This window comes from Aquibium sp. ELW1220 (assembly GCF_030398385.1).
Taxonomy (GTDB): Bacteria; Pseudomonadota; Alphaproteobacteria; order Rhizobiales; family Rhizobiaceae; genus Aquibium.
On sequence record NZ_JAOAOQ010000003.1, the window covers coordinates 1 to 57,671 of the forward strand.

General features: G+C 66.4%; 36 protein-coding genes and 3 pseudogenes (1 of these 39 running past the window's edge). 23 read left to right on the forward strand and 16 right to left on the reverse strand.

The window, feature by feature from the left end:
- From N1F91_RS03380 to N1F91_RS03390, 3 genes are all read left to right on the forward strand, one after another.
- A partial coding sequence (locus N1F91_RS03380) for a PKD domain-containing protein (RefSeq protein WP_289990332.1) occupies positions 1-2,462 on the forward strand: 2,462 nt, incomplete at its 5' end.
- Complete coding sequence (locus N1F91_RS03385; RefSeq protein ID WP_289990333.1) at positions 2,462-8,839, forward strand: PKD domain-containing protein; 6,378 nt, start codon at positions 2,462-2,464, stop codon at positions 8,837-8,839. The genes N1F91_RS03380 and N1F91_RS03385, both read left to right, overlap by 1 nt.
- Before the next feature lie 123 nt (positions 8,840-8,962).
- On the forward strand, positions 8,963-10,681 hold the full coding sequence (locus N1F91_RS03390) for an adenylate/guanylate cyclase domain-containing protein (protein WP_289990334.1): 1,719 nt from the start codon (positions 8,963-8,965) through the stop codon (positions 10,679-10,681).
- A gap of 673 nt (positions 10,682-11,354) precedes the next feature.
- On the opposite strand, the gene N1F91_RS03395 is transcribed toward N1F91_RS03390, so the two are convergent.
- Positions 11,355-11,984, reverse strand: a complete 630-nt coding sequence (locus N1F91_RS03395; protein ID WP_289990335.1) for an invasion associated locus B family protein — start codon at positions 11,982-11,984, stop codon at positions 11,355-11,357.
- 251 nt (positions 11,985-12,235) lie between these two features.
- On the opposite strand from N1F91_RS03395, the gene N1F91_RS03400 reads away from it, so the two are divergent.
- Both N1F91_RS03400 and N1F91_RS03405 read left to right on the forward strand, forming a co-directional pair.
- Positions 12,236-14,041 (forward strand): extracellular solute-binding protein, encoded by a 1,806-nt coding sequence (locus N1F91_RS03400; RefSeq protein ID WP_289990336.1) that lies wholly within the window; start codon positions 12,236-12,238, stop codon positions 14,039-14,041.
- A gap of 67 nt (positions 14,042-14,108) precedes the next feature.
- Positions 14,109-14,786 (forward strand): DsbA family oxidoreductase, encoded by a 678-nt coding sequence (locus tag N1F91_RS03405; RefSeq protein ID WP_289990337.1) that lies wholly within the window; start codon positions 14,109-14,111, stop codon positions 14,784-14,786.
- A gap of 132 nt (positions 14,787-14,918) precedes the next feature.
- Here the strand turns inward: N1F91_RS03405 and N1F91_RS03410 are convergent, their stop codons facing one another.
- Both N1F91_RS03410 and N1F91_RS03415 read right to left on the reverse strand, forming a co-directional pair.
- Positions 14,919-21,725: an SIR2 family protein gene (locus N1F91_RS03410; RefSeq protein WP_289990338.1), complete on the reverse strand. Its 6,807-nt coding sequence runs from the start codon at positions 21,723-21,725 to the stop codon at positions 14,919-14,921.
- 300 nt (positions 21,726-22,025) lie between these two features.
- Positions 22,026-24,122 (reverse strand): AAA family ATPase, encoded by a 2,097-nt coding sequence (locus N1F91_RS03415; protein WP_289990339.1) that lies wholly within the window; start codon positions 24,120-24,122, stop codon positions 22,026-22,028.
- A 297-nt stretch (positions 24,123-24,419) separates the two neighbouring features.
- On the opposite strand from N1F91_RS03415, the pseudogene N1F91_RS03420 reads away from it, so the two are divergent.
- Positions 24,420-24,628 (forward strand): annotated as a pseudogene (locus tag N1F91_RS03420) (DsbA family protein); the annotation flags it as partial.
- A gap of 116 nt (positions 24,629-24,744) precedes the next feature.
- Here the strand turns inward: N1F91_RS03420 and N1F91_RS03425 are convergent.
- Positions 24,745-25,134 (reverse strand): hypothetical protein, encoded by a 390-nt coding sequence (locus tag N1F91_RS03425; RefSeq protein WP_289990340.1) that lies wholly within the window; start codon positions 25,132-25,134, stop codon positions 24,745-24,747.
- Positions 25,135-25,285: 151 nt separating this feature from the next.
- Between N1F91_RS03425 and N1F91_RS03430 the strand changes: the two genes are divergently transcribed.
- Positions 25,286-25,414: a hypothetical protein gene (locus N1F91_RS03430; protein ID WP_289990341.1), complete on the forward strand. Its 129-nt coding sequence runs from the start codon at positions 25,286-25,288 to the stop codon at positions 25,412-25,414.
- A 48-nt stretch (positions 25,415-25,462) separates the two neighbouring features.
- On the opposite strand, the gene N1F91_RS03435 is transcribed toward N1F91_RS03430, so the two are convergent.
- The 4 genes and pseudogenes from N1F91_RS03435 to N1F91_RS03450 all read right to left on the reverse strand — a co-directional run bounded on the left by N1F91_RS03435 (position 25,463) and on the right by N1F91_RS03450 (position 28,308).
- Positions 25,463-25,864: a hypothetical protein gene (locus N1F91_RS03435; protein WP_289990342.1), complete on the reverse strand. Its 402-nt coding sequence runs from the start codon at positions 25,862-25,864 to the stop codon at positions 25,463-25,465.
- 782 nt (positions 25,865-26,646) lie between these two features.
- Positions 26,647-26,924: pseudogene (locus tag N1F91_RS03440) on the reverse strand (SDR family oxidoreductase); the annotation flags it as partial.
- Between the two features lie 171 nt (positions 26,925-27,095).
- Positions 27,096-27,446 (reverse strand): hypothetical protein, encoded by a 351-nt coding sequence (locus N1F91_RS03445; RefSeq protein ID WP_289990343.1) that lies wholly within the window; start codon positions 27,444-27,446, stop codon positions 27,096-27,098.
- A gap of 136 nt (positions 27,447-27,582) precedes the next feature.
- Complete coding sequence (locus N1F91_RS03450; RefSeq protein WP_289990344.1) at positions 27,583-28,308, reverse strand: GntR family transcriptional regulator; 726 nt, start codon at positions 28,306-28,308, stop codon at positions 27,583-27,585.
- 260 nt (positions 28,309-28,568) lie between these two features.
- Here N1F91_RS03450 and N1F91_RS03455 point away from each other — a divergent pair, with 260 nt between their 5' ends.
- The 5 genes from N1F91_RS03455 to N1F91_RS03475 all read left to right on the forward strand — a co-directional run bounded on the left by N1F91_RS03455 (position 28,569) and on the right by N1F91_RS03475 (position 33,527).
- Entirely contained in the window at positions 28,569-29,657 is a 1,089-nt protein-coding gene (locus N1F91_RS03455) for an ABC transporter ATP-binding protein (protein WP_289990345.1), read from the forward strand.
- A gap of 32 nt (positions 29,658-29,689) precedes the next feature.
- Complete coding sequence (locus N1F91_RS03460; RefSeq protein ID WP_289990346.1) at positions 29,690-30,979, forward strand: PotD/PotF family extracellular solute-binding protein; 1,290 nt, start codon at positions 29,690-29,692, stop codon at positions 30,977-30,979.
- Between the two features lie 98 nt (positions 30,980-31,077).
- Complete coding sequence (locus N1F91_RS03465; RefSeq protein WP_289990570.1) at positions 31,078-31,962, forward strand: ABC transporter permease; 885 nt, start codon at positions 31,078-31,080, stop codon at positions 31,960-31,962.
- Positions 31,963-31,965: 3 nt separating this feature from the next.
- On the forward strand, positions 31,966-32,784 hold the full coding sequence (locus N1F91_RS03470; RefSeq protein ID WP_289990347.1) for an ABC transporter permease: 819 nt from the start codon (positions 31,966-31,968) through the stop codon (positions 32,782-32,784).
- 5 nt (positions 32,785-32,789) lie between these two features.
- The gene (locus N1F91_RS03475) at positions 32,790-33,527 is read left to right on the forward strand and encodes an aspartate/glutamate racemase family protein (protein ID WP_289990348.1); all 738 of its coding nucleotides are present in this window, start codon (positions 32,790-32,792) and stop codon (positions 33,525-33,527) included.
- Between the two features lie 70 nt (positions 33,528-33,597).
- Here N1F91_RS03475 and N1F91_RS03480 read toward each other — a convergent pair whose 3' ends face one another.
- Entirely contained in the window at positions 33,598-34,269 is a 672-nt protein-coding gene (locus N1F91_RS03480) for an FCD domain-containing protein (RefSeq protein ID WP_289990349.1), read from the reverse strand.
- Between the two features lie 122 nt (positions 34,270-34,391).
- On the opposite strand from N1F91_RS03480, the gene N1F91_RS03485 reads away from it, so the two are divergent.
- The 3 genes and pseudogenes from N1F91_RS03485 (at position 34,392) to N1F91_RS03495 (ending at position 39,850) form a co-directional block, all read left to right on the forward strand.
- On the forward strand, positions 34,392-37,604 hold the full coding sequence (locus N1F91_RS03485) for a reductive dehalogenase (protein ID WP_289990350.1): 3,213 nt from the start codon (positions 34,392-34,394) through the stop codon (positions 37,602-37,604).
- 385 nt (positions 37,605-37,989) lie between these two features.
- A complete protein-coding gene (locus N1F91_RS03490; protein WP_289990351.1) occupies positions 37,990-38,448 on the forward strand; it encodes an amino acid transporter in 459 nt (152 codons plus the stop codon).
- A 180-nt stretch (positions 38,449-38,628) separates the two neighbouring features.
- Positions 38,629-39,850: pseudogene (locus N1F91_RS03495) on the forward strand (IS256 family transposase).
- Positions 39,851-40,166: 316 nt separating this feature from the next.
- Here the strand turns inward: N1F91_RS03495 and N1F91_RS03500 are convergent.
- A complete protein-coding gene (locus N1F91_RS03500; RefSeq protein WP_289990352.1) occupies positions 40,167-41,252 on the reverse strand; it encodes an ATP-binding protein in 1,086 nt (361 codons plus the stop codon).
- 4 nt (positions 41,253-41,256) lie between these two features.
- Positions 41,257-41,928 carry a response regulator gene (locus tag N1F91_RS03505; RefSeq protein ID WP_289990353.1) on the reverse strand — a complete coding sequence of 224 codons (672 nt, stop codon included), beginning with the start codon at positions 41,926-41,928 and terminating at the stop codon, positions 41,257-41,259.
- Between the two features lie 165 nt (positions 41,929-42,093).
- Between N1F91_RS03505 and N1F91_RS03510 the strand changes: the two genes are divergently transcribed.
- The 7 genes from N1F91_RS03510 to N1F91_RS03540 all read left to right on the forward strand — a co-directional run bounded on the left by N1F91_RS03510 (position 42,094) and on the right by N1F91_RS03540 (position 48,610).
- Complete coding sequence (locus N1F91_RS03510) at positions 42,094-43,272, forward strand: efflux RND transporter periplasmic adaptor subunit (RefSeq protein WP_289990354.1); 1,179 nt, start codon at positions 42,094-42,096, stop codon at positions 43,270-43,272.
- Positions 43,273-43,284: 12 nt separating this feature from the next.
- Entirely contained in the window at positions 43,285-46,644 is a 3,360-nt protein-coding gene (locus N1F91_RS03515; protein ID WP_289990355.1) for a multidrug efflux RND transporter permease subunit, read from the forward strand.
- Position 46,645: 1 nt separating this feature from the next.
- Positions 46,646-46,882 (forward strand): hypothetical protein, encoded by a 237-nt coding sequence (locus tag N1F91_RS03520; protein ID WP_289990356.1) that lies wholly within the window; start codon positions 46,646-46,648, stop codon positions 46,880-46,882.
- A 1-nt stretch (position 46,883) separates the two neighbouring features.
- Complete coding sequence (locus N1F91_RS03525; protein ID WP_289990357.1) at positions 46,884-47,102, forward strand: hypothetical protein; 219 nt, start codon at positions 46,884-46,886, stop codon at positions 47,100-47,102.
- Between the two features lies 1 nt (position 47,103).
- On the forward strand, positions 47,104-47,346 hold the full coding sequence (locus tag N1F91_RS03530; protein WP_289990358.1) for a hypothetical protein: 243 nt from the start codon (positions 47,104-47,106) through the stop codon (positions 47,344-47,346).
- Complete coding sequence (locus tag N1F91_RS03535) at positions 47,343-47,873, forward strand: GNAT family N-acetyltransferase (protein ID WP_289990359.1); 531 nt, start codon at positions 47,343-47,345, stop codon at positions 47,871-47,873. The genes N1F91_RS03530 and N1F91_RS03535 overlap by 4 nt, the downstream gene beginning before the upstream one ends.
- A 419-nt stretch (positions 47,874-48,292) precedes the next feature.
- Complete coding sequence (locus N1F91_RS03540) at positions 48,293-48,610, forward strand: hypothetical protein (RefSeq protein ID WP_289990360.1); 318 nt, start codon at positions 48,293-48,295, stop codon at positions 48,608-48,610.
- Between the two features lie 122 nt (positions 48,611-48,732).
- On the opposite strand, the gene N1F91_RS03545 is transcribed toward N1F91_RS03540, so the two are convergent.
- The 3 genes from N1F91_RS03545 to N1F91_RS03555 form a co-directional block, all read right to left on the reverse strand.
- Positions 48,733-49,017, reverse strand: a complete 285-nt coding sequence (locus N1F91_RS03545; protein WP_289990361.1) for a hypothetical protein — start codon at positions 49,015-49,017, stop codon at positions 48,733-48,735.
- Between the two features lie 1,383 nt (positions 49,018-50,400).
- Positions 50,401-53,898 (reverse strand): transcription-repair coupling factor, encoded by a 3,498-nt coding sequence (gene mfd, locus N1F91_RS03550; protein WP_289990362.1) that lies wholly within the window; start codon positions 53,896-53,898, stop codon positions 50,401-50,403.
- 13 nt (positions 53,899-53,911) lie between these two features.
- Positions 53,912-54,187 carry a succinate dehydrogenase assembly factor 2 gene (locus N1F91_RS03555; RefSeq protein WP_289990363.1) on the reverse strand — a complete coding sequence of 92 codons (276 nt, stop codon included), beginning with the start codon at positions 54,185-54,187 and terminating at the stop codon, positions 53,912-53,914.
- A gap of 182 nt (positions 54,188-54,369) precedes the next feature.
- Between N1F91_RS03555 and recG the strand changes: the two genes are divergently transcribed.
- Positions 54,370-56,478 carry an ATP-dependent DNA helicase RecG gene (gene recG, locus N1F91_RS03560; protein ID WP_289990364.1) on the forward strand — a complete coding sequence of 703 codons (2,109 nt, stop codon included), beginning with the start codon at positions 54,370-54,372 and terminating at the stop codon, positions 56,476-56,478.
- A 16-nt stretch (positions 56,479-56,494) separates the two neighbouring features.
- Here the strand turns inward: recG and N1F91_RS03565 are convergent, their stop codons facing one another.
- Together N1F91_RS03565 and glmS are read right to left on the reverse strand one after the other, a co-directional pair.
- The gene (locus N1F91_RS03565) at positions 56,495-57,166 is read right to left on the reverse strand and encodes a DUF502 domain-containing protein (RefSeq protein ID WP_289990365.1); all 672 of its coding nucleotides are present in this window, start codon (positions 57,164-57,166) and stop codon (positions 56,495-56,497) included.
- Between the two features lie 131 nt (positions 57,167-57,297).
- On the reverse strand, positions 57,298-57,671 hold the final stretch of the coding sequence (gene glmS / locus N1F91_RS03570; protein ID WP_289990366.1) for a glutamine--fructose-6-phosphate transaminase (isomerizing). Its footprint extends 1,450 nt past the window's final position; only the last 374 of its 1,824 coding nucleotides appear in the window; its start codon lies beyond the right edge, outside the window; the stop codon is at positions 57,298-57,300.

Below are 57,671 nucleotides of genomic sequence, written 5' to 3' on the forward strand. Positions count from 1 at the left end.
CCGACGGGCGCTGGGCGACGCTGTTTGCGGCCGAGGCCTCGTCCGGCATCGAGGTTTCCGGCGGGCGCGAGTTCCTCGTCCTCGTCGAGGGCCTGTCGGGCAATGACGGCAACGTCTTCGATGTTTCGGCGAGTTCATCGGACGCGCGCAACGAGCCCATCGCAGGCGCACGGCTGTCGACGCTGATGCCGACGATCCAGGTGCCGGCCGGCCGCGACCTCGGCGAGATGCGCTTTGCGGTGCCCGCGGATGCGGCGGCGGTGAGGGTCGAGAACTTCGACGCGGCCGGCGGGCGCATCGTCTATGGCGGGCCGTTCCGCAGCCGGGTGCTCGCGGCGTCGGGCAAGAACGAGTGGCGCGGCTCCGACGTGGAGCTCGACGGCGACGAACCCGGCGGGCCGGGCTCGGTGACCGCCACCAACGGCTCCGAGACGCCGAACGACATGACGCTGTTCGTCACCGCGCTCGACGCGGCGGGCGCCGAGCGGCCGCTGGCCGTCGAGCTGCCGATCCGCGCGGTGGCGCCGAACCGGCGGCCGGATCTGGCACTCGCGGTCGAGCCGCTGGCCTGCCGGCAGATCCGCTTCTCGGCCGCCGGCTCGTCGGACCCCGACGGCGGGGCGGTGACCTATCGCTGGAAGCTCGGCGAGGACGCGGACTGGGTCGAAGGCGAGACGGTGACGCAGAGCTTCGCCGACGATGGCGTCAAGGCCGGGCGGCTCGAGGGCTTCGACAGTTCCGGCCAGGTGGCGAACGGGTCGGCCCGCGCCTTCTCCTTCTTCGTCAAGCCGCCGCCGGTGGCCGTGTTCGATGCGCCGACGCTGGTGGCGCAAGGCGCGGAGGTGGCCTTCAACGGTTCAGGCTCGTCGAGCCCCGCGTTGCCGGAAGGCACCGAGATCGCACGCTACCGCTGGGACTTCGGTGACGGCACGGTGTTGGTGCAGGAGGCCGGCGAGCCGGGCTTCGGCAGGCCCGTACACCGCTACGACCGCTTCGGCAGCTTCACGGTGACGCTGACCGTCACCGATTCCTCAGGCAATCCGTGCAACCAGGCCGTCGCGACGCGGATGATCGCCGTCAACGCCCCACCGGTCGCCAATGCCGGCGGCGACCGGCGGCTGATCGTGGGCGAAGTGCACCGCTTCGACGCCTCGCTGTCGCGCGACCCCGACGGCCGCATCGTGTCCCACATCTGGGACTTCGGCGACGGCACGCGGGCGAGCGGGCCGGTCGTGCCGCACGCGTTCCACCGGCCGGGCGTCTACCGCATCAGCCTGACCGTGCTCGACGACACCGCCTTCGACAGCGCCAAGGGCATCGACGTGATCGAGGTCCGTGTCGACGAGCGGGCCAACCAGCGTCCCGTCGCCGATGCCGGCGGCGACCGGACCGTGCGGGCCGGCGAGGCCGTGCGGATGGACGCGGGCGGTTCGACCGATCCGGACGGGCGCATCCTGTTCTATGCTTGGGACTTCGGCGACGGCAGCGGCGGCGACCTGCCCGCCATGGAGCATGCCTGGTGGCAGCCCGGCACCTATGCCGCCACGCTGACGGTGCGCGACGACGGGCCGGACGGCGGGGAGCGGGCGGTCGACACCGCGCGCATCACCGTGCTGCCCGCGGAGAACCGGCCGCCGGTGGCGACGTTCCCGCGTGAATTCGCGGCCACGACCTGGCAGGCGCTCAGGCTCGACGCCTCGGCGGCGAGCGACCGCGACGGCAGCATCATCGCGCATCAATGGGAGTTCGGCGACGGCGCGACCGGGCTCGGCCCGGTGGTCGAGCACATGTACCGCAAGCCCGGCTTCTACGAGGCGCGGCTCGACCTCGTCGACAATGGCCTGCCGGAGCCGGCGATCGTGTCCTTCCCCTTCACGGTGATCGTGGCCGACCGGCCGAACCTGCCGCCGGTTGCGGCCGCGGGGCCGGACGTCGCGGCTGTGGCGGGCGAGGAAATCGCCTTCGACGCTTCTGCCTCACGCGATCCGGACGGCTCGATCGTGACGCACCGCTGGGATTTCGGCGACGGCAACAAGGCGTCGGGCATCCGCACCCGACACGTCTACCAGTTTCCCGGTGTCTACACGCTGGTACTCGCCGTCGAGGACGACGGGCCGCATGGACGGCTGACGGCGACCGACAGCGTGACGGTGACGGTCGCACCCGCGCCGAACCGGCCGCCGGTGGCAGAGGCCGGCGCCGACCGGACGGTGGCAGCGGGCGAGATCATCGAATTCGAGGGGCGGGATTCGGCCGACCCGGACGGCAACGTGCTTTCCTGGCGCTGGAGCTTCGGCGACAGCGGCGCCTCGCCGGATGCAGCACCCCGCCATGCCTTCCACGATCCGGGTGTCTACACCGTCGAGCTGACGGTGACCGACGACGGCGAGCCGGCGATGACGGCCAGCGACACGGTCACCGTGACGGTCACCACGACCGAAGCGCGCGGGGGGCAGCAGTGATGCGCGCTCTCCTCGCCAGGCTGCTGAAGACCCGGGCCGGACGCAACGCCGCGCTGCTTGCCGCCGGCATGGGGTCGGTGCTGGCGCCGGTCGGCCTCTATGTGAACGCCGACGCCATCGCCAATGCCATGCCGCGTCTGGCGGCCTTCGCGATGATGGGCGACGAGCCCTTCGAGCCGCATCTCGTCGTCTTCGGGCCGCTGGCGCGGGTGAACGAGGGCGACCATGATTTCCGGCAGGTGGTGCGGGTTCTGGTGCCGGCCGATGCCGGGCGCATCCATCTGCGGGTGTTCGATCCCGACACCGGCGGCGCCTTCGACGAGGCCAAGGGCGGCTATGATTCGGTGATTCGATTCAGCCTGTTCGGCGCAGGCGCTCGCGCATCGATTCAACGCGACGCGGCGGGCGTTGCGCAGGAGAACGTCGAGGGGACGCCGCTGGGGACGATCGACTTCGGCTCGGATGCCGCCGCCGACGGGCGCTGGGCGACGCTGTTTGCGGCCGAGGCCTCGTCCGGCATCGAGGTTTCCGGCGGGCGCGAGTTCCTCGTCCTCGTCGAGGGCCTGTCGGGCAATGACGGCAACGTCTTCGACGTTTCGGCGAGTTCATCGGACGCGCGCAACGAGCCCATCGCAGGCGCACGGCTGTCGACGCTGATGCCGACGATCCAGGTGCCGGCCGGCCGCGACCTCGGCGAAATGCGGCTTGCGGTACCGGAGGATGCTGTGGCGGTGCGGGTCGAGAACTTCGACGCGGCCGGCGGGCGCATCGTCTATGGCGGGCCGTTCCGCAGCCGAGTGCTCGCGGCGTCGGGCAAGAACGAGTGGCGCGGCTCCGACGTGGAGCTCGACGGCGACGAACCCGGCGGGCCGGGCTCGGTGACCGCCACCAACGGCTCCGAGACGCCGAACGACATGACGCTGTTCGTCACCGCGCTCGACGCGACGGGCGCCGAGCGGCCGCTGGCCGTCGAGCTGCCGATCCGCGCGGTGGCGCCGAACCGGCGGCCGGATCTGGCACTCGCGGTCGAGCCGCTGGCCTGCCGGCAGATCCGCTTCTCGGCCGCGGGCTCGTCTGACCCCGACGGCGGGGCGGTGACCTATCGCTGGAGGCTCGGCGAGGACGCGGACTGGATGGAAGGCGAGACGGTGACGCAGAGCTTCTCCGACTATGGCGTCAAGGCCGGGCGGCTGGAAGGCTTCGACGCGTCGGGGCAGGTTGCGAGCGGGTCGGCTCGCGCCTTCTCGTTCTTCGTCAAGCCGCCGCCGGTGGCGGCCTTCGAGGCGCCGGCGCTGGTGGCGCAGGGGGCGGAGGTGGCGTTCGACGGCACCGGCTCGTCGAGCCCGGCGCTTCCCGAAGGCACCGAGATCGCGCGCTACCGCTGGGACTTCGGCGACGGCACGGTGCTCGTGCAGGAGGCGGGCGAGCCCGGCTTCGGCACGCCGGTGCACCGCTACGACCGCTTCGGCAGCTTCACGGTGACGCTGACCGTCACCGATTCCTCCGACGACCCGTGCAACGAGGCGGTGGCGACCCGGCCGATCGCCGTCAACGCCCCGCCGGTCGCCAATGCCGGCGGCGACAGGCGCATCGCGCTCGGCGACGAAATCGCCTTCGATGCCGGCAGTCCGCAAGGGGCGGACGGCGACATCCATGCCTTCGCCTGGGATTTCGGCGACGGCACGCAGGTCTCGGGTGCTGCGGTCGCCCACCGCTACGCGCAGCCCGGCACCTACGCCGTGTCTCTGACGGTCGACGACGGCCGCAATGCCGCCAACAGCGTGGCGCGCGCGGCGGCGAGCGTCTTCGTCAACGCCGCGCCGGACGCAACGGCGGCGAAGACGCCGGACCGGCTGGTGGCGGGCGCGCCCGGACTGTTCGACGCCTCGGCCGCCAGCGACCCGGATGGCCGCATCACCGCCCATGAATGGCGTTTCAGCGACGGCACGACCTCCGACAAGCCGGTGATCCGGCGCAGTTTCGTCGCACCCGGGACCTATGGAGTGACGCTCACCGTCACCGACGATTCGCGCCTCGCCAACGGCATGACGACGATCGAGCGCAGCTTCACGGTGGTCGATTCGGGCAACGACGCGCCGATCGCCGAGGCGGGCGGCGACCGCGAGGCCGTCACCGGCGCATTGGTACGCTTCGACGGTTCGGGCTCTCGCGACCCGGATGGCTCGATCCTCGCCTATCGCTGGGACTTCGGCGACGGCACGACGGCGGAAGGGCTTGGCGTCGACCATGTCTACCACGTCGCCGGCACCTATCGCGCGACGCTGACGGTGGAAGACGATTCCGGACGCGAGAATGCGGTCGCGAGCACGAGCTTCGACGTCATCGTCGACAACCGCCAGAACCTGTCGCCGCAGGTGCGCGTCGGCGGCGACCGCGCCGCCTTCGTGCACGAGATCATTCCCTTCGACGCGACCGGCACGACGGACCCGGACGGCAACGTGGTGGCGGTGGAATGGGATTTCGGCGACGGCGCCAAGGCGTCGGGCTTCGAGGCGCGGCACGCCTATGCGCGGCCGGGAAGCTACAAGGTGCACGTGCTCGTGCGCGACGATTCCGGGCGGCGCGGCTCGGAGGCCGAGGCGCGATTCACCGTCACGGTGACGCATCCCTTCAACCAGCCGCCGGACGCGGCGGTTGCGCCGGAACTGTCGCTCGAAACCGGGGTGCCGCATCTGTTCGACGCCCGCACGGCCGCCGATCCGGACGGCCGCGTCACCCGGATCGAATGGAGCTTCGGCGACGGCGCGGTGTCGACGGAGGCGGCGATTGCGCATGCCTATGCCGCGCCGGGCACCTATTTCGGCAAGCTGAGGCTGGTTGACGATTCGGGCCTCGACAGCGGCGTGACCGAGAGGAAGTTCGTGGTCTTCGTGGAGGAGCGGCGCAATGCGCGGCCGGTGGCCGAAGCCGGGCCGGACGTGGCGGCCATCGTCGGCCAGCGCGTCGACCTCGACGGCGGCGCGTCCACCGACGCCGATTCGAATATCGTCGGCTATCTCTGGGACTTCGGCAACGGCCGGCAGGCCGAAGGGCAGAAGCGCTCCATCGTCTACGACCGGCCCGGGACCTATGCGGTGACGCTCACCGTCACCGACGGTTCCGGCCAGGACAATGCGTCGGCGTCGGACACGCTCACCGTCACCGTGGCCGACCGGCCGAACCTTGCGCCGGTGGCGCGGGTGGAGACGGACCGGCCAGCCGCCATCGACGAGCCGATCGCGTTTTCCGGCGCGGCGTCTGACGATCCGGACGGCAACATCCTTTCCTACGACTGGGACTTCGGCGACGGCGCCGCGGCGCGCGGCCGCGACGTCGTGCACCGGTATTCCCGGTCGGGCCTCTACGTCGCGCGGCTGACCGTCACCGACGATTCCGGCCTCGCCAACGACGAGGCAAGCGCGGAGCGGCGCATCCTGGTGAACCAGCCGCCGGTGGCCGACGCCGGACCCGACCAGCACGTCACCGCATCGGTCGTCGAATTCGACGCGGGCGGCTCCGTGGACAGCGACGGCGCGATCGCGATCTATCGCTGGGATTTCGGCGACGGGGAGACCGGCGCGGGCCGCACGATCGCCCACACCTATCGCAGCCCCGGCACCTATGCCGTCACGCTGTCGATCGAAGACGATTCCGGCACGATCCGCAACGGCGCCACCGATACGATGACAGTCAGGGTCAATGCACTGCCGGTCGCCGATGCCGGCTTCGACATGGTTGCCGCACCCGGCGAGACGCTCACCTTCGACGGCCGCCGCTCGGAGGATCCGGACGGGACGATCACACGCCACGCCTGGAACTTCCGCGACGGCGCTGCGGCCGAGGGCGAGGTGGTGGAGCACGCCTTCGCGCGGCCGGGCACCTATACGGTCGAGCTGACGGTGGAAGACGACAGCGGCCATCCCAACGCCACCGACTTCTCGCAGATCCGCGTCACCATCAACGAGGCGCCCGTCGCCCGCGCCGGACCGGACCTTGTGGTGGCGCCGGGCGAGCCGTTCCGGCTGTCGGGCGACCGGTCGAGCGACCAGGACGGGACCGTCACCGCCTGGCGGTGGGACGTGAACGAGACCGGCGCCGTGCTCGACGGCGCGGAGGTGGAGCACCGCTTCGAGGCGCCCGGCGTCTACACCGTGACTCTGACCGTGACCGACGATTCCAGCGCCGGCAACCGAACCGCGCAGGACGAGATGACGGTGTTCGTCAACCACCAGCCGGTGGCGGAAGCAGGACGCGACGTCTTCTCGGAGGCGCTGCGCATCGTCTTCGACGCCACCGCATCGGCGGACGCGGACAATGACGGGCTGGCCTATCTGTGGGATCTTGGCGACGGCAACACCGCGACCGGTCCGGTGGTGGAGCACACCTACCAGACCGGCGGCGTCTATCCGGTGCTGCTGACGGTCGACGACGGCAAGGGCCTGTCCAATTCGCAGAACCGCGATTCGATGACGGTGCGCATCAACCGGGCGCCGCTGGCGATCGCCGGCGACAACCGCCAGGCCTGCGTGGGCGACGTCGTGGTCTTCGACGGCTCGTCCTCGACCGATCCCGACCAGGGGCTTTTGCGCTACTCCTGGGATTTCGGCGACGGTGCGGCCTCCGACATCATCAACCCGACCAAGACCTTCGAGACGCCCGGCACGTTCGGCGTGCGCCTGACGGTGACGGACGAATCGGGCCTCGCCAACGGCACCCATTCGGCAGAGACGCTGGTGACCGTGCTGCCCGCTCCCGTGGCCAATGCCGGCGAGGACCTGCAGATCTGCGCCAACACGACGGTGCGCTTCGACGGCCGCCGCTCGACCGACATCGACGGCGTCGTCAACCGCTTCTCGTGGGATTTCGGCGACGGTTCCAGCGGCGGCGGCGACCAGCCGGAGCACACCTATACCGACGCAGGCAACTACCGGGTGACGCTGCAGATCGAGGGCGACAATCTCGGCCTCTGCTCGCCGGTGTCGAGCGACGACCTGCTGGTGACCGTGCTGCCGGCGCCGCGCGCCGTAATCACCGCCGTCCGCGCCGCGGCCGTGGGCGAGGAGGTCGTGTTCGACGGCGCCGCCTCCTATCTCGACGGCGGCACCGTCACCGGCCACGCCTGGGACTTCGGCGACGGCACGACCGGCGCGGGCGCCGTCGTACGGCATGCCTTCGACAGGCCGGGCACCTACCGCGTGCAGCTGAAGGCGCTGTCCGGCCAGGACAGCCAGGGCTGTTCCAGCGCCGACACGATCCACGTCATCACGATCAACGCCGCCCCGGTGGCCCAGGTCGCGGGCAATGCGGCCGTGGAGGTGGACCAGCCGCTCGAACTGTCGGCTGCGGGCTCGCTCGACCCCGACGGCGGCATCGCCTCCTACCGCTGGGACTTCGGCGACGGCGGCACGGCGACAGGTGTCGAGGTGCGGCACATCTGGCGCACGCCCGGCACCTTTCCGGTGACGCTGACGGTGAGCGACGGCACCAGTCTGATCAATGCCGAGAATTCGACCACGTTCAGCGTGACCGTGGCCGACGCGCCGCGCACGGCGATCGAAGCGGCGCAGGCCGCCTGCGCCGGCGAACGCGTCTCCTTCGGCCTGTCGAACCTGCCCGGCCTCGCCGATCCAGACGCGCTGGTGTGGAGCTTCGGCGACGGCAGCAACGCCACCGGGCCGGCCGCCGTGCACGTCTTTGCCCAGCCGGGAACCTACTCGGTCTCGGTGAAGGGTCCGATCGACCGCGCCGGCGAGGTGCTGCTGACGCCCGTGGCGCGGCTGGTGAAGGTGAACCGGCCGCCGGCCGCCATCATTGAGGCGGAGCGCAAGACCTGCCCCGGCCAGACGGTGCGCTTCGACGCGTCGCGCTCCTTCGACGCCGACGGCGCCATTGCCAGCTACGACTGGGACTTCGGCGACGGACATCTGGCGACCGGGCCACAGGTGAGCCACACCTTCGACAGGCCCGGCACCTATGCGGTGCGCATGAAGGCCACCGACACGTCGGGCTCTGCCTGCGCGGCCACGGTGGAAACGCTGGAGGTCTTCGTCAACGCGCCGCCGGTGGCCGAGGCCGGACCCGACGTCGATCTGTTCATCGGCGGGGCGCTGGACAGCCACGTGCTCGATGCCAGCGGCTCGCGCGATGCCGACGGCGATGCGCTCGACCATTACTGGACGCTGTCGAACGGCTTCGAAAGCGACGGCGAGAAGGCACGCGTGGAAATCACGCAGCCGGGCGACATCGCGGTGGAACTCACCACCTCGGACCCGCACGGGCTGGACTGCAGCGTCTCGACCGACCGGATCACCATCCGGGCGCGGTCGCGATCGCAGACACTGCTGCTTCCCGAAACGGGTGATTCGGGTCTAAACTGACCATTCGCCTGATGGGTGGGGACCCGGGGAGGATCGTGCCGGCGCGCGCTCGCGTCGTGCCGCGGTCGCGCCGTCGCCACGCCCGCAGCACAGCATTCCTCCGTCGCCGCCGGGATTTGCAGCATGCGCCTCAACCTACGTGCGAAGATGCTGATCTTCACCGCCGTGATCGCGGCGCTGCCGCTGATCGTGGCCGGCCAGTCGGTGATCCGCGTGGCGCGCGACGAGCTGAAGAGCGCCGCCAACGAGCAGCTCGCCGTGACGGTGGACAAGGTGACCGGCGAATTCAACGACTTCCTGGAATATTCGCTCTACACGCCGCTCGACCTGATCCGGAACGCCATCTCGGGCGAGCAGCTCGGCTTCGAGGAAAAGATCGTGGTGCTGCGCCAGGGCATCGCCGACCTTCCCGACGTGGTGGTGCTGCAGGTGGACGTGGACGGCGTGCCGCGGCCGATCACCGTGGTGCAGGAAGCCTATTTCGACCGGCTGAAAGCGCATTTCGACAATCCGCTCGACGTGCTGCGGGTGGATGCCGGGCAGTTCGAGACACCGGCCGACGGGCGCGCGGCCGCACAGGTGGTGCGCATTTCCGAGACCGACGACTGGCTGGCGACGGTGAGCCTGCCGATCCCCGGCGGCATCCGCGATCGGGCGGCGACGCTGCATGCGCGCGTCAACCTCGCCCGGCTGCGCGGCGCCGTGGAGGGCAATCCCTTTGCCAGGACCGGATCGATCCATGTGGTGGACGGCGACGGGCGTGTGGTCTTCGCCAGCGACGGCAGGCCGTGGAACCAGCCGGGCGTGCTGGCGAAGGCTGCGGACATGCTGGCGTCGGGCACGGCCACCGTGGCGGTGGAGCCGTTCACGCTGGACGACGGTTCGATCTCGCTCGGCGCCATCGCGCTGACGCGCGCCCTGCCCTTCGCTGTGGTGGCGGAGAAAGCCGAGGCGGATGCCTATGCGCCGGTCAACGACATGATCCGCAGCCTGGCGCAGTGGCTGGCGATCGGGCTCGTCGCCGCGCTGGCGGGCGCGCTCCTGTTTGCGCTCGGCATCTCGCGGCCGATCCTGCGCATCGGCGAGGCGGCGTCGGAGATCGCCAAGGGGAACCTCGCGCACCGGGTGCGCGGCGTCGCCTCGCGCGACGAGATCGGAGACCTGGCGACGCGCTTCAACGACATGATCGTGCAGCTGAACGAGCGCTTCGAACTGCAGAAGTTCGTTTCCGCCGGCACCATGCGGGCGATCCAGGACAGCGATGCGCGCACGGTGCATCTCGGCGGCGAGCGGCGGCAGATGGCCGTGCTCTTCGCCGACATCCGCGGCTACACGGCGTTTTCGGAGAACCGCGAGCCGGAGGAGGTCGTGACCGTCCTCAACAGCTATTTCCAGAAGCTGGCCGACATCGTCACAGCCAACCACGGCGACATCGACAAATATGTCGGCGACCAGATCATGGCGGTGTTCGCGGGTGCCAACATGTCCAAGCACGCGGTGGAATGCGCCATCGGCATGATGAACGCCATGAACGAGATGGCGAGCCAGACCTCTGCCGACCTGAAGATCGGCATCGGCGTCAACTCCGGCGAGGTGGTGGTGGGCGCGATGGGCTCGACCCACCGCAAGGACTTCACCGTGCTCGGCGACCACGTGAACCTGGCGGCCCGGCTGTGCTCGGCGGCCGACCCGGACCAGACGCTGGTGTCGCGGGTGGTCTACGACGCGCTGCCGGCCAAGCTGCGCGACGCCGCGCGCGCCCTGCCGCCGATCTCGGTGAAGGGCAAGAAGGCGCAGATCGAGATCCACGCCTTCGGAGCACGGCAGATGCAGGCGGCGTGAGGGCTGGCGGGGGCGCCCCCTTCGGCCTCGTCATCCTGGGCGAAGCCGGAGCGAAGCGGAGGCGCTGACCCTGGATCCATGCCTCGGGCGATGTCGGGAGGCTGGACGGCGGAGAAACGCGACGACGTCGGGCGAACTCTCCTGCACCATCTCGTTCGTGTGCGACGGCAGGGCATGGATCCCGGATACGTCGTCCCTCGCTCCGCTCGGACGCCGTTCCGGGATGACGAATGTCGGGGGCGGCGCGCCGAAGACACGGCGTCAGACCAATCGCCTCTCCGGCATCCGCTTTGCCGCGCCGGCGCCCCTTCAGCGTCGTCATCCCGGGCGAAGCCGGATCGAAGCGGAGGCGCAGACCCGGGATCCATGCCTCGGACGATGTCGAGAGGCTGGACGGCGGAGAAATACGACGACGTCGGGCGAACTCTCCTGCACCATCTCGTTCGTGTGCGACGGCGAGGCGTGGATCCCGGATACGGCGTCCTTCGCTCCGCTCGGACGCCGTTCCGGGATGACGAAGGCGGGGGGCGCGTCTGGCGCGAGCACCTCAACGGCCCTCATCCTGAGGTGCGAGCGAAGCGAGCCTCGAAGGACGCACGACGATGACGGCGCGCAAAACTCGCGACGCCGGCGGAACGGAACTCCGTCCCGCCGAACCTCGCAGCCGTTGGTATCAGTTCGCGGCCTTGGCCTTTTCCTGCTCTTCCTTGAGCTTCTTGGCGAAGTCCTCGTTGTTCTTCGACACGAACTCCTGAAGCTTCTTCTGGCGGTCCTCGATGTCGGCCTGCTGCAGCGGCGCGCCGTCGAAGGCGGCGGTGAAGCCCGAGAGCGAGACCTTGATCGGGTTCGGCTGGTTCTGGAAGTTGACCGAGGTGAGCGTCAGCTCGGTGCCCTTCTTGAAGGCCGCGACCAGTTCGTCGGTCATCGGGACCTCGGCCACGCAGCGGTCGGGGAAGCAGACGGCGTAGTCGACCTTCTGCGGCTTGGACGTGTCGACCTGCATGCCGATGCCGGGCATCATCATGCGGCCGGTGGGCACGGTCACCTGGAAGACCTTGCGGTTCACCTTGCCCTTGACCTCGATCAGGCTGACGCCGGTGATCAGCTGGCCGGAATCGGCAACGACGATGTTCTGCACGTTGCAGATGTCGATGTCTTCCTGCTTGGAGCAGGCCTTGAACCAGCCGCGCGGCGGCTGACCGGGCTGCTGCGCGAGCACCGGTGCGGCGCTCGCCACAACGAAGCCGGCCACGCCGGCCGCGTAGATTGCAAAGCGGGGTGCGGAGATACTCTTCGACTGCATCGGTTGCGCTTCCTCTCGAGTTTCGGTGCCTGAACCTTGGCCGCTCAATGTTGGCCAAATGAGGCGACAGCATGACTTGGCCGCGCGGCCCTGGCTGACCATAATCTTTCTGCCGCCGCGTGTTACACCCGCGGGCGGGGCGAATCCAGTATCGTCGTCCGGATTTGCGCCGCTTTATGCTGCAAGGGGTGCAGCCTGGGCCTGTCGTGTTACGGTGGACCGAATCACACCGCCAGATGACGACGGCCGACATGAGACCCTTCACGCCCCTTCTCGCCCTGGCGCTCTGCGCCCTCCCCTTCGCCGCCGCGCCGGCCGGCGCGGCGGCGCGCCACGCGATCGCCATGCATGGCGAGCCGGCGCTGCCGGCCAATTTCGCGCACCTGCCCTATGCCAATCCCGATGCGCCGAAGGGCGGGACGATCAACCACGCCGTGCAGGGCACCTTCGACAGCCTGAACCCGCTGATCATCCAGGGTTCCGGCGCACGCGGCATTCTCGATCTCCTCTACGGCAACAACGTCTTCGAGACGCTGATGATGCGCTCCTACGACGAGCCCTTCACGCTCTATCCGCTGCTGGCCGAGACGATCGACACCGACGAGGCCCGGACCTATGCCGAGTTCACGCTCGACGCCCGCGCCCGCTTTTCGGACGGGCAGCCGGTGACACCCGAGGACGTGATCTTCACCTTCGAGCTGCTGCGCGACAAGGGCTTCCCGCGCTATGCGACCACGGTCAACAAGCTCGCGTCGATGGAGAAGGTGGGCGAGCGCGGCGTGCGCTTCACCTTCGAGACGCCGGACCGCGAGCTGCCGCTGATCCTCGGCCTGATGCCGGTGCTGCCGAAGCACACGATCGATGCGGCGACCTTCGACAAGTCGACGCTCGCGCCGATGACCGGCAGCGGCCCGTACCGGATCGCGACGGTGCGCCCGGGCGAACTGCTCGAGCTCGAACGCAACCCGGACTACTGGGGCAAGGACATTCCTTCCAAGCGCGGCTTCGACAATTTCGACACGATCCGCCTCACCTACTTCCGCGACGAGAACGCCATGTTCGAGGCCTTCAAGAAGGGGCTGATCGACGTGTTCCCGGAAGGCAGCTCGACCCGCTGGACCAGCGACTACGACTTTCCGGCGGTGGCGAGCGGCGCGGTGGCGAAGGACGTCTTCGACAGCGGCCTGCCGTCCGGCATGTACGGCTTCGTGATGAACACCAGGCGGCCGGTGTTTGAGGATCGCGCCGCGCGGCGGGCGCTGGCCGGGCTGTTCGACTTCGAATGGGCGAACCAGAACCTGTTCAACGGCGTCTACACCCGAACGAAGAGCTACTGGGACGGCTCCGAGCTCGGCTCGCACGGCGTGCCGGCGAGCGCGGCCGAAGAGGCCCTGCTCGCGCCTTTCCCCGACGCAGTCGACCCCGCAATCCTGACGGGCGAATGGGCCCCGCCGGTCTCCGACGGCACCGGCCGCGACCGCGGCTTCCTGCGCCAGGCCTTCGAGGCGCTGAAGGCTGCGGGCTATGACATGAAGGACCGGCGGATGGTTTCGCCCGATGGGCAGCCCTTCGCCTTCGAGATCATGCTCAAGGCCAATGGCGGCCAGGAACTGGCGCTGGCCTGGCAGCGGACGCTCGCCAGCCTCGGCATCGAGGCCTCGATCCGCTCGGTCGATGCCGCGCAGTACCAGCAGCGGCTCCTGACGCGCGACTACGACGTCATCCTGGCGAGCTATTCAGCTTCGCTGTCGCCGGGCGTCGAGCAGGTCGGCCGCTGGGGCTCGGCCTCGAAGGACGCGCAGGGCTCGTGGAATTTCGCCGGCGTCGCCGAGCCTGCCGTCGACGCGCTGATCGAGGCGCTGCTCCAGGCGCGCGAGCGCGGCGACTTCATCGAGGCGGTGCGGGCGCTCGACCGGACGCTGCTCTCCGGCGCCTATGTCGTGCCGCTCTATCATCAGGGCGAGCAATGGGTCGGCCGCTGGACACGCATCGCGCATGGCGGCAAGGTGCCGCTCTACGGCTACCAGCTGCCGACCTGGTGGCGCGTCGCAGACTGAGACCGGCCGGCCGCGCGGCCGCCGCAGAAACCCCGTTCCGACCCGCAGCGCAGACATGGAGCCCGCCATGAACCAGACGCAGACCGTCCGCATCGACGTCATCTCCGACGTCGTGTGCCCCTGGTGCTTCCTCGGCCAGAAGCGCCTCGACCGCGCCATCGAGCTTGCCGACGGCATCGCGGTCGACGTGCGCTGGCGACCCTACCAGCTCGACCCGACGATCCCGGCCGAAGGACTCGAGCGCAAGTCCTACATGCTGGCGAAATTCGGCAGCGCGGAGCGGCTGCGCCAGGCGCACGACACGCTGATGGGCGCCGGCCAGGCCGAGGGCATTCCCTTCGCCTTCGACGCGATCACGGTTTCGCCGAACACGCTCGACGCCCACCGGGTGATCCGCTGGGCGGGCTCGGCCGGACCGGAGATCCAGAACCGGCTGGCGCGGCGCCTGTTCGAGCTCTACTTCCAGGAAGGCCGCAATGTCGGCGACCCGGACGAACTGATCGCCGCGGCAAGCGACGCGGGCATGGACGCGGCCGTCGTCGAGACGCTGCTGCCCACCGACGCCGACCGCGACGCCGTCACCGAGGAGATCGCCACCGCGTCCCGCATGGGCGTGCGCGGCGTGCCCTGCTTCATCATCGAGAACAAATACGCCGTGATGGGCGCGCAGGACCCGCAGACGCTGGCAGACGCGATCAGGCAGGCGGCGGAGCTGAAGGCGAAGGGGGAGATGGAGGGGGCGTGAGCGCGGGGTCTGCGGGAGCCGCGCCAAAATCGAGCTGGGGACGCGCTTCGACTTCGGAAGAGATCTGCACGGTGCGGCAATGCTGCACGTTACGATCAGGCGTTCGCTACGCTCGGTGCTTCACCTCATGTGTCAGTTTTGCGGCCGCTCCTGGACGCGCGATATCAGGTGCAGTTCGTCGAATGCCGATTCCGCACGCGCAATTTCGATCTGATTGTTGTTCCGCTTCGCAATGTCGAGACAGGTGAAGAGCAGCTTGTTGGCCTGATCCTTCAAGCCGCGCATTGCCAACACCCGGGCATAGTTGGTCATCGCCGAGTTCAATCGCAGGTTCATGCCGTTGCGCTTTGCCATGACCATGGCGCGCGACAAGAGCGATCCTGCCAGGGTGGATTCGCCCTGTTCCAGCAACAGCCTCGCCCTGACGGTAAGGACGTCGCTCAGCAACGAGGGCATCTCCATCGTCTCCGCATAATCCTCGATGAGTTGCAACTGCGCCAGGGTGGACCGGATGGAGAAGTCCCGTTTCGTTCGGGTGGCGATGTCAACCAGGATCAGTGACAACCGGGCTCGCTTGTGGAGGTCTTCGTGCCCGCCCGCCTGGGCGAAACTGATGGCGCTCTCGATGTGCATTCTCGCCTCGTCCGTCCGGCCGCGCATGCGTTCCAGATCGCCGAGGTGCTTGGAGAAGATCGAGCAGGCTCTCGAATCGTCGTAGACGCGCAGCACCCTGATCGCCCTCGTATAGCGCCGTTCCGCGTCGTCGAGATCGCCGCGCAAGTGCTGAACGAGGCCCAGATAGCCGTGGGCGATATGCCATATGCGGCCGGGGCGGGAACTATAGCGTCGTTCGCTCTCGCAGATCGCCTGCAGCCGCGTGAAGGCGCTTTCCAGTCGACCGCGTTCGATCTGCGTGACGGCGAGGTTCAGTGACAGATGATTGTATTGCGGCCCGCCGTCGCGGAGCCCTTCGATTTCGCGATTGAAGTGGATCGCCTGTCGCAGAAGGCTGGCCGCGTCTCGCAGGTTTCCCTGAACCAGGCAGATGACACCACACTCGTTGTAAAGCCAGACGATCTCATCGCGGTAGAACGCCGCGAGCTGGGTCTTGGCGGCGTCCTCTGGGCTGTAGTTCAGCGGATTGATGCCGTCCTTCTCGAATATCTCCCAAGCTTTTCGGATGAGCCAGCGGACCTGCACACGATAGGCCTCGAAATATCCGCGCGGCGGTTTGCTTCTGCCCGCATCGATGCCCTCGAAGCGCGACACGACGGCTACGGAAAAGGTCGAGCGCACGAGCGACAATGCGCAGCGCAGCGCCTGGACCCTCGTGGTATGGGCGGCTTCTCCGAAATGCCAGCGCTGGCCGGCACGATCGCGGCCACCCCGGTCCGGGTACTGCGACAGGCTGTCGACAAGTTCGCGCATGAACTGATACGATTCCTGGTTGAGGCGGGGCAGGTCGGCAGGCATGGAAGCATAGACCGAGGGCGCCAGACTGTTGATTTCGGCGAACTCGCGCGGCCCGCTCCCCATCTTCTGAAGGATGTGCCGCTGCATCAGCCGGTGCAATCCGTACCGATATGTGTGAACCGGATCGGCGCCTTGCTCGAAATAGGCTTCCCGTTCCTTGTCGTTCGCACATTGACGATAGAGTTCGGAAAGCCTCGGATGCGGCTCGAGCCGGAAGATCAGGCCGCGTTCGGCCAGAACGGTCAGCGCCTGCATGACACGCAGATTGCGGGAGCGCTCGCGGCCTTCCGGCAGTTTGTCGAAATAGTCCAGAATCTGCGGTGTCCGCACCAGAATGTCGGCGCTGCACGGTGCCCCGATCACCGCCAGATGGCGCAGGATGAGGAGATGCAGTTCGCAGTCATTGTGCGGTTCTCCGATCACATGGAAGGCGTCGTAGGCGTCGAGCACGTCGTGCAGAACCGTCTCCTCCCGCTTGCTGACGCTGACGGCCTTGACGTGGTCGATCGTCTTGCGGATGAAGGTCTGCGCCCTTTGCACGCCGTCGGTCACGTCCCTGCCGCTGAGCGCATGGCGCTGCGCTGCGGCCAGCAGGATCGTCAGACAGTAGCGGTTGCTGTTGAGGATGGTGCGGATACCGCGCCACTCACGGAAGACATGCGCGTTATCGCTCTGGTCGTTGAAGGGCTCAACCAGCATCTTCCGATGCTTATGCACGTCCCCCGTTCCCGTCACGTCAGTCAAGATCGCGTGGACACGCGCCAGTCGTCTTTCCTTGATTTGTATGTGGGCAGCGAGGCATTCTCTCGGAGAAGGCTCTTTCCAAGCATCCTCCAGTGAAGAATCTTCTGCCGATACGTCAATCATACTCCAGATTTTCGCAGGCTTTTCGTCACCATATTTTTTGCTTGGAATTCGAAAATTGTACACTATCTCACGCGAATTACGCTTAATGAGCTCTGCTGATTTCTCGCTAGAATTTCCTTTGTAGTAAAGCCAAAACAAAGCTGCGAGCGGCCGAAAATTATCGACGAGAACGTCGACAGGTTTCGCGACACGCGCGAGATGGACATAGCAGACGTCGCTCGGTTTGAGATGCCTGGGAAGTTCGATCGGCTGGGCATCGGCGACGGGCAGCGCGTTTGCCTCGCGTTTATCGTCGGTGTCACCTCTGTTCGGCACAATTGAGCCATACCGTATCTTCATCCCCGTTCTGCAGGCAGCCGAATGCGAGCGGGACGCAAAGGCGATTCCGGAACTCTGCATACGGCGCTCGACGGTCTGAGAGGCAGCTTCGTCCCAGGGAAGGCTCCCGCGGGCGATGGGAACGAAGACAGTTTTGTCAGCGGCGCTTTCCAATCCGCGACGCTCTGCCTCGGACGGAACATCCAGCTCCGGCTCATACTCCTTGATGACGGACCGGTAGCGCGCGAAGAACGGCGTGTTCTCCACGAGGATTTCGCCGAGATTATCTTCGTTGGTAACGAGTACGAGGTCATAGGGAGTCTGACGCATGACCTTCTTCGTCAGCAGCGTCAGCAACTCCTCGATCTCGCGGTTCTTCGGTAACCCGCCTGCATAATGCAGCATCTCGACGCCCGTTATGCACAGCAGCAGTCGTGGGTAGACCCTTCGCCTTCCTTTCATCCAGATCGCGGCCACCGCCTCGGCTCTTAAGCGGAAATACTCGAAGAGGCGCTCCAGCCGACGCAGGCGCGAGAGGGGCTTGAGCTTATCGGATAGTTCCTTGCGTGCTTCGGCCATCCTCCTGCCGTCATCTGGCGCCGCAGTGCCGGAAGCAGAGGCAGGCCCGGTAGCGTTGTTGAGGATGGCGAAAAGGTCTTGGGTGGAGACAACTCGATCCGCGGCACAGTTAGTGAAAAACTCCAAGGCCGCGACCGTGTCGAGCAGCGCTTCGCGCAGCATGTCCAAAGTCGATGCAATCTCGGTCGAGAAACTCAGATTGATGAAGATCGCCGAGACGTAGAGCGGGTCGAAGGGGCTGCCGTCGTGGGGCCAAGCGGAAGCAATGTACTGCCCGAGACCCCGGCTCGTCTGGAACGCGGACAGGAAAGCACCGCGACCGGTGCCCCGTGGTGCGGTGATGCAGTACCAGCGCCGGCCACGGTCCCACGTTTTGCCGTGGTCGACGCGTCTGCGCGTCTCGACCGCATCGAGGAACGTGTCGAACGAAAGTACGCCTGTGAGCGATCCATTCGGATACGTCTTGTCACCGACTGTCGATCCGACGTCTACGAGGGTATCAGAGTTTCTTCTCTCCCGCTCAGATTGATCGTCGGCGGTCTCGCCTTCCTGCGGACCCGCCCAGTCTTGAGCAGACAGGTCGGTGATGTCGTTGATCAGTCTGTGGCGCGTGTAGCGGCGAGGCAGATAGACCTTGCCTTCCTGAAAACGAGGTTCGTGCGTTGCAAATCTGGCGGTTCGGTGGGGCGGGCTGAGTTGCCAGTCCCTCCACCAGTCCTGCCATTGCCGCTCCAGACTGGCCAGCGACGCGCACAGCGCGCCCGTGATGATCGCGTTCGGAAGCCCCTCCAGCGCGACGATGCGGGCATTGAGTTCGCGTATGTGCCGTCGGAGCACCGCTTCCCAATCCCAGCAAGACAGCGTTGAGTCATCGTCCTTAAGCAGATTCTTCACATAGGGAATTTGGTAATCCTTCAAAGGTCTGTTTCTGACAGTAACGCGTAGAATTTGTGCAAGCAACCCGCACTCGAACTCAAGGGGAGCGGGACCTGCTGTTGTCTCTCGTGCAACATCGGTGCTGGGAGGCAGACGCGACCGAAACTGCGGCAACGCCATTGAAACGCCCATCTGGCTCGCTTCGATCTTCGAGTGATCCTTCCCTGCCAGAAGGGCCAGGAAGCTCACGTCCTTTTCGGATTCTCTCTCTGGCAACGACACTTTGGGTCGCTCGATCTTGCCCAAAATTCGAGCGATCCGATCGAGGCGCTGCTGCGGCGTTATGAATAATTCGAGCGTCTCTTCTTTCTCGTACTCATTACCGCTCCGGGCCTTCATCTTCTTCTCGTCAGAGGAAAGATCAATGTCGTACGAATCGGCCTTCTTATTGGCACGCTGCATCGCCGTCTTCAGGGCGGCGACCAGCGTGTCCCTCATCTGCCGGTTGCTCGCCTTCAGTGCGCCGATCAGCTTGTCGATATGGTGGAGCCAGTCGAGACCGACCTTCGAACCGCAGACATCGATCTCGGCCCAGCCATAGTGGATCGTATGGGCTCCATAGCGGAGGTAGATCGTCGCCGCGTCCTTGGATTGGTCGTTCCGGCTTCCGGTTCCAGGCAGCAACACGATCGCCGTACGGCCGACAGCCCGATCCTTGTCGCTCATGAACTGTCGCAGAGGGCGTAGCACGTCGGCTTCCTGCATGCCGAGCCCAAGAAAGATCAGCGGATTGGCCGCGAACGCGATGCGTATGCTCTCGTCGACTGTCTCGCGATGCATGTCCTGCTGCAGATAGAGGTCCATGTAGTCGCGCTCGGTAGCGACGATCGTCGAGTCGTCCGTGGCACTGCCGTGCAGGTGAAAGACATGCGCATCGGCGCTTGCTTCATCGAGGGAGAAACCGATCAGGTCAGTGGCGTTTTCGCGCCTGAACGTCTGGTCCCGCAACGTCCCGCCGATGCCGTCGACCCGGTAGACGTCCGGCCCGCGATGACGTACGCCATACGTGACGGCATCCTTGCCGTCGGCGATGTCTGCCGTAAACCGGCGATAACCGCGGTCCTGGTAGAACCGTTCGATCTCGAGGTCGTAATTGGTGGTGAGAAACCTGCTTACCCCCAACCGCATGGCGATGATATCGAGAGGATCGAGTTCGGCGTCGATAATCGACTGCCGAGACTGGAAATCCGTGGCCCTGACTTCATCGGGAATGAGCGACAGTCTACGATCATTTGCTCCTTCGATATCCAAGTGTAATTCTCGGTAAGGATCCTCGAAAAAGGCCATCATCATCTGAAAGACGAACCGATGGGTAGGCGACACGAAAACCCGCTTTACCTCCCGCCTGGTGCCGTGATCATTTCTGTTGTTTTCCAGGAGCTGGTCGCCCAGTAAAGTAGTAATATCTATCCAAGGGTTTGATGTATCCAATCTGCCCTTTGATATCTTCTTGTGAAGGGCATTCTTGAGTTTGATGAATGACTCGGTCTTGAAGAAGGCGAGCGACCTGTATCGCCTGGGCTCGTCCCGAATACCGCGGATGTCGCGGCGCAGATTGTCTGTCGATGCGGCTGCATCCATGCCGCGCAACTTGCGGTTCAGTGCTTTCCGTCGCGCTGCGTCGCGGCGACCAGCACCGAATTTGCCCAAGGCCCACGCCTTGCGGCCCGCCGTGGTGCTGTAATCTACCGAATTCCGCAGAATCTGCTCGGCATGGGCGCATTCGTCGACCAGCAGCATCTTCGTGATGGTTTCGAGGGACAGCCGCGCTTCTCGAGCGCGCATTACATGATCGTAGCGCGTCAGCGCCTTCTGGTACGCCTCGAAGGCTTTTTGGAACGCAACAAGAACGACTATCAGCTTCTGCCCAACTTCGGCACCGTTGGCACGGCGTATGGACGTCGCAAGACTTTCTGCACCGCGATCGGGGTTCTCTATGAGAAAATCCGGAGCCGCAGCGATCTCGTCGAGGAGCTTTGCGGGTGCAGGCGAGACGTCCGAATCCTCCAGGAAGCCGAAACGCGCCTGCTTCACGGAGGGAACGTCATCAGAGGCCGGTTCCCCCTGCTCGGCATCGGTGCGGCGCTTCAGGAAGACGCCTACGCTTCGGCTCAGCACGTCCTGAAGCTTTTCCGCCACCTGCAGCACGATCGGCGGCCCCTCCCCGCCGATGAAATGTCCTTCGCTCTCCAGCGTCCCGAACGTCTTGAAAAGCTTGTCGACCTCTTCCCTGTGGAAGACGATCTCTTTTTTCTTCAGCTGCAGAAAGCGGACAAGAAGTTCCTTGTCTTCGCCGGATATCTTGAAATCCCGGTCAGCCCCGCCGAAAGTCAACACGTAAGAGCCGCCATCTGCCAGACACCTGACCATTTCGATGGACTTTTCGATCAGTTCCGTCGAAGCCTTGGCGCATTTGAGGAATTCCTCTGCCCCCGTTCTGACAAGCCGATACTGCTGGGCCTGCAAACCCTTCCAGCTCAGCCGCCCGTAAGCCATGGGCAACCCCGATCCGACGAAGGCGACGGCCGTCTTCTGGTTCAGCGCCTGAAACAGAAGCTGCTGCCCCCTCCCCTCGATCAGGTCCGCGTCCAGCGTGTCCTCGAGCGCGTGGATCATGTAGGGCCAGCGCAGGAGCTCTCTTTCCTCCTGGCTGCGGGTGTCCGGCGGTTCGACGGCGCTGCGCGACGGGATCGCTTGATCGTTTTCTGTCCCAATAGGCGAAGTATCCGCCGCCCCGGCGGCAGCGCCAGAATTATCTTGTATCATCTATCCCCCGATAATTCGTATTCTCTCGTATTCCTATTTCGTCATATACATATTCATTGCGTTCATACTATCTATCGGCTCTGCAGGTGCACTATGCACAACACTCCCCCCGGAGACTTTTTCTATTTCGTAAAAACAAAGAAGACTGACATTTCCGTCGCGCGCCATTCCTCAAAAAGCTCCAAACCTCGTATCTTTCTTGGTACGAAGCCACGACAGATCGAACCATGATGGGGCTGCGGATTCCCGCATTACTTCGCACTCGACAATATCGCGGCCGGCCTCTCCACAGGTGAACAGTCAGGCTTGGCGAGCCACGCCGCCCGACCTCCGATAGGCGATGTCGAGGAATCCTTCGGCATCTTCGATGTGTAATTTCAGGCGGGAAGCATCCGGGAGATCGGAAACACCGTAGCGTGACTGACTGGCCCGTAGCGCACTCATTCTGACGATCTGCTCCATCGAGCGTGCACCGTAGAGAAACTTACTGCAGCCAAGGAACGCATCGACCACGGTTTCCTCGACGTCCGCCTCACCTTCCCCATCCGCGACGATCCGCGGCAGAAGCCGTTCGATCATGCCGCGAAGGAGAACTGCCCGTCTGAGCACGTATGACCGGTCATTCTCGCCGCTCCGGTTCGGCCCCAGAATGTCGATCACGCCGCTGAGCCGCGACACGAAATCAGGGAGTTTGAGTTCCTTGGCACGCGTCACGCGGTCGACGTTGGGAAGCATTTCGCCTGCAACGAAATCCCCGGCGGTCGCAGCGGTCCCGCCGGCGAAAACGAAAATCGCCCGACCGACAGGGTGAACCCGACCGCCCTCGCGGAACTCGCCGTCCTGCATGGGAGCCAGAAAGCGAGAGACGAGCGAACATCCATGAGAGTCGAATTCATCGAAGAAGCAAAGCGGCGTCTCCCCACGCAGAACGATGTCGCGCATTTCATGAAAATATCCGGGAAGCGCCTCCGGCGAGGCCTCGGAGAGATTGAATTCCCGCGTGGGAATCCCGCGCTGCCGCGCTATCTGTTTTATTCCGAAGGATTTTCCGGCACCCGGCGGTCCGAAGACACCAATCGATACCGGTCGTACTGCCGTTTTGTCCGCCAGATAGCGATCTATCAGCCGTTGTATCGTCCTAAAACTCTCTATCTCGTCCCGGTCCACCGTCCTGAAATCCTTAATCTTCGCAGATGGAAGCGCGTCGATTTCTTTCTTTCCGTGCCTGACGATCTTGCGGGCAAGTGATTGAAAGTCCTCGGTACGGGATGAGATGAGGAGGGTTTTTCTGATCGATGGACGGTCCGAGTGCTCGAATTCGAACCGTCTGATGGTCTTTCTGAAATCAGAGGTCTGGTCGCGGTCGAGTTTCGGGACCGGCCAGGCAGGAATGTCGCTGCTGAGAAGGCTGCTTACCTTGATCCGTCCCTGAGCGTAACGCCGCGCCGCGCCCAAAGCCGCGGGAACGGCAGCCTCATCAAGCCCTTCTCCGCCAGAATCATCAATCGCCGCAATGAGTGCGCAGGCGAACGCGTTCATTTTTCCATATAGGTCCCCGGGATGTTCGTGCGCCAGATCTCCTTCCGCGCGCACCGTATCGACATACATTTCGAGTATCGTGCTCCCTGAGAGACGACGCAGGACCGCCACGGCTTCGACCCCGAACTGAATACAGACAGTGCGGTAATCGCCCAAGAGATCAGCGACGAGCGATCCGTAGTCGAGCGAGCCAAGGATGTCGTCGACCACGGCATCCCACGACAGGTGACTTCTCAGCCTGATGCCTTCCAGTCGAAGGTCCTCTGCGCTGACGAGGAGGAGTTTACGCTCGCCGGAGCGCTGCCGGCACCAGTCTCGCAATGGACTGCTCTGAGAAAGCGGCAGATGCATCTTGTGGATCACCCAACAACTTTCGTCGGAGATGTGTGCCAAGAGGTCCCGCGCTCTTTGTGAGGTTCGCGTCGCTCCTCCGGCATCCACCAAAAGCACGTAAGGAAAAAACGCTTCGTATTCGCGCCCAACCTGTTCGCAGTCATAGGCTGCCCCGGTCGATTCGAAGTATCCCTCGAACCGGTCGATCCTCGCTTCCGCTGGCAACCCGATAGAGTGTACGGCATCGCCGAATTCTTCGGTCCTCCCATCGTGCTTGATGCACTTTATGGAAACCAACGAGTTCAGGATCTTACCATTCTCGCGCTCTATCGCGTCCAGCTTGACTGAGAGCCCGTTCGCTTCGAGCGCCGGCTTGGCAAGGTGGACACCTCCGCGCTGTTGCCACAGCACATAGTTCGGATAGCTCGCCAGAGTGTCACTCGCGTTCCCGCCTCTCGGGGGAATTGTGAGCAGAACCTGATCCACTGTCGGATCGCCCACCACAAGTACAGTAGAATCTGCCATTTTTTCTCTGCCAGCTTCGGCGTAGATTGACGGAGCCTTTATTCACTAAACGCTCTCCACGCGAACATCAGCGCGACGTTCGGAGCCCTCGCGCAGAATGGATAATACGTCCTCAACAACCCTTCTTGACAGTCTTGACCATGTTCATCCACATTACAATGGATATGAAAGTCGGACGCAAAAATAATTCGAGTTCAGTGCTTTTACGCTACATTCTGCTACGAAGAAGGCGACGGCGCGGTTGAGTATGGCGTCGGACAACAGAATGTCCACGACGATGGTACGGGCATACGTAGGCTCGACGCCGTGGTAGAAACACTATTGCCGACCGCGACGCCGTCACCGAGGAAATCGCCACCGCGTCCCGCATGGGCGTGCGCGGCGTGCCCTGCTTCATCATCGAGAACAAATACGCCGTGATGGGCGCGCAGGACCCGCAGACGCTGGCAGACGCGATCAGGCAGGTGGCGGAGCTGAAGGCGAAGGGGGAGATGGAGGGGTCGTGAGGGGCTCGCTGAGGTCCGGCGGCTGGAGACAAAGCGGCCGGCGCTTCCGGTCCGGACGAGCGGCCGGCTGGCCGGACTGCATCGGCCCGATCGGTTCGGACCACTCTACCTGCGTGTCATCCTCCCCGACGCCAGGGGTAAAGTTCCGACAGCCCCGGAAAGGCGGCACCGCACGACATGGTCAATTGCCGCTGCAGCGAGTCCTGGTGAAACCGGTACGTCAGCCCCGTGAATTCCATGTAGACGTTGTGGTCGTTGCAGTCCCATTCATCGGGTATCCTGCAGACGAAGTATCCTTCGTAGAACACTGCGTAGCGGTGCTGCTTCGAACATGTCCATACGGCATCCAGCCCCCGGGGATCGCCACCTTCGCGGATCGCCGCCACCACGCTCCGGGCGAAGATCCGGGAGGCATGGACATCAGACTGGTTGTAGGCCAGTGCTCCGGCCGCTGCTATGACCGAGAGCGTCGGCGCAAGCGTGCCCGACCGAAGCCTACGCCGCATATCCGCCTCCCTCTTGCTCCCGGTCGGTGCCGCTCATGATCGTTTCCCCTTTCGCACCGTGCCGGACGATGTCGAGCGCAACCGTGCACCCGCCGTCGGGCCGACCGGAAACATCCGCAGCGCCCGGTTCCCCTCCGAAGCGAGGCAGGCCATGGAAATCATAGACTACATCCTGGAAATCCTTTGGCGGAGATGGGGCAACTCGCGCTACTGGGGAGCCATCATCGCATTCTTCGCCTGCATCATGGCGTTCTTCGCGTACCATCTGTTCCTGACCTGACGAGCCGCCGACGCATGGACTGCGCCATGTCCTCCAAAGCCTGCGTCGTCATCCCTTGCAGCGTGCCTCCGTCTTGTCCCACAGGACGAGGTGTCTCTGTCCATGACGGACGAAAATACACATCGAAAAATCGGATCTGATGCTGCGGCATTGGCGATCATAATGATCCGACAGTACCCGCGCCTGAACGCCCTTCAGACTGAAGATCTCACAGTCATTGCCTCGAAGCAGACCGATGGCCGCTCCCTGCCTTTCGGAGCAGCCCTTGTACTTGAAGCCGTCACTGCCGAAGAGGCAGATTTCATCATGACCCTGGAACTTCGACATCGTCGCGTCGAGGATGCCGCCTCCGTTCAGATATGCGATCTCCGCGTCGTCGAAGAGAGGCGGTGCCTCGGACGAGCAGCCGGTGAGGCACACGATCGGAAGAAGGAATGTCCTCCAGCCCATGCTACTTCGCTCCCCTTCGCCTTGCCGCTTTCCCGCTCCAGGTGGATGGCAACCGGAACATGCATCCTGGCTGCGGTCTCATCCCCGCATTGCTGTCCCGGAGGCGCTAACAGGCGGAGCCATTCTGGTGGGTTCTGGGGCGAATGCAACTCCTGTTTGCGGTTTTTGGCAGCGTGCGGCGATGCGCTCCGGCGCGTCACCAACTCTGTTGCAACCGCGCATCTGCCGTCTGGCATCGGAGATCAGCCGCGTGGCCTTCCTCGTCGGCGTCGTTCCGGGTTCCGCTACGCGGCCCCGGAATGACGTGGCAGGCGGGGGCCGCATCGAGACGGAGGTCCAAGGCCTGAAGCCCGGCGCCCCCTTCCCCTTCGTCATCCCGGAACGGCGTCCGAGCGAAGCGGCCGACGACGTATCCGGGATCCATGCCTCGCCGCACCTCACCCAGCGCCACGATGGAGAAGATGGTTCCGGATCCGCAGCGGGTCGCGGAGAGGGCCAGCGGACGGCACCGGTCTTGCACCGGATCGCGTGTCGCGGCCGGCGAGGCATGGATCCCGAATTCGCGCCGCCTCGCTTCGCTCGGCGCCGCGTTCCGGGATGACGAAGGGAGGGGGCGGCGAAGGCGGGCGGCCGGTGTCGGGCCGGCGTCGGCCGGGTTTGGACCGGCGGCCCCACCTCCGCCTCGCTCCGCTCGGCACCTCCCCCACTGCGTGGGGCTGGAGGATGGCGTCACGGCTGACGGCCGGGGTGGCGCCAGCGCTGGCTATGCCGCCGCGCTGGACCGTCGGCACGGTGCCGACGTCGATGACGAATTCGGTGCCGGAGATGCTGGCGGCGCGGTCGGAGGCGAGGAAGGCGATGAGGCTGGTGACTTCTTCGGGCGGGACGGGCGAGCGAGCGGGATGCCGCCGCGCGAGGCCATGATCAGGTGGCGGCCCGCTTCGATGCCGGCCCCGGATTCGGCGCCGAGACGCTCGGCGAGTGCATTCGCAACCTCGGTTTCGATCCGGCCTGGCGAGATGCGGACGACGCGCACGCCCTTCGGCGACACCCACCGGTTTCGGGTGGAAAACATGCGCAAGAACACAGGCCTAACGCGTGCGGAGCGGATCTGAAGAATCTCGACGCGCTTAAGGGATATGCCGGCCGCTGCTGCCGGACGGCGGGACCGGCCCCGATCGCAGCGGCGAAGCGACCCGCGGGTCGCGCCGCATGCCGGCCGGGCGGACGGCTAGGACGCCGGGGCCGTGAGGAACGGCATGATGTCGACGCCGTCTCCCGGAAAGATGGTGAAATGCGGATGGTCCTCGAAGAGCCGGGCGGCGGCCTCGATGGTCTCGGCCCCGACGACGATACAGCCGCAGAAGGGATTGGAGGCCGCGGCGACGCCGTCCTTGGTCACCCGCAACGTCCGGCCGACCATGCCGCCGCGATCGGGGAAGGATGCGGCGTTTCTCGCCTCCCAGTCCGCCCACTGCTTCATCCCGACGGTGTCGACCGCATCCTGGTCGGCCTTGGGCATGCAGCGGAAGCGGGCCAGGTCTTCCGGCTTCATGGTGTAGACGGCGAGAAAACGGGGCACGCGGCGCGCTCCTCATGCTGCGGGACCGTACCCCAGCCTAGACTCGGTGCCGGCCGAAGTCACGCCGGAGCGGCGCTGCAGGCCGGCCGCACCGGGACCTGCCTTCGCGGCCGGCCGGTCGTCCCTCCCCTGCGGCTCAGGTCGGGCGCAGCGACGAGAGGGCGGCCTTGAGCGAGGTGGTGCGGCCCTGGTCGAGGTCGAGGTCGGCCTCGATGTGATCGATGTGGCGCACGACCAGCGCCTGAGCGGCCGCGGCGTCACGGCGTTCCAGCGCGTCGACGATGCCGCCGTGCTCGTCATGGCCGCAGCTCGACGCCCCGGATCGGCCATAGAGCGCGATGACGAGCGAGGAGCGGGCGATCAGTTCCTCCATGAAGCGGTGCAGGATCTGGTTGCCCGAAGCCTCTGCGAGCAGCAGGTGGAACTCGCCCGATGCCTTGATCTCGGCGCGGCGGGCGCTCGGGCCGCGCAGGTCCATGTGCCGGCGCTCGTCGGCGAGGTGCGCGCGCAGCCGGGCGAGGTCGCGCGGCGTCGCCTGCGCGCAGGCTGCCGCAGCGATGCCGGGCTCGACCAGCCGCCGGGCGGCAAAGACCTGCCGCGCCTCGCCGGGATCCGGGTTGGCGACGAAGGCGCCGCGGTTGCGCTCGATCCGCACGAGACCCTCGAAGGAGAGCATCTGCAGCGCCGACCGCGCCATGGTGCGGCTGACGTTGAACAGCGCGCCGACCTCGGTCTCGGTCAGCTTGGTGCCGGGCGCCAGCCGCCGGTCGACGATGGCGTCGCGCAGATGATCGCGGATCGCCTGCGTGCGGTCGTCGGCCGTCTGGCGGCCGTCAGGATCGGGGATCGTGGCAAGGGACATTGGGGGTCTTCGGCGTGTCGCTTTCCTTCTACCGCAATCCGCTGCCAAGGGAAGATGGCGCTTCGAACAATCGCCGCCCGGATCGCATACAATCGCTGCGTTGGATTGCACACAATTGCCCATGAATTGTGCATTGCAGAAAGCCGTGGCAGCGGGCGGTGCCGCAGGTCCTGCCCGCTGCCGCATGAAAACAACGGCTTAGTTCGGCAAGGTCGAACTGGCACGTGTTCTGCATTGCATGCCGCGAACGGGAGACGCGCATGAGCAAGGCGGCGGCGATCGACATTGCATCTGTGACCAAGGTCTACGGCGGGACGACCGCCGTGCACGCGATCAGCCTCAAGGTTCCGGCCGGAAGCTATTGCTGCCTGCTCGGCCCGTCCGGATGCGGCAAGTCGACGACGCTCAGGATGATCGCCGGCCACGAGAGCATCACGTCGGGCGACATCCGCCTCGGCAACGCGGTCGTCACCGACCTGCCGCCGGCGCGGCGCGGCACGGCGATGATGTTCCAGTCCTATGCGCTGTTCCCGCATCTCGACGTCACCGACAACGTCGCCTTCAGCCTGAAGATGAAGGGCGTGGCGAAGACCGAGCGCCGCGCCCGGGCGCTCGACATGCTGAAGCTGGTGCACATGGAGCCCTATGCGACGCGGCGGCCGGCCCAGCTGTCGGGAGGCCAGCAGCAGCGCGTGGCACTGGCCCGCGCGCTGATCACCGATCCCGAGGCGCTGCTGCTCGACGAGCCGCTGTCGGCGCTCGACCCGTTCCTCAAGATCCGGATGCGGGCCGAACTGAAGCGGCTGCAGACGACGCTCGGCATCACCTTCGTGCACGTCACCCACAGCCAGGAAGAGGCGATGGCGCTGGCCGACATCATCGTGGTGATGAACGAGGGCCGCATCGAGCAGGCGGCGCACCCGCGCGAGGTGTTCGAACGGCCGGCCACGGCCTTCGTGGCCCGCTTCATGGGCGACCACAACGTGATCCCGGGCCGGGTCACCGCAGCGGACGGCGATCGCGTGACGGTCGCGGTGCCGGACGGCGGCGCCTTCGCCGCGACCGGCGGCACGCGGGCGGTCGGCGAGAGCGTCGACGTCGCGGTGCGCACCGACAGGGTGCGGATCGGCGCGCCGGAGGCGCCCGGCCTCGGCTTCACCGGCATCGTCGACGGCATCGAATACCGCGGTGCCACGGTGAAGCTCACCGTGAGCGGTGCCGGGGTGACCGACTTCACCGCGATCCTCAGCGACGCGGCCTTCTTCGCAGCGCCGGTGAAGGTCGGCGACGCGGCTCCGCTTGCCTGGGGATCCGAGGACGCGATCGTCCTCGGGCGCCTTCATTCCTGACGACCAAAACCGACAACACAGGGGAACTGGACATGACACAGACGACCAAAAAGCCCGCCGGCATCTCCCGCCGCTCGCTGCTCAAGACCGGCGCGGCCGCCGCAGGCCTCGCGGCCGGCTCGGGCGCGATCACCGGCTTCCCGACCATCTGGGCGCAGAACCCGATCACGCTGCGCCAGTTCGGCACCGGCGTGTCGAACCTCAACGCCATCGCCGACAAGTGCAAGGAAGACCTCGGCATCACGCTGGAGATGACGGCGACCGATTCGGACGCCGCCGCCCAGCGCGCCGTGACGCAGCCCGACAGCTACGACATCGCCGACATCGAGTACTGGATCCTGAAGAAGGTGTTCCCGGCCGGCGTGATCCAGCCGATGGATACATCGAAGCTGACCTACTACGACCAGATCGTGCCGCTGTTCAAGACCGGCAAGCTGACGCCGGATTCCGTCATCGCGCAGGGCACCGCGCCGCACACGGTCGGCTTCGTCGAGAAGCCCGGCGACAAGGGCTTCGCGGCGGGCGAGACGCAGTATTTCACCATGGTTCCGACGATCTACAATGCCGACACGCTGGGCATCCGCCCCGACCTCGTCGGCCGCGAGATCACCACCTGGGCCGACATCATGGACCCGGCCTTCAAGGGCAAGACCTCGATCCTCAACATCCCCTCGATCGGCATCATGGACGCGGCGATGATCATGGAGGCGATGGGCAACATCACCTATGCGGACAAGGGCAACATGACCAAGGAGGAGATCGACAAGACGATCGACTTCCTGATCAAGGCCAAGCAGGCCGGCCAGTTCCGCGCCTTCTGGAAGTCGTTCGACGAGAGCGTCAACCTGATGGCGTCGGGCGAAGTGGTGATCCAGTCGATGTGGTCGCCGGCCGTCGCCGCGGTGCGCTCGAAGGGCATCGCCTGCAAGTACCAGCCGCTGAAGGAAGGCTATCGCTCCTGGGGCGGCGGCCTCGGCCTCGCCGCGCACCTGTCGGGCGCCAAGCTCGACGCCGCATACGAATACATCAACTGGTACACGTCCGGCTGGGTCGGCGGCTACCTCAACCGCCAAGGCTACTATTCGGCGGCGATGGAGACGGCGAAGAAGTTCATGTCCGACGACGAATGGGGCTTCTGGATCGAGGGCAAGCCGGCGCAGGGCGACATCCTCGACCCGACCGGCAAGGTCATGGAGAAGGCCGGCGCCGTGCGCGACGGCGGCTCCTTCGAGGAGCGCATGGGCAAGGTGGCGTGCTGGAACTCGGTGATGGACGAGGACCGCTACATGGTGCGCCGCTGGAACGAGTTCATCGCGGCCTGATCTCTTCCAAGGCCTTCCCCCCGGCCCCGGCCGGGGGGAAGGCGCCCCCCAGTTCCAACCCTCGGGACAGGCGCATCATGACCGCAGCCGCAGACGACATGACGGCCGGGAGCACCGGCCGGACCCGCGCGTCCATCTTCGCGCGTTCCTCCGCCTATCTGCAGGCCGCGCCGCTGGCCATCATCCTCGGCTGCTTCCTGCTCCTGCCGATCGTGATGATCGCGGTGGTGTCCTTCTGGGACTACGACTTCGCCCAGATGTATCCCGACTTCATCACGCTCAACTATGCCGAGACGCTGGGCTCCTGGGTGACCTGGAAGACCTATCTGAACACGCTGCGCTACGCGGCCATCGTCTGGGCGCTGACGCTGTTCATCGGCTTCTGGGTCGCCTACTACCTCGCCTTCCACATCCGCACGACGACGATGCAGATGGTGCTGTTCCTCGTCTGCACCGTGCCCTTCCTGACCTCCAACATCATCCGCATGATCTCGTGGATCCCGGTGCTCGGCCGCAACGGGCTGGTGAACTCGGCGCTGGTCGGCGCGGGCATCGTGCCGGCACCGGTCGAGTGGCTGCTCTATTCCGACTTTGCCGTCGTGCTGGCCATGGTCCACCTCTACACGCTGTTCATGGTGACGCCGATCTTCAACACGCTGATGCGCATCGACCGGTCGCTGGTGGAGGCCGCCCGCGACGCGGGCGCGACGAGCTGGCAGATCCTGTGGAACGTGATCATCCCGCTGGCGAAACCCGGCATGGCGATCGGCACCATCTTCGTGGTCACGCTGGTGATGGCCGATTTCTCCACCGTGCAGGTGATGTCCGGCGGCCAGAGCGCCTCGGTGGCGCTGATGATGAAGAACCAGATGTCGCTGCTGCAATATCCGGCCGCCGCCGCCAACGCGGTGGTGCTGCTCGTCCTCGTTCTCCTGATGGTGGCGGGCATCCTGCGCATCGTCGACATCCGCAAGGAGCTCTGAGCGATGTCGCACGAAAAACGCAGCCTCGAATTCTGGGTCCTGTCGGCCTTCTTCGTCCTGTTCGTGCTGTTCCTGTACGGTCCGCTGTCGGCGATCGTGATCCTGTCCTTCCAGGGCGAGAACGGCGGGCTGACCTTCCCGCTCAACGGCCTTTCGCTGCACTGGTTCGCCAACCTGTTCGAGCGCCAGGCGGTGGGCGATTTCGGCGGCAGCTTCCGCCGCTCCTTCCTGCTCGGGGCGATGGTGATGATCGTCACGGTCGTGGTGTCGCTGCTGGCGGGGCTCGCCTTCCGCCGCCGGTTCCTCGGCGCGACGGCACTGTTCTATCTCGCGGTGGCGAGCCTGGTCGTGCCCTCGATCATCATTTCGCTCGGCATCGGCGTGCTGTTCCAGCAGATCGGCCTCAGACCCTCCTGGTACGGCTCGGCCTTCGGCGCGCACCTGACATGGACGCTGCCCTTCGGCGTTTTGATCATGTTCGCCGTCTTCAACCGCTTCTCGCCCTCCTACGAGGAAGCCGCGCGCGATCTCGGCGCGTCGTCCTGGCAGACCTTCGCGCATGTGCTCCTGCCGATGATCGCGCCCAGCCTGATCGGCGTCGGGCTGTTCGGCTTCACCCTGTCCTACGACGAGTTCGCCCGCACCCTGATGACGGCCGGCACGTTCAACACCCTGCCGCTCGAGATCTACGGCATGACCACGAACGTCACGACGCCGGTGCTCTATGCGCTCGGCACCGTGACGACGCTGTTCTCCTTCCTCGTCATCGCGGCGACGCTCGGCATCATCGTCTGGCTCGGCCGCCGGCGGACGCGCGGCTGACATCCATGCGCATTCTCGTCGTCAATCCGAACACCACCCGCACGATGACGCGGACCATCGAGGCGGCCGCCAGGGCGGCGGCGGCGCAGGGAACCGCAATCGAGGCGGCGACCTCGGCGATGGGCCCGGTCTCGATCGAAGGCTATTACGACGAGGCCTTCGCCGTGCCAGGCCTGCTCGCCGAAATTCGCCGCGGCGAGGCCGGCGGCGCTGAGGCGGCGGTGATCGCCTGCTTCGACGACACCGGGCTCGATGCCGCCCGGTCGATGGCCACGATCCCGGTGATCGGCATCTGCGAGGCGGCGCTCGGGCTTGCCTCCTTCGTCGCATCCCGCTTCACGGTGGTGACGACCAGCGAGCGATCGCGCGTGCCGGTGGAGGAACTGGTGCGCCGCTACGGCTTTGCCGCGCGCGCGAAGGTGCGCGTGGCCGGCGTGCCGGTGCTGGCGCTGGAAGACCCGGGTTCGGGCGCCGTCGCCCGGCTGAAGGGCGAGATCGTCCGCGCGCTGGACGAGGATCACGCCGAGGCGATCGTGCTCGGCTGCGCCGGCATGGCCGACCTCGCCGCGGCGCTGCAGCGCGAGTTCGGCGTGCCGGTGATCGACGGCGTCGGCGCGGCCGTCAAGCAGGCCGAGGCGCTCGTTTCGCTGGGGCTGACCACCGGCAAGCGCGGCGCCTATGCGCCGCCGTCCGCCAAGCCCTATGCCGGCATGCTCGCGGAGTTCGCGCCGCCGGCCGCCTGACAGGCGACGGGTTCGTGGCCGGGACGCGGGAACCGGCTGGTTCACCGCCCCTGCCCTGTTCCTACCGCACTCACGTTACGAAAAGATCGGCATAGTTGAGCGTCGCATGGCTGTGCTCTCGCATCATCGCCTCCGCGCGGGCGGCATCGCGCCTACGCAGCGCGTCGAGGATGATGACGTGCTGGGAATGGCCGACGCTCAGCCGGATGCGGTCGCGCTTCTCCAGCGTCGGCTCGAAGGCGAGCGTGCCGAGTGCCGCGAAAGGCAGGTGGCGGATGCGCTCGTAGGCGTGGGCGATCAGGTCATTGCCGCAGCCGGTCATGATGGCTTCGTGGAAGTCGATATTGGCGGCGTGGTAGCCGCTCATCGGATCGGGTCCCGGATCGTCCTCGTGCAGGATCGCGGCCGTGCGGGCGATCGATGCGGCAAGCCGCGCCTCCACCTCGCCGCTCATCCCCCGCTCGGCCATTGTGCGCGCAGCAAGAGCCTCCAATGCTGCGCGCACGGCGATGGCATTGGAGACGGATTCGGTCGAGATCGGCCTGACCGAATAGCCACGGCCCTGCCGCTTCTCGATCAGTCCCTCCGCCTCCAGCGCGGCGAGCGCAAGGCGGGCCGGCGTCCGCGACACGCCGAGTTCCTCGGCGATCGCGACCTCCGAGATCCGCTCGTCGGCCAGATAGCCGCCGCTGATGACCTTGCGGCGCACGACAGCGAGGACGCGTTGCTCGTGGGAGGACATGGCTTGCCGCGCAGATGGATTCATAAATGCTATCGATCACCGTCATTAGACGTGTTACCGCCGGAGAGCCAGACAATATGCATCCATAAATGGATGCGGGGTGCGAGGGAGGACACGCAGCCGTGGGTATCCGCTTCTTTTCGGACAGGAACCGCCCGGTCCACATGGCCCCCTATCCGCTGGAACGCCTGGCGCGCAGCGCGGCGATGCCGGACCTTCGTACCGCGCCGCGCCCGCGCCGGGTCGATTTCCGCCGCCCCGACGCGCCGTCATCGATCGTCAACGCCATGGGCGAGTACCAGGCGATGATGGATGCGATCCGCGACGGGCTGGTGAACCGCGCGAAGGCCGGCTGTCCCGACGACCCGAAAGAGCGCGCCGAGCATCTGAAAGCCTTCGGCTATTTCTGCGATGCCGCGATGGTGGGAACCTGCCGCCTGCCCGACGCGGCGATGCTGGCCGAACCCTTCGCCAACCCGGACATCGACCGCCTGGCGCAGGACCTGAGGACGCGGCAGACCAAGACGCTCGCCTCCGGCATCGACATGATCATGGCGGACCTGAAGGACTCCATGGAGGCGCCGCCGAGCACGATCGGCGGGCATACCCACGCGATCGTCTTCCTCTACGAATATCCGCGCGATCCGAAGGAGGACGAGCCGGGCTGCGACTGGATCGGGGATGCGCAGGAGGCGCGCGCCTGCCTGCGGGCGGCGGAAACCGCGGTGGTCGTCGCCAACTACATCCGCCTGCTCGGCCATGACGCGCGCGCCCATTCCGGCAGCGCCTCCGACGTCGACCTGAACCGGATCACCGTGGCCGCAGGACTGGCCAGCATCGAGGACGGAAGGCTGTTCAATCCCTATGTCGGAGACCGCTTCGGCGTCGCCGTGGTGACGACGGACTTCGAGATCGCGGCGGACGCGCCGCTGGCGCCGCTGGCCGCCCAGTCCTGGCTGCAGACCAAGGGGCCGGCCTGGTGGGTCGGCAAGGGGTTCCGGAAGAACGCGTTCAACCGGGAGCCCTATGCGCGGCGTCGCTTCGTCGATGGCGAACATCCGTTCGAGACGCTGAAGCGGGTCGACAGGCCGACCACCTATATCGACGAGGCGCGCGTCGCCCGCGTGCCGAAGCGGGCCGACATGTTCGCCCGCGCCCAGTTCGGCGACATGGGCAAGAGCCTCCAGGACGGCGCCAAGGGCGGCTACTATGCCCGCAAGGCGGCCCCCTCGATGGCGCAGCGCCGCGTGCTCGGCGCCTTCGTGCTCCTGCAGGACGGCGAGCCGCAGCCGGACAAGCGGCCGACCGACGCGCAGCGCAACGCGGACAACATCAAGGCCGCCTGCCATTTCCTCGGGGTCGATGCCGTCGGCATCTCGCGCTGTCCCGACTGGACCTGGTATTCGCACGACGCCACCGGCGAGCCGATCGTACCGGTGCACGACCAGGCGATCTCGATGATCATCGACCAGGGCTACGAGACCATGGAGGGCGCCTCGGGCGACGATTGGATCTCGGTCGCGCAGTCGATGCGCGCCTATCTGCGCTTCTCGCTCCTCGGCGGCATCATCGCCAGGCAGATCCGCAATCTCGGCTATTCGGCCAAGGCGCACACGGTGCTGGACGGCGAGGTGCTGCAGCCGCCGCTGCTGCTTTTGTCCGGCCTCGGCGAGGTCAGCCGGATCGGCGAGGTGATCCTCAACCCGTTTCTCGGACCGCGGCTCAAGTCGGGCGTGGTGACGACCGACATGCCGCTGGCGCACGACAAGCCGATCGATTTCGGCATGCAGCGCTTCTGCGCCTCGTGCAACAAATGCGCGCGCGAATGCCCCTCCGGCGCCATCACGGCCGGACCGAAGCTGATGTTCAACGGCTACGAGATCTGGAAATCGGACAGCCAGAAATGCGCCACCTACCGTATCACCACGGAGGGCGGGGCAATGTGCGGCCGCTGCATGAAGACCTGCCCGTGGAATCTCGAGGGCCTGTTCGCCGAAAAGCCGTTCCGCTGGGCGGCGATGAACCTGCCGCAGGCCGCGCCGCTGCTGGCGAAGCTCGACGATGCGGTCGGCAATGGCGGCCTCAACCCGGTCAAGAAATGGTGGTGGGACATCGAACTCTATGAGGACGGCGGCTACAGGCCGGCGCGCAAGCCGGTCAACGCGCGCGGCCTGCAGCCCAGTCTCGACCTGCGCTACGAGGACCAGACGCTCGCGGTCTATCCGGCCCCGCTCGCGCCGCACCCGTGGCCCTACCCTTTCCCGATGGACCGCGAGGCGGGGATCGAGGCCTACCAGGCGATGATCACCGCGGAGGAATACCAGGCGCGGCTGCGCGCCGGCGACGACAGCCGCGTCCATCGCTACTGCGCCGCCGGCGAGAGCCCGGTGCTTCGGCTCGAGGTGACGAAGGCCGAGAGGCTCTGCGACGACGTCATGCTCTACGAACTCGCGGCCCCCGACCGCACCCCCCTGCCCGAATGGACGGCCGGCGCCCATCTCGACGTCGTCGTGGCGCCCGAATATCTGCGGCAATATTCGATGTCGGGCGACCCGGCCGACCGGACGAGATACCAGATCGGCGTGCTGCGCGAGGATGGCGGCCGCGGCGGATCCCGGCTGATGCACCGCATCTTCACGGCGGGGCGCAAGGTCTTCGTGTCGCGGCCGATCAACCATTTCCCGCTCGACGAGACGGCGGCGAAGAGTTTTCTGATGGGCGGCGGCATCGGCATCACGCCGATGATCGCCTTTGCCCACCGGCTGCACGCGCTGGGCGCCGATTTCGAGCTGCATTATTCGGCGCGGTCGCGCCGGACGGCCGGCTATGCCGGGATGCTCGCCGCCGCCCCCTTCGCGGACCGCGTGCACCTCCACGTCTCCGACGAAGGCCGGCGTGCCGACCTCGACGCGCTGCTGGCCGGCTACCGTCCCGGCTGGCACGTCTACTCTTGCGGCCCCGAGCGCTACATGCGCTCGGTCACCGACGCCGCCACCGCGCAGGGCTTTCCCGAGGAGGCGCAGCACCTCGAATACTTTTCGGTGCCCGAGCTGCCGCCCTACGAGAACTTCCCCTTCACGCTGAAACTCGCCCGCTCGGGCCGCGAGATCCCGATCCCCGCCGACCGCACGGCCGCCGACGTCCTCAACGAAAACGGCTTCGGCATCGACGTGAAATGCGCCGACGGCATCTGCGGCGTGTGCAAATGCGGCCTCGTCTCCGGCACGGTCGAGCACCGCGACTTCGTGCTGTCGAAGAAGCAGCGCGAGACAAACGTGATCCTGTGCCAGAGCCGCGCGGCGGAGGCGGGCGGGATGGTGGAGGTGGATTTGTGAGGGGATGGGGGGGCGGGTTTCGACGCGAGTGGGGTCGTTCGTGTCGGCCGTCATTGATGCTGAAACCGGACCTTGCTGGTGCCCGTCGTCATCGGCGATATCTCTTGCAGAAATTTAGCGCAAAATTGTCGTTCTGGTCGGGAGATTTGCGCCAGTCCGGTGAGCTCAAAGCCGCTATTGAACAAAGGGGATCGGTTCACTTATCAGGCTTCTCCGTTCGATTTGGACCGACGCTTCAATGCAACCACCACCCGATGCCGCTTGGGAACCATGGTCCCCGGGTGACTTGTTTGCTCGTCTCGGCGGATCTGACACCGACTGGTATGTCGTAGGCGGATGGGCCCTGGACCTTTGGCACGGTGAGCCGACCCGTGTGCATGAGGACTTGGAGTTTTCGGTGTTTGCCAGCCGGGCTCAACGCTATCAAGGCGTCCTGTCGGATCTGGAGTTCTTCACAGTGAGGGATGGCAAACTAACCCATCTCCCCCTAGTGCAGCCGTTGCCCAAGGATGTTTGGCAGCTGTGGGGCGCAGATATTGGTGCCGGGCGCTGGCGCGTCGACATGATGGGCGATCGGGGATCGCCGGATATGTGGGTCTACAAGCGCGATCCAACTTTCACGCTTCCGCGAACCGAAGCTATACGCGCAACAGCCGGCGGGATCCGATATTTGGCGCCGCATATCGTCCTGCTCTTCAAAGCTAGGCACGCCCGCGAGAAAGATCACTGGGATTTCCGCAATGCCTTGCCCCGCCTGGAACTCAGCGAGAGAACCGCCCTTCGTCGGTGGCTAGAGCTATGGCATCCGGGGCATGCTTGGATTGAAGAACTTCAATCGTGCTGACCGTCCACTTAGCTGCCGATTTGTCGCGGAAATTCTAGGTTTCGCGATCGATCGGTCGCGCCTGAAATCCGCGGCGAAACTCGGGTAGTGTGCGGAGAGTTCTGCAAATTCGCTGAGAGGGGCGGTCATGGCAGGCTGGTGATGTTCAACGTCACCTGATTCCCGCGAAGGAACGCCACCATGACCAAGACTGAAGGTAAGACCGCGAGCGCCGCCGTCAAAGACATTCTGCTTTCGAACCCGGATGGTCTGCGCGATGTGATCCGCGCCGTGATGCAGGAGGTTCTGGAAGCGGAGATGGACGAGGCGCTGGGTGCTGCGAAGGGCGAACGCACGCCGGAGCGGCTCGGCTATCGGTCGGGCCATTACAGCCGCACACTCGTCACGCGCGTCGGCAAGCTCGAGCTCAGGGTGCCGCAGGACCGGCAGGGCCGCTTCTCGATCGAACTGTTCGAGCGCTACCAGCGGTCCGAGCGGGCCCTGGTGGCGACGCTGGCGGAGATGGGAGCCTGCCCTCGGGCTTGACCCGAGGGTGCAGGGTGTCTCGACCCGCAAGGTGAAGGCGATCACGGAAGAGCTGTGCGGCCACGCCTTCTCGGCCTCGTCGATCTCGGCCATCAACAAGCGGCTGGACGAGAGCCTCGCCGCCTTTGCCGGGCGCCCGCTTCAAGAGCCCTTTCCCTATCTCATCCTCGATGCCCGCTACGAGAAGGTGCGCGAGGGAGGCGTCGTCATGAGCCAGGCGGTGCTGATCGCGGTCGGCATCGACTGGGACGGACGGCGCCAGATCCTGGGCGTCGAGATGGCCAATCGCGAGAGCCGCTCGTCCTGGCGGGACTTTCTCGTCGGCCTGAAGGGGCGCGGCCTTAGGGGCGTCGAACTGGTCGTGTCCGACGACCATGCCGGCCTGGTGGCGGCGATCGGCGAAACGATCCCGGAAGCCGCCTGGCAGCGCTGCTACGTGCACTTCCTCCGGAACGCGCTCGATTACCTGCCCCGAAAGCACGCCGACGACTGCCTGCAGGAACTGCGCTGGCTCTACGACCGCCGCGATCTCGCCGAGGCCAAGGCCGATCTCGCCGCATGGCTCGCCAAGTGGTCGGGCAAGTATCCGCGGCTTACCGGCTGGGCCGAGGAGACCATCGAACAGACGCTCACCTTCTTCCGGCTGCCGCGCCAGCACCACAAGCACCTCAAGTCGACCAACATGCTGGAGCGCCTCAACGAGGAGATCCGGCGCCGTACCTACGTCGTCCGCATCTTCCCCAACACAGAGAGCTGCCTGCGCCTCGTGCGTGCGCTCGCGGTCGAAACCAACGAAAACTGGATGGAGGCCAACCGTTACCTCAACATGGACGACCTCAGAGAGCACAAGAAGCTCCAACTCCGCAAAGCCGCATGACCAGCATCAGGGCCGCCCCAATTTGCAGAACTTGACGCACACGACCGAAACTCGGTCGCAGAGGTGGTGCAAAAGTAGGTGAGTTCCAAGGGATTTGTGCGACGCCTGACGGCGGCTTTGCAGCCCGACAATCCAAAACCCGCCAATCCGCTTCCCACCCCGTTCTGGCCATTCCGAGCCGTCATGCGGTGAACCGACAGGAAGCCGCCCCTTCCAGTCGGTTCAACAACCCCGTGGAAAAAGCCGGAGGCGGACGTGCGAGAATCTGAGCCTTGCGAACGCTGCCGTGGCCATATCGAAGGCAGGCGAGCGTGGTCTATCCGCTTCTTGCGTCCGGAGCGCGTGGCACGGTCTTGAGGACCATCTCGAACATCGCGCCGCCGCTTCCAGACGGACGGTAGCGCAGCCGCCCGCCATGCGCTTCCACGATCGCGCGCACGACCGACAGGCCGAGCCCGTTGCCACCCACCTCCCGAGATCGAACCGCATCGCCGCGGACGAAGGGATCGAAGACGCGTGTCGCCATCTCGGGCGTGAGACCCGGCCCCTCGTCTGCGACACCCAGCACCGCCTCGCCGCCGCTTCGCGCAAGAGAGATGGTGATGGCACCCCGGTTGGCGTAGCGCCGCGCATTGGTGACGAGCGCCAGAAGGGCCTGACGTATGCGCGTCGCGTCGGCCATCACGACGACATCGGACAGGTCGAGAACGAGGGAGAAACCGTGGGCCTCAAGGTCGGGCGAAAGGAGCTCGCCCATCTGCGCAATCTCCTGCGAGAGACGGACCGGTTCGATACGCAGGTCCAGATGCCCGCTGTCGGCGAGCGTGACCGTGCGCAGATCTTCCACCAGCCGCGCAAGGCTGTCCACCTGCAGGACCAGGCCGCGGAGCGACCGCTCGTCGGGTTCGAACACACCGTCGATCATGCCCTGGAGGCGGCCCTTCAGGATGGTGAGCGGCGTGCGCAGTTCGTGCGCGATCGTGGCGTTCCAGAGCGCCATGTCGGTGGCCATGTCCTCCAGGCGCTGTGCCATGGCGTTGAAGTCGTCGATCAGTCCGGCGGTCTCCCCCAGCGAGCGATCGCCGGGCGGAACCCGTGCCGACAGGTCGCCGTCGGCGATCCGCCGGGCGCTCTCGGCCAGTGTTTCCAGGGGCTGCAGAATGCGGCGCGCGAGGCGCAGGGCGACGAAGGCCGCAATCGGCAGGGCGACGAGGATGGCGGCTCCCAGAATGGCGAGATCCGTTGCCGTGAGCCACCCATCCTCCGTGTCGAGCCGTGGATAGAAGGCGATGATCGCCGTGTAGGCGAGATAGGTGCCGAAGAAGACGAGCATTCCCGCCATCACGGTGATGGCGGACATGGCCAGGAGGATCTGGCGGCTCAGGCCGGCGCGCAGGGTCATGGCATCAGGCAGTCAGGCGATAGCCGACGCCGCGCACGCCGGGCAGGAGGCCGACCGCGCCCGCTTGCTCCAGCTTCCGCCTCAGCTTGCTCAGATGGCTGTCCACCGTCCGGTCGAGCGCGTCCGAGCCCGGCAGGCAGGCGTCCACCAGTTCGCCGCGTGCAAAGACCTTGGTCGGGTTGCGCGCCATGTGGGCGAGAATCCGGAACTCGGTCAGCGTCAGCGGAACGGACACCGCGCCAAGGCTCGCCTGATAGGCGTCGAGATCGATCGACAGGTCGCCGACCCGCAGCACGCCCGCGGCGCTGGCCAATCCCGATCGGCGGAGCACTGCCTTCGCCCGCGCGACGACCTCGATCGGGTTGAAGGGTTTTGCGACATAATCGTCCGCACCGATCCGCAGCCCCTGAAGCCTGTCGATGTCCTGGTCGAGCGCCGTGATCATGATGGCGGGTGTATTGCCGCGACGCCGCAGTTCCGCGAGCACCTCCCACCCGTCGAGGCGCGGCATGGTGACGTCGAGAAGCACGAGATCGGGCTTCAGCGCGAGGTGAAGATCGAGCGCCGTGCGGCCATCGCGGGCCTGCACCGTCCGAAATCCCTCCCGCACGAGATAGGCGTCGAGGATCGCGGAAATCTCGTCGTCGTCTTCGGCTATCAGAACGAGTGCTGCCATTGCGTTCTCCCTGGACAAGGCATGCCATCAGGCGCGGCCGGCGTCGAGCATTCCCCGCTTCCATCCATCAAATCGCAACACAACCTCCACATGGCGCAAACCCGGCGGAAGGATAAGGCGGCGTCGCCGAAACGGCACGACCACTTGAATTGGATGATCGCCCCGATGCGCCGCCTTCTCTCGCTCCCGACGCTCACTCTCCTCGCCGCAGCGGCGATGCTCGCTGCCTGCACGGATAGCGGGGGCGGCGGAGAGCCCGATGCCGCCAAGGCGCAGCAGGAAGAGAGTGGCCCGATCCGCATCTCCGTCCTGACGGTGCAGCCGCGCCGGGTGATCGTCTACGACGAACTGCCCGGCCGCGTATCGGCGCTGCGCACGGCCGAGATCCGTCCGCAGGTCAACGGCATCGTGCAGAAGGTCACCTTCACGGAAGGGTCTGAGGTTTCCCCCGAGCAGCCTCTCTTCCAGATCGATCCCGCGCCTTTCGCGGCCGATGTCGAGGCGGCCGTCGCCGTGCTGGCGCGGGCGAAGGCCGATCTCGTCAACGCGACGCTGAAGCATGAGCGGGTCGAGGCGCTGGCAGCGACGCGGACCGCGAGCGCCGCAGCTCTCGGCGATGCCAGGGCGGCACTGGCGCAGGCGCGTGCAAGCGTCGCCGAGGCCGAAGCCAACCTGACCCGCCGCCGGCTCGAGCTGTCGCACGCGACCGTCCGCAGCCCGATCGCCGGGCGCATCGGCCGGGCTCTCACCACCGAAGGCGGTCTCGCGTCCGTCGGCGCCACGGACCCCATCGCCGTCGTCCGGCAGATCGACAGCGTCTATCTCGACGTCCGTCGACCGTCGATCCGGTGGGAACAACTGGAGGAGACGCTCGGAAGCGACGGCAGCGAGGATGCCCGCGCCCTTCCGGTCGACATCCTGACGATCGCCGGAACGCCCTACGCGTTCCAGGGCAAGCTCCTGTTCTCCGAGAGCACGGTGGACCCCGGCACGGGCAGCATCGCCATGCGTGTGCTGGTGCCGAACCCACACCGCCAGTTGCTACCGGGCATGTATCTTCGCGCCAGGGTTCCCAGCGCCGTCTATCCCGATGCCTTGACCGTGCCGCAGGAGGCCGTGCGTCGCGACGTATCTGGACGGCCGCAACTCACTGTGATCGCAAGTGACAAGACCGTCGGCAGCCGCGACGTCGAACTGGGAGCGCTGATGGATCGGCAGTACGTCATCCTGTCGGGGCTTAAAGCCGGCGAGACGGTCGTGATCCAGGGCCAGGACCGCGCGCAGGCGGGCCAGACGCTGGAGTTCGTCCCTTACCAGCCGACCTCGCCCGACAGCGGCGTCTAAGGAGTCCGTCCGATGCCACACTTCTTCATCGAGCGCCCTGTCTTTGCCTGGGTCATCGCGATCTTCATCGTCATGGCCGGTCTCGCCGCGATCCCCCAGCTTCCGGTCTCGCGCTTTCCGGTGATCGCGCCGCCGAGCGTCAGCATCTACGCATCCTACCCCGGCGCCAGCCCGCAGACGGTCAACGACAGCCTCACGGCACCGATCGAGCGCGAGCTCGCGTCCGTGAAGAACGTGCTCTACTTCGAATCGTCGTCCGACTCGACGGGCAATGCCAGCATCACCGTCACCTTCAAGCCCGGCACCGATCCGGAGCTCGCGCAGATCGACGTCCAGAATCGGCTGAAGGCGGTCGAGCAGCGCCTGCCCGAGCCCGTCCGGCGCTCCGGCCTGTCCGTGGAAGGCGTCACGTCGGGATTCCTGATGATCGTCTCGCTGCGCTCCGAGGGCGGCAAAACCGATACGCTCGCGCTCGAAGACTATCTGGCCCGCCGGCTGGCGCCGGAGCTGAAGCGCGTGGCGGGCGTCGGCCGCGTGCAGTCCTTCGGATCGGAGGCGGCGATGCGCATCTGGGTCGACCCGGCCCGGCTCGTCTCCTACTCGATCTCGATGGCCGAGATCGTCCAGGCGATCCAGTCCCAGAACGTCCAGGTGTCGCCGGGCCGGCTCGGCGAAGCGCCGACGGTGCCCGGCCAGATGATCAGCGTGCCGCTCGGCCTCGACGGGCAGCTCAAGACACCCGAGGAATTCGCCGCCATCGTCCTGCGTTCCAATCCCGACGGCTCAAAGCTGGTGCTCGGCGATGTCGCCGATGTCGAGATCGGTGCCCAGACGGTGGGCTTCTCGATCTTCGACGGCGGCAAGCCGGCGACCGCAGCGGCCATCCAGCTTGCGCCCGGCGCCAATGCCGTCGCGACCTCGGAGGGCATCAAGGCGCGCCTTGCCGAACTCGCGCCATCCATGCCGCAGGGCATCGTCCATGCCGTCTCCTACGACACGGCGCCCTTCGTGAAGCTCTCGATCTCCAAGGTCGTGCAGACGCTCGCCGAGGCCATGGTGCTGGTGTTCCTGATCATGCTCCTTTTCCTCCAGAACATCCGCTACACGCTGATCCCGGCCATCGTCGCGCCGATCGCATTGCTGGGCACGTTCGCCGTGATGTGGGCCATCGGCTATTCGATCAACGTTTTGACGATGTTCGGCATGGTGCTGGCGATCGGCATCATCGTCGACGACGCCATCGTCGTCGTCGAGAACGTCGAACGGCTGATGGCGACCGAGGGCCTGTCGCCGCGCGAGGCCACCCGCCGCGCTATGAGCGAGATAACGGGAGCGGTGATCGGCATCACGCTGGTCCTGACCGCGGTCTTCCTGCCCATGGGCCTTGCTGGCGGGTCGGTCGGCGCGATCTACCGCCAGTTCACGGTCTCTCTCGCGGTCTCCATCCTGTTCTCGGCCTTCCTGGCGCTCAGCCTGACGCCCGCGCTCTGTGCGACGATCCTGAAGCCGGTCGCGCCCCATCACGAACGCAGGGGCTTCTTCGCCTGGTTCAACCGCGGCTTCGAGAGGCTGACGGGGCGGTACACGGCATGGGTCGGATGGCTCCTGGGGCGGGCGGGTCGCGTCATGCTGGTCTACGGCGTGCTCGTCGGAGTGCTGGCGATGGGTTACGGCACGCTGCCGACCGCCTTCGTGCCGGACGAGGATCAGGGCACGTTCATGACCTCCTTCACGCTCCCGGCGGACGCCACCGCGGAGCGAACCCGTGCACTGGTCGAGCGTTTCGACCGTCACGCCGCAACGCGCCCCGACATCGCCAACAATCTCTCCATCATGGGTTTCGGCTTTTCCGGATCGGGCGCCAACGCGGCGATGTCGTTCACCACGCTGCAGGATTACGATGCGCGCAGCGGCAGCACCGACCTCGAGATCGCGGCCGCCGAAGAGGCGATGCGCAAGGCGACGGAAGGCGAGGTCCTCGTCATGAAGCCGCCGGCCATCGAGGAATTGGGCACGACATCGGGGCTGGCGTTCCGCCTCGTCGACCGTGCGGGGCGCGACGCGGCGGCCTTGTCGGATACGTCGGAGAAGCTGGTCGCGCTCGCCGAGCCAAGCAAGCTCTTGCGCAACGTTCGCGTCGACGGCCTGCCCGACGGGCCGAGCATCAAGCTCCATGTCGACCGGCAGAAGGCTGGTGCGCTCGGCGTCTCCTTCACGGCGATCAGCGACGTGCTCGCCTCGACCACGGGTTCGACCTACGTGAACGACTTTCCGCGCGCGGGCATCCTGCAGCAGGTCATCGTCCAGGCGCAGGCGAAGGACCGGATGCAGGTCGAGGACGTGCTCAAGCTGCAGGTGCGCAACGATCAGGGCGGCATGGTTCCGCTGTCCGAAGTGGTGACGCCGCAATGGTCGGTCGGCCCGCTGCAGCTCAACCGCTACAATGGCTATCCCTCGCTCAGCATCTCCGCGGACGCCGCGCCCGGCGTGTCGAGCGGCCGTGCGATGGACGAGATCGAGCGGCTCGCCACGCAGCTTCCCGCCGGCTTCGCCGTCGAGTGGACGGGTGGGTCATTCCAGGAACGCCAGGCTGGTGCGCAGGCGCCGCTTCTGGTCGCGCTCTCCATGGTCGTCGTGTTCCTCGTGCTCGCCGCTCTCTACGAAAGCTGGGCCATTCCGCTGTCGGTCATGCTGGTGGTGCCGCTTGGCATTCTGGGTGCGGTCGCGGCCGTGCATCTGCGCGGCCTGGAGAACGACGTGTTCTTCAAGGTCGGATTGATCACGCTGATCGGCCTCTCGGCCAAGAACGCAGTGCTGATCGTCGAGTTCGCCCGCAAGCTGCACGACGAGGGGCGGTCGCTCCGCGACGCGACCGTAGAGGCGGCCCGTCTGCGGCTGCGCCCCATCGTCATGACCTCGCTTGCCTTCACGCTCGGCATCGTGCCCCTTGTCATCGCCAGGGGGCCGAGTTCCGAAACGCAGAACGCGCTCGGCACCGGCCTCTTCGGCGGCATGATCTCGGCCACGTTACTTGCCGTTGTCTTCGTGCCGGTCTTCTTCACACTCGTGATGCGCTTTTCTGGGGGCAAGGGCAGAGACCCTGTCGACGCGAGGCCGGCACTGGCCGCGACCTCCTTCGCGCCTTTAACGACCAAGACCGAGGTGCAGGACCCGCTCGACAATATCCTGGCGCAGGTCGACCCGCACCCGCTCGACACCATGCGCAAGGCGGAGTCCTTCATCGCTGGCGTCGAGAGCGACGAGTTGCAGGAGGGCAACCCCGAGATGCTGGCCGGGCCGGGCCGGGCGATCGACCCGGAGGAGATCGAGGCGATCTGCACCGAAGCGATCGCCAAGGTGGAGGGCCGCTGACATGGCCAGCACCCCCTCACCGCCGATCACGCTTGAAAAAGCGCGCGGGCGCGCCCTCTTCCGATCTGCCGGGTATGCGCTCACCGAAGAACAGATCATCAAGCGCTGGCCTGAATGGCGCATGGATTATGAGCGCGCAGGAAGGCAGCACGGCTCAGACAGCGTCGGCTTCCTCGTCTGGAAGTGCAGGTTCGCAAAGCCAGCCTATGCAGCCGTCCTCGCAGCGATGAGCGACTGACATGCGCGGCTGGCTCCGAATGCTGTTCCGCCGCGGTCCCTCGATCGGCTTTCTCTATGGGCCCGAACACGCCTCCCACCCCGACCGCATCGGGGAACTGTCCGACTTTCTGCGGTGGGCATACTTCAACGGTTACTGCCCGGTCCCCGACCGCTCCGTGTTCGAGCGGCGAAGCGACGGCTCGTACCGCATTGTCATCGAGATGACGAAAGGAGACTGACATGCCCACCTACCGGATGACCTGGCAGATGGATATCGTCACCGCTGCCCGCCCCCGGGACGCCGCACAGGTGGCCCTCGACACCATCCGCGAGCCGGACACCACCGCGACCGTGTTCGATGTGTTCGAGACGACGGCGACCGCACCCCCGCCCGCGTGGATATTCTGGAGGAGGACGAGGATGACACGGACGATCGGTGCAGCCCTCTACGCCTTCGACCCAACAAACGGAAAACGCCCATGACTGCCTCACCGACCGGCCAGGTCACTCTCGACCTCGCGACCGATGCCGACCTCCTTCGCTTCCGCACGGATCTTCAAGCGGCCTTCGCGATCGCAGTCGCGGAGACGTTCGGATCGGTCGACGACGGCCCCGTCCCGTCCGACGAGGATGTCGCGGCGTCCTTCAAGGCTCCGAACGCCGTGGTTCACCGCATCCTGGAGGACGGCCGGTGGGTCGGCGGGGCCGTCGTCTCGATCGACGTCGCGACGCAGCACAACTCACTCGACTTCTTCTATGTGAATGCTGGCGAATCCGGCCGCGGCATCGGCCGCAAGGCATGGGCCGCCATCGAGGCGCGCTATCCCGAGACCGAGGTCTGGACAACCCACACGCCTTACTTCGAGAAGCGCAACATCCACTTCTACGTCAACGTCTGCGGATTCCACATCGTCGCGTACCACCACGCCCGTCACCCGGACCCCAACCATCCGGCCGAGCAGGACTTCCCGGACGATGGCGGCATGTTCCGCTTCGAGAAGCGCCGTTGACCCGCGGCGCGTGCCTCACAATTCCGCTTTCGGCCCGAGGCAAAGTCTGCCTGCAGACGGAACGTCCTGTGCACCTGCCTTAAGGCTCTCTGAGACAGTGTCCGAGCAAGCGACGATCACCCCCCTGAGCGGCCTCGCCGACGGTTCCGCTTCCATCTCGGCGATGAACGGACGCGGCAGCGCCGCGCGCCTGGGGCGGAACCTGATAGCGGCGTTCTGCACGGTCCTGATGCGGTCGACGCGGAACATGCGGAAGGCCTGCCGCGGGATCGCGGTCAACCTCAGCCCGCACGCCGTGCGACGTCCGGCTCGGGAAGGGTCCATGTGGGCCCGATGGGCGGGTATGATGACGCGCCGCATGCGTTGCCCCATAATCGCTCCAACCGGTCTGCGACAATGCAGCAGGAGGTCGTGAAGCGATGGACGAGAAGGAAGAGAAGGATTTTGCCCTCCCGCTGGTTTTTGCAGAGCTGCAGTATCCGGAACATTACGACGCCATCCACGGGGAGCTGGTGGCGTTTCTCGCCCAGCATTTCTCCCAGATCACGTCAGGGCATCAGGGCGATTCCTACATCTGGATCATCGAAGATGGCCAGAGAGTGGAGATCGACACCTTCCTCTCCATGAAGCATCAGGTTCGATGTCGCACGGACGGACCGCACGTTCAAAAAGTCATCGACGTGCTGAAACTGAAATACAAGGTGCACATGTTCGACAAGCCGGTGTCTCACCACTGATGGCTATGGAGGCGGCTGAACGGAACTAGACCTGCCGTCGCCAGCGACGGCAGGTATATATGCTGATGTGCATTTTCAGACACTTGCCCCGAATGTTCGGTTTTCTTTTCTGCTGTTCGCAACTATCGCTGCATAAGAGCAGGCGCGCGCGGATCCGGATCGCGCGGCAGAGGATCGCCGGGCTGCCAGGGCTTGATGACGTCGCGCGTCGTGCAGACTACCCCACCTCCGGGACCAAGGTTCCAGACGCACCGCTGGCCTTGTGGGCAAGGCGGGCTGCAGGTCGGCCCCGCCACCGGCTTCGTCGTGAGCTTGAGCTGCTGCGCGGAATATGCATTCCCGGAAAATGCAAGCGCAGCCGTCGCCAATGTCGTCATGATGGCGATCGACGCGTATTTGCTCAACATGGCGTTTCTCCTTCATCTTCACGTTGGACGTCTCGAGACTTGCAAATCGACATTGAACCGGCATTGAACGGGACCTTCAGATCTTGTTCATGTCTGTTCAGACGCAGCACCATCGATTGCTCGACTGGGCAGGCAGGTCATCGGCGGGCGAATCGCGAAACGCAGCGCAGCGCAGCGAGCAACAAGGCCGGGGCGGCACGGTCGTGCGTCCTTCGAGGCTCCCCTTCGACGGACTCAGGGTCGCGCCTCATGAAGAGGACCGTTGCCGGAAGGCTGCTTCCGTCGTCGTCCTTTTTGGGTGCTAGCCCCCTGCGCCGCCCTCTGATCCTGCCCCGTTCATGGAAGGACCACGTCCTGGCGGAGGTGGCGGGCGGCGGGATTGCAGGGCGCCAGCGGGTGCGGGGGATTTGTGGGGAGGGGCGCGGGTGTCGGCCTCGTGCAAGGCGTTCAGGCCGAACTGCGCAGCGCGCGGATCGCGCCGTTCGTCCGGCATCCGGTCCGACAGGATCAGAGCCGGAAGCAGACAGCGTTCCTTGAGCCGCAGGCCACATCTCAGGTCATCCCCCTCACCGTCCCGGGCTGCGCCCGGGCCACCTGTCCCCCATGGACAGGGGGAGAGGAAAGGCGCGCGGCCGGCGCCCCATCCGCGTCATTCCGGACCGGATGCCGGGCGCAGCGGAGGCGGCCGGAGCCGGGATGCGTTCCGTGGCATCCGCGGCAGGGACTTGAGATCGACGGCGTCACGGAATGGATTCCGGACAGCCGCTCCGCGCGCATCGTCTTCCGGAATGACGCGGGTGTGGCGGTCGGCGCCGGGACCGCCTCCGCTTTCGCATGGCGCCCTCCCCCTATCGTCATCAACTCTGTTGCGTTTGAGCGACTGCAGGCTGGCAACCTCGCGACCTCCCTCATCGGCGTCATTCCGGGGCCGCGCAGCGGAACCCGGAATCCAGCGCGCCGACGCCCCAAGGCGGGGCACGAGCCACGCGTATTTCCGCCTCGGTTACCACTCTGGGATCCGGGTTCCGCTGCGCGGCCCCGGAATGATGGGGCGCACGGGGTGGCCACAAGGAGACGCAGGCTGAGGCCTGAGGGCTGCAGGCCATCCCCCACCGTCGTCATCCCGGAACGGCGTCCAAGCGAAGCGACGGACGCCGTATCCGGGATCCATGCCTCAACGGACGTCGTCCGGCGCCACGATGGAGAAGACGGCGCCGGTTCTGCAGCGCGCCCCGGAGATGGACGACGGACGGCGACGGTTCAGCACCGGATCGCGTGTCACGGCCGGCGAGGCATGGATCCCGGACACGGGCCGTCTCGCTTCGCTCGGCGCCGCGTTCCGGGATGACGAAAGGCAGGACGGAGCGCGTCCGCAAGCGCCCCCTAAGCCGCCTTCTCCGCCAGCCGCGCCAGCTGCGTCATCACCACGGCGGCACCCGCCAGCCGCTTCTCCGGGTTCGGCCAGTCGCGGATGAAGACGACTCCCTGGTCGGGGCGGATCTTCGCCATCGAGCCCTGTTCGGCGATCATCCTCACCAGCCCGGCGGGGTCGGCGAAGGTCTTGTCGCGGAACTGGACGACGATGCCCTTGGGGCCGGCGTCGAGCTTCTCGACATTGGCCTTGCGGCAGAGCGCCTTGATGTAGACGATCTTCAGCAGGTGCTGCACCTCGTCGGGCAGCGGGCCGAAGCGGTCGATCAGTTCGGCGCCGAAACTGTCGATCTCGGCGATGGTCTCGAGGTCGGCCAGGCGCCGGTAGAGGGCGAGGCGGAGCTGCAGGTCGGGGACGTAGGCCTCGGGGATCATGACCGCAGTGCCCACGGTGATCTGCGGCGACCAGGAGCCGTCCGAGACCTCGCCGGTGCCGCGGATCTCGGCCACGGCCTCCTCCAGCATCTGCTGGTAGAGCTCGAAGCCGACCTCCTTGATGTGGCCCGACTGCTCCTCGCCGAGCAGATTGCCGGCGCCGCGGATGTCGAGGTCGTGGCTGGCGAGCTGGAAGCCGGCGCCCAGCGTGTCGAGGCTCTGCAGCACCTTCAGCCGCCGCTCGGCGGTCTGGGTCAGCGTCCGCTTGGCCGGCAGCGTGAACAGCGCGTAGGCGCGCAGCTTGGAGCGGCCGACGCGGCCGCGCAGCTGGTAGAGCTGGGCCAGGCCGAACATGTCGGCGCGGTGGACGATCAGCGTGTTGGCGGTGGGGATGTCGAGGCCGGATTCGACGATCGTGGTCGAGAGCAGCACGTCGTACTTGCCGTCGTAGAAGGCGTTCATGATGTCGTCGAGCTCGCCCGGCGCGATCTGGCCGTGGGCGGTGGCGAATCTCAGCTCTGGCACGTGTTCCTTGAGGAAGTCGCCCACCTCCTGCAGGTCGGCGATGCGCGGCACGACGTAGAAGCTCTGGCCGCCGCGATAGCGCTCGCGCAAGAGCGTCTCGCGGATGACCAGCGGGTCGAAGGGCGAGATGAAGGTGCGCACCGCCATGCGGTCGACCGGCGCGGTGGTGATCAGCGACAGTTCGCGCACGCCGGTGAGCGCCAGCTGCAGCGTGCGCGGGATGGGGGTGGCCGAGAGCGTCAGCACGTGGACGTCGCTCTTCAGGTCCTTCAGCCGCTCCTTGTGCTTGACGCCGAAATGCTGCTCCTCGTCGATGATCAGAAGGCCGAGATGCTTGAAGCTGATGGCGGTGCCGAGCAGCGCATGGGTGCCGACGACGATGTCGACCGTGCCGTCGGCGAGCCCCTTCTTGGTTTCGGCGAGCTCCTTGGCGCCAACGAGGCGCGAGGCCTGGCGCACCGTCACCGGCAGGCCGGCAAAGCGCTGCGAGAAGGTCTTGAAGTGCTGGCGCGCAAGCAGGGTCGTCGGCACCACCACGGCCACCTGCACGCCCTCCATGGCGGCGAGGAAGGCGGCGCGCAGCGCGACCTCGGTCTTGCCGAAGCCGACGTCGCCGCAGATCAGCCGGTCCATCGGCCGGCCGAGGCCGAGATCGTCGATGACGGCGTCGATGGCCGCCTGCTGGTCCTCGGTCTCCTCGTAGGGGAAGCGCGCAGCGAATTCGCCATAGAGCCCCTCCGGCGGGTGGAAGGCCGGGGCGCCGCGCATCTGGCGTTCGGCGGCGATGCGGATCAGGTCGCCGGCCATGTCGAGCAGGCGCTTCTTCAGCTTGGCCTTGCGCGACTGCCAGGCGCCGCCGCCGAGCCTGTCGAGCGGCGTGTCGGCGGCGTCCGAACCGTAGCGCGACAGGAGGTCGATGTTTTCGACCGGCAGGAACAGGCGTCCGTCGCCGGCATAGTGGATCTCGAGGCAATCATGCGGCGCGCCCGCCGCCTCGATGGTGCGCAGACCGATGAAGCGGCCGATGCCGTGGTCGGCATGGACGATGATGTCGCCGGCGGCCAGCGACGCGAGTTCCGAGATGAAGTCGGAGGCCTTCTTGCGCTTGGCGCGGCGCACCAGCCGGTCGCCGAGGATGTCTTGCTCGCCGATCACGACCATGCGGTCGGTCTCGAAGCCGGTTTCCAGTGGCAGCACGGCGATGCCGGTCTTGCCGGGCGCGAGCTTCTCCAGCTCGTCGAGGCGCGAAACCCGCGTCATGCCGCCGAGGCCGTGCTCGGCGAGGATCTGGCCGAGGCGGTCGAGCGAGCCTTCCGTCCAGCCGGCGACCAGCGTCCTGCGGCCCGCGGCGCGGAGGTCGGCGATGTGGCGCACCGCGTGGTCGAAGACGTTGGCGTTGGGGTCGGCACGGACGGCGGCGAAGGAACGGCCGGCGCGCGACTTCGCCTTCAGGATCGCCTTGCCGTCGGCCGGCGGCGCATCGAAGGGCGACAGATCGGCGATCAGCCGCTCGCCGGCCGCCGCGCGGACGGATTCGGGGGCGAGGTAGAGCCGGTCGGGCGGGGTGGGGTTGTAGGGCGTCGAATCGCCGAGGCCCTTGCCCGAGGCCTGGCGCTTGCGGGAATCGTAGTGGTCGAGGATCAGCGTGTGGCGCTCGGCCATCGACTCCTGCGCCAGCGCATCGAACACCACCGGGCCGTCGGGCACGTAGTCGAAGACGGTGTCGAGGCTCTCGTAGAAGAAGGGCAGCCAGTGCTCCATGCCGGAGAATCTGCGGCCCTCGGAGATGGCGACATAGAGCGCGTCGTCGCGCGAGGGCGCGCCGAAGGTCTCGATGTAGTTGCGGCGGAAGCGGCTGATGGTTTCCGGCGTCAGCGTCACCTCGCTCGCCGCCTGCAGGGTCATGGCGGGGCACTGGCTGGTGGTGCGCTGGGTGGCGGGATCGAAGGCGCGGATCGATTCCAGCGTGTCGCCGAAGAAATCGAGCCGGAGCGGCTCGGCCCAGCCCGGTGCGAAGAGATCGAGGATGCCACCGCGCACGGCATAGTCGCCGACGTCGCGCACGGTGCCGACGCGGTCGAAGCCGCCGGTCTCGAGCCTGGCCACCAGCGCCTTCATGTCGACCTGGTTGCCGGGCCGGACCGAGACCGACTGCGCGGAAAGGAGTGCGGCCGGCGGCACCTTCTGGAGGATGGCGTTGACGGTGGTGAGGATGATGGCGCGGTGCGGCTTCTCCTTCAGCGCGATCATGGCCGACAGCGCGTCGAGCCGGCGGGCTGCGGCATCGGCGCCGGGGGAGACGCGGTCGTAGGGCAGGCAGTCCCAGGCGGGAAGCTCCAGCACCGGCAGGCCGGGTGCGGCGAAGGCCAGTGCCTCGACGAGGGCCGGGATGCGCTGGCCGTCGCGCGCCACATAGAGCAGCGGGCCGTCGCCCGCCGCCTCGCGCGCGATCTCAGCCAGCACGAAGGCCTCATAGCCGTCGGCCACGCCGCCGATGACGACGGAGCCCGTGCGGCCCGGTTTCAGCCCGAGGGAATCGATCAAGCTCATGGAATCGATATCGTCAGAAGGGCATCACCTGGCGGAATGCCCGGATCCTGCGGAAAAGGTCTGTGTCGTACCGGTCGGGCACCGGCGTCTCGCCGGTGAGCCATTTCAGGAAATCGCCGTCCAGGATGTCGAGCATCGTCTCGAACTCGTCGAGTTCGGCAGCGCTCATACCGTCGAGGCTGGCGGCCGCGAAGGTGCCGAGCAGGAGGTCCATCTCGCGCATGCCGCGATGCTGGGCGCGGTAGAGCGCCTTCTTGCGCCGGATGCCGAGAGGTCCGCTGCTGGTCATCGTCACGATCTTCGCCTGCCTGGTTCGGATGCGCATATAGAACGGAACGGCGCCAGTGTCAGCCTTGCAGCGACAGCGCAGGCGGATAAGGTGCGCGCGTGTCACGCTATCGCTCCCCTTGCGCCCGGTCCGGGCCTGCCGGCCCCTTCCCCGCCTGCCCGAAACCGGCCGGAGGCTGACGCATGCGCCCGTCGCTGCTCGACCCGCTGTTTGCGCCGGCCACTTCGCTCGAGGGCGTCGGGCCGAAGGTCTGCGCGCTTCTGGAGAAGGTGACGCCGGCCGACATCGCCGAGCGCGAGCTCCGGGTCGGCGACCTCCTCTTCGTGCTGCCGCATTCGCTGATCGACCGGCGTAACCGGCCAGAGATCGCGTTCGCCGCCGAGGGCGCGATCGTGACGCTGGAGGTGACGATCGACCGGCACCAGCCGCCGCCGCGCGGCAAGGGCAGCAATCCCTACCGGGTCTTCGCCTTCGACGAGACCGGCGAAATGGCGCTCACCTTCTTCCATGCCAAGGGGACCTGGCTGGAGAACGCCCTGCCCGTCGGCGCGCGCATGCTGGTCAGCGGCCGGATGGAATGGTTCAACGGCCGGCCGTCGATGGTCCATCCCGACCACATGGTGCCGGCCGACAAGGCAGGCGACCTGCCGCTGGTCGAGCCGGTCTATCCGCTGACGGCTGGCCTGTCGTCGCGCGTGCTGCGGCGCATCCTCGCCCAGGCGCTCGCCCGGCTGCCGGCGCTGCCGGAATGGCAGGATGCGGAACTGATGCGGCGGCAGTCCTTCCCCGATGTCGCCGGCGCGCTGAAGCGCCTGCACGAGCCGGCCGACGCGCTCGACGTCTCGCTCGACAATCCGGCACGGCGGCGGCTGGCCTATGACGAGCTGCTGGCCGGGCAATTGTCGCTGGCGCTGGTGCGCGCGCGCATCCGCCGCCTCTCCGGCCGGCCGCTCGCGGGCGACGGCCGCTACGTGGCGGCGATCCGCAGCGCCCTGCCCTATGCGCTGACCGGCAGCCAGGAGCAGGCCGTGGCCGAGATCGACGCCGACCTCGCGCGGCCCGATCGCATGCTGCGGCTGCTGCAGGGCGACGTCGGCGCCGGCAAGACGGTGGTGGCGCTGATGGCCATGGCGCGGGCGGCGGAGGCCGGCGGCCAGTCGGCGCTGATGGCGCCGACGGAAATCCTCGCACGACAGCATCTTGCCACCATCGCCCCGCTGGCGGCGAAGGCCGGGCTCGTGGCGCGCGTGCTGACCGGCCGCGAAAAGGGCCGCGAGCGCGCCGAGATTCTCGCCGGCATCGCCGACGGCTCGATCCACTTCGTCATTGGCACGCATGCGCTGTTCCAGGACAGCGTCGTCTATCGCAACCTCGTGCTCGCCATCGTCGACGAGCAGCACCGCTTCGGCGTGCACCAGCGGCTCGCGATCACCGCCAAGGGCGACGCGCCCGACATGCTGGTGATGACAGCGACGCCGATCCCGCGCACGCTGGTGCTCTCGGCCTTCGGCGACATGGACGTCTCGCGACTGACCGAGAAGCCCGCAGGACGGCGGCCGATCCAGACGGTGACGCTGCCGGTCGAACGGCTGTCGGATCTTGTCGAGCGCATCGGCAAGGCGGTGCGGGAGGGACAGAAGGCCTACTGGATCTGCCCTCTGGTGGAGGAGTCCGAAGAGGTCAAGCTGATGTCGGCCGAGGATCGGGCGAAGTCGCTGCGCGAGGTCTTCGGGCCGCTGGTCGGCCTCGTGCACGGGCGCATGAAGGCGGCCGAAAAGGACGAGGCGATGCGCGCCTTCAAGGCCGGCGAGACCAGGATTCTCGTCGCCACCACGGTCGTGGAGGTGGGCGTCGACGTGCCGGATGCCACCATCATCGTGATCGAGCACGCCGAGCGCTTCGGCCTGGCGCAGCTGCACCAGCTGCGCGGCCGCGTCGGGCGCGGCGACCAGGCCTCGACCTGCGTGCTGCTCTACGAAGGTCCGCTCGGCGAGACCGCCAAGCGCCGGCTGTCGGTGCTGCGCGAGACCGAGGACGGCTTCGTGATCTCGGAGGAGGACCTGAAGCTGCGCGGCGAAGGCGAGCTGCTCGGCACGCGCCAGTCGGGGACGCCGGGTTTCCAGGTGGCGCGGCTCGAGGCGCATGGCGACCTCCTGGAGATCGCCCGCAGCGATGCGCGCCTGATGCTGGAACGCGATCCCGATCTCGTGTCGCCGCGCGGCGAGGCGCTCAGGCTGCTGCTCTACGTCTTCGGACGCGACGAGGCGGTGCGGCTGCTGCGCGCCGGCTGAGCCGCGGCCGCGGCGCTCACTCGGCCGCCGACAGCCGTTCGGCCTTCGCCGCCTTCGCCAGTTCGGCGGTCTTCTTCTGGTAGTCCGGCGTGACGAGGCCCGCGGAAATGATCAGCTTGGCCGCCTCCTCGACCGACATCGACAGTTCGATGACGTCGGTGCGCGGCACATACATCAGAAAGCCCGTCGTCGGGTTGGGCGTCGACGGCAGGAACACGGCGATGGTCTCGCTCGCCGGCTCCTCAAGCCTGTGGTTCACCTCGGACTGCCGCTCGGACGAGACGAAGACGATCGACCACAGGCCGCGGCGCGGGTATTCGATGAGCGCGACCTTCTTGAAGACCTCGGACTTGTTCGACAGCACCGTCTCGAAGATCTGCTTCAGCGCCTTGTAGAGGCTGCGCACCAGCGGCGTGCGGTCGAGCAGGCTCTCGCCATAGGAGACGATCGACCGGCCGATGAAGTTGGCGGTGAGGAAGCCGACCATGGTGATGATGATGAGCGCAACGATCAGGCCGAAACCCGGGACCGCAAATGGCAGGTAGTAGTCGGGATTGTAGCGCGCCGGGATGTAGGGCTTCACCCAGGAATCGACCCAGCCGACGAACGACCAGGCGATGTAGGCCGTGATCGCCAGCGGCGCGCAGACGACGAAGCCGGTCAGGAAATAGTTCCTGATCCGCATCATTCCTCGGCTTTTCGGATGGTCGGACATGGCTTGGATTCCGGAGCGGGAGCCTCACCATAGATAGGGCAACGCGACGGATTTATGAATGTCAAATCATGCAGTCGACTGCGATTTTGCCGATCGGCCGCCGGTCATTCGACCGTGACCGACTTGGCAAGGTTGCGCGGCTGGTCGACGTCGGTGCCCATGAAGACGGCGGTGAAATAGGCCAGCATCTGGATGGGCAGGGCGTAGACGATCGGCGCGATGATCTCGGGCACGTCCGGCATGATGATCGTCTCGAAGGCGTTGATCGAGGCTCGGCGCGCGCCTTCCTGATCGGTGATCAGGATGATCTTGCCGCCGCGGGCCGCCACCTCCTGCATGTTCGACACGGTCTTGTCGAAGATGCGGTCGTGCGGGGCAATCACGATCACCGGCATGTCGCGGTCGATCAGCGCGATCGGCCCGTGCTTCAGCTCGCCGGCCGCATAGCCTTCGGCATGGATATAGGAAATCTCCTTCA

What these genes read in the sequence shown, in the direction of transcription:
- N1F91_RS03385 (WP_289990333.1), top strand. Translation starts at nt 2,462, where the DNA reads ATGCGCGCTCTCCTCGCCAGGCTGCTGAAGACCCGGGCCGGACGCAAC.
- N1F91_RS03390 (WP_289990334.1), top strand. Translation starts at nt 8,963, where the DNA reads ATGCGCCTCAACCTACGTGCGAAGATGCTGATCTTCACCGCCGTGATC.
- N1F91_RS03395 (WP_289990335.1), bottom strand. Translation starts at nt 11,984, where the DNA reads ATGCAGTCGAAGAGTATCTCCGCACCCCGCTTTGCAATCTACGCGGCC.
- N1F91_RS03400 (WP_289990336.1), top strand. Translation starts at nt 12,236, where the DNA reads ATGAGACCCTTCACGCCCCTTCTCGCCCTGGCGCTCTGCGCCCTCCCC.
- N1F91_RS03405 (WP_289990337.1), top strand. Translation starts at nt 14,109, where the DNA reads ATGAACCAGACGCAGACCGTCCGCATCGACGTCATCTCCGACGTCGTG.
- N1F91_RS03410 (WP_289990338.1), bottom strand. Translation starts at nt 21,725, where the DNA reads ATGATACAAGATAATTCTGGCGCTGCCGCCGGGGCGGCGGATACTTCG.
- N1F91_RS03415 (WP_289990339.1), bottom strand. Translation starts at nt 24,122, where the DNA reads ATGGCAGATTCTACTGTACTTGTGGTGGGCGATCCGACAGTGGATCAG.
- N1F91_RS03425 (WP_289990340.1), bottom strand. Translation starts at nt 25,134, where the DNA reads ATGCGGCGTAGGCTTCGGTCGGGCACGCTTGCGCCGACGCTCTCGGTC.
- N1F91_RS03430 (WP_289990341.1), top strand. Translation starts at nt 25,286, where the DNA reads ATGGAAATCATAGACTACATCCTGGAAATCCTTTGGCGGAGATGGGGC.
- N1F91_RS03435 (WP_289990342.1), bottom strand. Translation starts at nt 25,864, where the DNA reads ATGGGCTGGAGGACATTCCTTCTTCCGATCGTGTGCCTCACCGGCTGC.
- N1F91_RS03450 (WP_289990344.1), bottom strand. Translation starts at nt 28,308, where the DNA reads ATGTCCCTTGCCACGATCCCCGATCCTGACGGCCGCCAGACGGCCGAC.
- N1F91_RS03455 (WP_289990345.1), top strand. Translation starts at nt 28,569, where the DNA reads ATGAGCAAGGCGGCGGCGATCGACATTGCATCTGTGACCAAGGTCTAC.
- N1F91_RS03460 (WP_289990346.1), top strand. Translation starts at nt 29,690, where the DNA reads ATGACACAGACGACCAAAAAGCCCGCCGGCATCTCCCGCCGCTCGCTG.
- N1F91_RS03465 (WP_289990570.1), top strand. Translation starts at nt 31,078, where the DNA reads ATGACGGCCGGGAGCACCGGCCGGACCCGCGCGTCCATCTTCGCGCGT.
- N1F91_RS03470 (WP_289990347.1), top strand. Translation starts at nt 31,966, where the DNA reads ATGTCGCACGAAAAACGCAGCCTCGAATTCTGGGTCCTGTCGGCCTTC.
- N1F91_RS03475 (WP_289990348.1), top strand. Translation starts at nt 32,790, where the DNA reads ATGCGCATTCTCGTCGTCAATCCGAACACCACCCGCACGATGACGCGG.
- N1F91_RS03480 (WP_289990349.1), bottom strand. Translation starts at nt 34,269, where the DNA reads ATGTCCTCCCACGAGCAACGCGTCCTCGCTGTCGTGCGCCGCAAGGTC.
- N1F91_RS03500 (WP_289990352.1), bottom strand. Translation starts at nt 41,252, where the DNA reads ATGACCCTGCGCGCCGGCCTGAGCCGCCAGATCCTCCTGGCCATGTCC.
- N1F91_RS03505 (WP_289990353.1), bottom strand. Translation starts at nt 41,928, where the DNA reads ATGGCAGCACTCGTTCTGATAGCCGAAGACGACGACGAGATTTCCGCG.
- N1F91_RS03510 (WP_289990354.1), top strand. Translation starts at nt 42,094, where the DNA reads ATGCGCCGCCTTCTCTCGCTCCCGACGCTCACTCTCCTCGCCGCAGCG.
- N1F91_RS03515 (WP_289990355.1), top strand. Translation starts at nt 43,285, where the DNA reads ATGCCACACTTCTTCATCGAGCGCCCTGTCTTTGCCTGGGTCATCGCG.
- N1F91_RS03520 (WP_289990356.1), top strand. Translation starts at nt 46,646, where the DNA reads ATGGCCAGCACCCCCTCACCGCCGATCACGCTTGAAAAAGCGCGCGGG.
- N1F91_RS03525 (WP_289990357.1), top strand. Translation starts at nt 46,884, where the DNA reads ATGCGCGGCTGGCTCCGAATGCTGTTCCGCCGCGGTCCCTCGATCGGC.
- N1F91_RS03530 (WP_289990358.1), top strand. Translation starts at nt 47,104, where the DNA reads ATGCCCACCTACCGGATGACCTGGCAGATGGATATCGTCACCGCTGCC.
- N1F91_RS03535 (WP_289990359.1), top strand. Translation starts at nt 47,343, where the DNA reads ATGACTGCCTCACCGACCGGCCAGGTCACTCTCGACCTCGCGACCGAT.
- N1F91_RS03540 (WP_289990360.1), top strand. Translation starts at nt 48,293, where the DNA reads ATGGACGAGAAGGAAGAGAAGGATTTTGCCCTCCCGCTGGTTTTTGCA.
- N1F91_RS03545 (WP_289990361.1), bottom strand. Translation starts at nt 49,017, where the DNA reads ATGTTGAGCAAATACGCGTCGATCGCCATCATGACGACATTGGCGACG.
- mfd (WP_289990362.1), bottom strand. Translation starts at nt 53,898, where the DNA reads ATGAGCTTGATCGATTCCCTCGGGCTGAAACCGGGCCGCACGGGCTCC.
- N1F91_RS03555 (WP_289990363.1), bottom strand. Translation starts at nt 54,187, where the DNA reads ATGACCAGCAGCGGACCTCTCGGCATCCGGCGCAAGAAGGCGCTCTAC.
- recG (WP_289990364.1), top strand. Translation starts at nt 54,370, where the DNA reads ATGCGCCCGTCGCTGCTCGACCCGCTGTTTGCGCCGGCCACTTCGCTC.
- N1F91_RS03565 (WP_289990365.1), bottom strand. Translation starts at nt 57,166, where the DNA reads ATGATGCGGATCAGGAACTATTTCCTGACCGGCTTCGTCGTCTGCGCG.